The sequence below is a fragment of the Pedobacter rhizosphaerae genome, from assembly GCF_900111155.1.
GTDB classification, from domain to species: domain Bacteria; phylum Bacteroidota; class Bacteroidia; order Sphingobacteriales; family Sphingobacteriaceae; genus Pedobacter; species Pedobacter rhizosphaerae.
In genome coordinates, this window is sequence record NZ_FOGG01000004.1 from 1 (window position 1) to 57,671 (window position 57,671).

A 57,671-nucleotide genomic window follows, 5' to 3' on the forward strand; every position below is an offset into this window, starting at 1 on the left:
ATTACCAATTAAAATTAATAGTTTTTTCTAATAGCCTCGCTGCGCTCGGTCTAGAATTATACTTTTAACTGGTCTGAATTTTGGGAAGTGCACACTTGTTCTAGATACTCATTTGCTGTTATAAAAGATTTTTCAACAGGAATTCTAACATTTGTGCTAATGGGTGTGGCTGGGTAGTAATCGTTCTCTAATGCTTTTGTGAATTCATACTCCAACCTTTTTAGTAGGTTATTCCTTTCTTTTAAAGTCTGAGCTGTATTTGGCTTTAAATCGATATTTATAGAGTCTCCATTGTATTCTCTAATCCTTTTCCCTAAATAATAAAAGGTAATGTAGCTTCTCGATTTTAAGTCTTTTGTTGTTACAATTCTTGGCGATGTATTCTTCATTTTTGGCGCACTTCTGGCGCACTATACCAAATAAATAATTACTCATCACTTTCAAGTACTTCAGCATCTGCATTAATACCTCCATAAACACTTAATAATCAACCCACAAATCCTTATATTTACTTTACCCGACTCCGTAGCTCAGTTGGTAGAGCAACAGACTCTTAATCTGTGGGTCCTGAGTTCGAACCTCAGCGGGGTCACTTGTTGGTTCATTGGGCATTAGTTCATTGGGAATTAGGCAGGGGGCAGAAACCTACCCTAATTTAAACCCATCAAATTCGTATCATCTTTGCCGTAGGAACAACGATGTGACGCAAGGTAACAAATCTGCAAACCTCATACCGGAAGAAGCATTAAACAGGCTTTAATTATGGACTTAACAGGCAAGTAGCCTAAAATGAAAAGGCAAGTAAAGTTGGACTTGGGTTGGAGTTGAGTTGGACCTGAGTTAGGGCAACGGAAGCATAACAAGCCTAAATTTAGGACGGGTTATACAAATATACAAAAAATGGCATAAACAGGAGGGTATTCTATGGATGTTCATAAACCTGATAACAGCGCAAATTTTAATCCGCTGCTGTATAAATCATCTTATGAATATTAAACCGTTTACCGTTATGAACCATCTCCTTACAGCGCTCTGGTAAAAACTTAAAGCCAACTGACTCATAGCACCTTATTGCTGCGTAATTCTTTTCCCATGTAAAAAGTTCTACCCTTTTTGTACGGTAAAGCTTTATGGATTCGGTTAACAACATTTTAATAAAACTACGGCCTAAACCTTGTCCCCGCAAGGCCGAATTTCCCACCAAAATTCTGGCTAACCTTGGGCAGCCATTCTCTTGAGGGATGATTTCTCCGAAAGCAAATGGAACTCCATCAGCAGTATAACCAATGTAAAACCGACGATCAGGATGAAGCAGCTGGTAGTCTTCAATCTGTTTTTCAGTTATTGGATATGAAAAATCAGTTCCAGAAAATTGAAGCAACAGATCTGCATCGGTTACCCATGATTCGAGTATGTGGAAATAAGCACTTGTATAAGCCTGTAACATGTTGGTCTATATTTTAAGCAGTCAAGCCACTTATGTATTTACACTATTTTTCGTGAAAATACTTTAGCAGCCACATGGCAAAACCCATAATGGTAGCATTTGCAGTCCACCAGAACTTCCACCAGCTCTCTTTTTTAGCTGGAGTTTGCTGTTGCTTAAATTGTTCGAGTTCATTTTTCATCTCATCGCTATAAGCAAGTTGTTTTACGATATAGGTTTGCTTACTTTTTCCGTTTAAATCAATCCCCAGTTTATCAGCCAACAGCAAAATATCGTCAGAGAAAATATTTTCGTTAATGTTTAAGTCCTTTTCTTCTTCCAGTGGACTGTATTCATTATCTGTAACCTCCCCATCAGTAACAAAGAACTGTCTTTTTATAGTGCCGTTATAAAGGGTAAAACCAAATGAATTTGAGGTGGTCTGAATAATAAATGTGGCAATATCGGTATCCAGTATTTTTGAAATTTGAAGCAAGGCTATCTCATCCACTGTGTCAACCATTTCAGGATCATTAATTACTGTCCAGCCGTTGTTTGTCCACATTCCCTTGATGGCAATTTCCTTATTTGCAAATTCATAGTAATGATCATACAAATAATCGTTAAAGGTTTGCCAGTCGTTAAACTGGATATCTTGTCTGGTGTCTTCGTATTTAAAAACCTTGAAGATTTCGTCTGCTTTGTCTAAAAAGTTCCCCTTAATGGCTATAAAGCTATTTGTCATGTGGTAGTGATAATGAGTGTTAATTCCTAAATATAGGAAACTAATTTAAATGGTTCAGTATTAACAGCCAGGTACCGTCTGAAAATTATTTAACCCTATCAACCACATAAAAAAATAAGGCCATGGTAAAACACACGGTAAATATTGCTGATGTACCTGATATGGTTAAAAAGCAATAGCATGATTAACCAGCATTAGGTTCAATATTGAATGTATTTTACCAGTTGTTGCAATCGGTTAACCAATCATAAATCATTTTAAAAGCCGGGGTTATCTACGATGAACAGGCTATGCGTTAACGCGAGAATGCATAGTTTAAACATACCACTCCAGAACTAAAAACATGTGTATTCAGGAGCTTTAATAAATTTTTATCGCGAATATTTTTGAAAACAGGAATTCCTGCTCCCAATAAAACAGGATTTACAAAAAGCCAGCATTCATCTATTAAGTTCTCCTTTAAAAGTGAATGTGCTGCCTTTGGGCTACCGAATAAAAGAATTTCTCCTGTTGTTTCTGCTTTTAACTTATCCAGAGAATTAATATCGTCTCCAGCAACTACGGTTGTATTGCTCAGCTTGGCTTCGTCCAGCGTATTTGATAGCACTACTTTATGTGCTACTTTATACCAGGCAGCGTGCTCTTTGTCGTGCTTGCTTGCCCCAGGCTTATCTGCTGCTGTAGGCCAGTAACTTTCCATCATTTCAAAAGTTACCCGTCCGTACAAAGCAACATTGGTTTTGGCAATCCGCTCTGCACCAAAATCAAAAATTTCCTGATCTACGTGAATCCAGTCCATTTGCCCATCAATACCAGCAGCAAAACCATCTAGCGATACATGCATAAACAATACGATCTTTCCCATGTTATTTTTCTGTTTTTAGGTTCTTTAGATTAATGTAGACGTTTTTTTCTTTATCCTGCAAATATCAAAGATATAATTTTAGTGAAAGAGGGTAAAACAGACAAGATATAAGGGCAATTAAGACAAACAGTTCTTTTGCAGTTATGACCCCTAAGCCAGGTATATGCATGAGCTATTATTTGGAGAAAATTTGTTAACCCCTTCTGTACTGTTTGTTAACCCTTTGTTCGGAAAAAGGTTAGATCTTTCCAAACTCAATCCTTACCTAAACCTCCCCCAACATTGAGAATCTCTTAAATGAAGAAAAACCACCCCGCCTACGCGCAGCCTTACACACCCCCTCCTTGAAAAGTAGGGGAGCGAGATTTACGATGCCTTGATCCCCTGGTTCGTGGTGCAGGGAGCAGTTCTATAACCACCCCGCCTACGCGCAGCCTCACACACCCCCTCCTTGAAAAGTAGGGGAGCTGGATTTACGAAACCTTGCAATACTTAACTTAGCGTACTTTGCGCCTTCCCTTGGCGTACTTTGCGGTTAAATGGGTTGTGGGTTGAATCGCCTACCCTATCTTTTTCTCTGTGAAAATCTCGGTGCGCTTCGTGGTTAAATTAGCCAGTGGTTAAAAACCTGGTTACACTTTCTCCAACTCCCCATCCTGACTTCATCCTTACAAAAGCCTACTGATTTTATTTTATCTTTGTACAAAAGCATAAAGGAGGACAAAATGTCTATATCAACAGAATCAGAATTGATTGGAATGCAACAAGCCAGTGAGGCCGTTGCGCATACCTTAAAAGAAATGACTAAATATGCTAAGGTAGGCATGACAACCAAAGAACTGGATGAATATGGGGGACGTATACTGGAACAATTAGGCGCTAAATCTGCACCTTATGTAACTTATAAATTCCCCGGATACACCTGCATTAGCGTAAACAACGTTATCTGTCATGGTATTCCTAACGATCTGGTTTTAGCAGAAGGCGATTTGATTAACATTGATGTATCTGCAGAACTGAATGGATTTTTCTCTGATAATGGCAATTCCTTTGTTTTGGGGGAGGATATTCACCAGCACCAAAAACTAGTAGATGCTTCTAAAGAAATTTTACATAAGGCCATCCACAGCATTAAAGGTGGAGTAAAAATTGCCGACATTGGTCACCTGATCGAAACTGAAGCTAAAAAACGTGGTTACTCGGTTATTAAAAACCTGGGTGGGCATGGCATTGGCCGCGGATTGCATGAGGCACCAGACGAATTACTTAACTACAAAAACAGATTTGACCAACGCCGGTTTAAAAAGAACTCGGTAGTGGCTATCGAAACTTTTATTGCTACCCATTCTACTTATGCCGATACCCTTAGCGATGGCTGGACCATGGTTGGAAACAAAGGTGGTTTTATGGCGCAACACGAACATACCATTATGGTTACCGATGGCGAACCGATGATTTTAACTGCAAGCAACGAAATATTTGAATAATTTTTTGAAGTGTGAGTTTTGAATGAGTGAATGTCTAGCGATCTTTATCATTCCCTCATTCATTAATTCTATAATTCATTCCTTCATCCACTCATTCAATAATTCAATAATTCATTAATTCCCTCCCCCATGGAAAACAACATCAGCCTAAAAGATGGCGACAAATGCAAGGTCATCGGTGGAACACATACTGGAAAATCGGGAACTGTAACCGACATCAACACCAGCAAAACCGGCCACATTACCATTACTGTTGTTCAGGAAAATGGTGTTAGGTTTAAAACATTAGGGAAAAATGTAGCGGTGGTTTAAGCGTATTACTAATAAACTAAACCACCTTAGTCACCTAAGAGCAGAAGAAAACAGCTTGATTGGAATACGATTACCACAAGAAGTTGATGTGATAAATATTATTAAATCACAGACCAAACAATCCTGTCCGCCGAGTTCCGCAGGAGTTCTACGGATTTGTTTAATGGAGGAGAGTCTTGGACTCGGTTTAATTGATGTTGAGTTATGAAAACTCAACGGTATGTTGTAATCCATAGAGGCGCTGCACTTAACTCTACGGACAGGGTGGAATACGATTACGCAAGAAGTTACTGTAATAAATATTATTAAATCACAGACCAAACATGGCGATCGCAATACTCCAAACTCCCAACTTAAAACTCCAAACTAGCCTCATTTCTCCTTAATCTCCTTTCCAATCCCCTCTGTTAGCCTTTTCACCTTGTAGTAGCCGGCCAACGAACTATTTTTCTTATCGAAGGTAATGGTTAACCAGCCCTTTTTGGCCTGGAGATTAAATTTCTCTGCAGAACCAATATTTACAAATAGATCGATATTTTCATCTAAAGGCAAATCGTTATGGAGCACACTGTCTAAATATTTCTCCAGCTTAGCGGTTTTCTTTTCGGGATACATTGCTTCAAAACGAAATGTATTACGGGTATTAATGGTATTTAGCGAAATATGATCTCCGCCCCTGTGGCAACCATAACTCATTATAGTCATCAGGATTAAAATGTAAATTAAGTTTTTCATATTTTTTAATTTTAAAGTCGTTCAAGGAGCAAAGACTAATTGTTGAACTGTTTAATTGTTTAATTGTACCAAAAGAACAAAGGGCAACGATTGGATACGGGCAATACGTAGGAAGATACTAGTGTCAAGTAGCAAGATACGAGTATCAAGATACTAGTAGCTAGTAACAAGACTGGATGCTAAACCTGGCAATTTGCTTAGGCATGATGTCTAAATACTAACGACTAAATACTAACTACCAAAGACTAACGACTGAAAACTAACGACTATAAATAATTACTCAGCATACTAGGTGCCCCAAGAATTTATCTACCTGAAAAACAGACCTTTGAATCTCGACTAAAGACTACAGACTCCGCTACGACCCTGCCCTATTTTTCAAATCATCTCCTGCAGTATTTCTAGATCTGGCCGATTTTACATTTTGGTTCCCAAAGCCATAGCTAATGCTGAAATTGGCCCTTCTGCTGGTATATCGGTTAGCCACGGTCATATTCAAGTTTTGATACACCAGCTTACCTTCCCAACGGTTGGTTAAAAAGATATCGTCCATACTTAATTTGAACTTGAGTTTTTTATCCATCATCGTTTTTTGGATTCCGGTATTTACCGCACATTGGGTTATGGTAGTTTGTTCTACCCCGTTTACCCTCGGACTATTTAACCAAAAGCTAACTTCCACGCTAAAGTTTTTAGGGAGGGTAATGGAATTTGAAGTGTAAATATTAAAGGCTACCTTACTGGCCTGGTAGGCGGCTCCCTCTAAATTGCCATCTTCAAACTTGCTGTAAAACACACTTCCGTTGTTCTGGATATTCCACCATTTGGCAATTTTTACCGGGATAGCAATACCAACCCAATAATTTTGTGCGCGCCCTAAATTTTGACGGATAACACTTATAATTCTGGTTACATCATCTTGCTGACTAATTTGGGTAATCATATCACGGGTATCGGAATAGCTGATAGAGAGAGAGGCTTGTTTGTAGCTATAATTGATTTCGTAGTTATCGGTAAATTGGGGTTTTAGATAAGGATTTCCCTGATCAAGCGCCAATGGATCCATGTAAAACACAAAGGGATTGAGCTGTTGATAGTTGGGCCGATCTACCCTGCGGCTGTAGGAATAGCGAATATTATGGTCTTTGTTAATTTTCTGGTTTAAGAAAACTGTTGGAAAAAGGGAGAGATAATTACGGTCTACTTCTTTATTGTCTGTAATCGAATTGCCGTTAGAATGCGTATGTTCTGCCCTTAGCCCAACCTGAATCTGCCATTTTTCCCATTCTTTGGCCAGGTTTACGTAAGCAGCATTAATGTTTTCCTTATACACAAAGTTGTTAGATTTGCCTATATCATTTTGCCACACACCAGCTATAAACTGCTCGGAAATAAAATTGTTATGGGTAATTACGTAGCTGCTTTTTAGCCCCGTTTCAATCTTCATTTTTTTATTCAGCGGAAGCGTGAGATCTGTTTTTGCTGCATACACATCAATCTGTGCATCGGTATTATTGCGCAGGGCAGTATTATTGGTGGCAGAGCCTGAACCATTAAGATAATTGGCTAAAAAGTTTTCGTCCTTTTTGTTGCTAAAGCCCGAGTAATCGGCATCGAAGGTGATGTTTTTACCTTTTTTATCAAAATCATGTTTGATGTTGAAATTGGCTGTTAAGTTACCTACCGGAGAAGTGGATAAAGCATCTTGCAGGATGGCGCTGGAACTGGCATTACCATTACGCAGCTCATTGATATTAGTTCTACTAACATTGGTTAGCCTGGTATTTATGGTATTGGCATCCAGCATTACCCCAAATACGGTTTTCTCAGATGCATAATAGTCGGCACCCAATTTCCCTTGAAAACCATTGCCCCGGTTTAAGCGATTAAAATTTTGGTTTAAGCTACTGGCCAATCCAGAAGAAGCAGTGGTCCTGTCTACTACAATGTTGTTAAAGTTGGCTTTATTCATGAAAGCGCCATTGCCAAATATATTCCATTTTCCCTGGCGGTGATTTAAACTGATATTTACAGCCGTCCGATTGATATCTCCTGGTGTGTTGGGCATAAAGGCCTGGCCAAACTGAAAAGTAGCCACCCCATTGGTACCGAAAGCCTTATTGCGTTTCAGTTTAATGTTAATGATTCCGGCATTTCCAGCTGCATCGTACTTAGAAGAGGGGTTGGTGATGAGCTCAATCGTGGCAATCTGATCACTACTCATATTGCTTAGCAAGGTAGTTACATCCGCACCCGAAAGGAAATTGGTTTTACCATCAATCATAACTAAAACACCAGATTTGTTGTTCAGCTTAATCTGATCGCTTTGCCTGTCGATTTGCACACCCGGCGCTTTTTCTAAAACTTCTAAAGCTGTTCCGCCAGTTGCCGTGATGCTATTTTCTACGTTGAGCACCGTTTTATCAATCTGGTGCTCAATAAAAGGCTTTTTAGCCTGAACACTCACTTCATTGAGTTGCTTTACAATACTTTCAATGGCTATGTCAGCAAGTTTTTGATCTCCTGTTACCGAGAGCTTAGCTACTTGCCTGGTTTTAAATCCTACCATAGAAACCGATAAGCTGTAATCGCCCGGCTTTAGCTGATCGAGGATAAACTCACCATCGATGTTGGTTGCTGTTTTCTTTACAGTAACCGTATCCTGAATATTTCTTAAGCTCACCACAGCAAAAGCTACAGGCTGAGTTTTTTCATCTACAATTTTTCCGGATATTTTGCTCAATTTTTGGGCAAAAAGAGTCCCCCACGCCAGCAGGCATGCCATTAACACCAATAACTTTTTCATGTTTTCTTCGGTTAGCGTGCTTCGTTCTCCGAGCGGCAAAGTACGCTCAGAGGACTACAACAGCAATAGTTTTTTACTGATCTTCGTTTTTTGCTTCCGGGTGATCCAATTCATACTTACATTTTAATCCATCCTCAGTCATGATCCATATACTGTAATCATTTTTACTTCCCTCTTTATCATTACAGCTCCAGCCATAGTAATTACTGATATAGCGATAAGCCTCTTGCTTTAAAATTAACCGGGTACCTACCGGCACTTTTAAGCTTACCCATGCCTCCTGATTTCTCCAGATACTTCCTTTTCTCAATTGAAACCGCGGACTAAACAAGAGCAAAGAATCTTTCACTACATAATTGTAGCTGATATTCTGTGCATTTTGCAGGGCCAATTGGTACGTTTTACCCTGCGACTCGTAGGTTTGCTTAATACTGGTGGCATTGGTCTCGCTTTTTTCGATATTAATGCGGGCAAAATTTGGCGTACGGAAAGGATGCTCATCAAAATCATCTATTACAATCTGATTTTTGAAATCCTTATCTATATGGTACATTAAACTATCTTCACGGCTAAAAAACTTACTTTTATCTATATCGATGATATAAGTTTTAGCGAGCTTTAAGTCTGTGGTTTGCGATAGCTCTGCATGTTCTTTAAACTCCGAGCTGATTTTAGCCACCTGATATCCGGTGATGGCTACGCCAATTAGCCAGATAATTAGCAAGGCGAAAGAAAGGATTTTATTAATCGCCTGTTTGTTAAAAGCCACACGGATGGAAAAAAGCACCAGTGCGAGTACCGGAACAAACAACACAATAAAAGAACCCAGAAGTAAAATCCCCCTGTGGCTATCATCCACAATAGATAGCGGAAAGTAATCTTGGGTACTTCCATCCCAGAAGCCAAAAAATGCCGCTACAGAGATGATCAGGGTAAGCAGAAATAAAATCCCGAAGACTACGATGAAGCCTGCAATAATTTTAAAGATGACTTTCCCTGTGCCCGAGATAAACCGACCCAACCACTCGAAAAATTCGCCAATGAAAATACCGAAGCGTCCAAAAATAGTTTGTGTGTGTCTATTTACATCCGATAATCTTTCTTTAACCGCTTGCAGTTCTTCATCCAGGTTTTTCTGAAAACCTTGTAGGTTGGCAGGTTCGCCCTTCATTTCCATTTTCTCGATACGCGATTTCGCCTTTGGCATAATAATCCACAGTAAGGCATATACCAAAACTCCCGAACCGCCTAATAATACCGTAAGCAGCGCAATTAACCTGATCCACTTGGCTTCAATATTAACATAGTGTCCAATTCCGGCGCATACCCCTGCAATTACACGCTCATCCATATCGCGGTATAATTTCTTATCAGCCGATTGGAAGTGGAATGGTTGGTTAATTACCGGCTCTTCTTCGCCTTCTTCCAGGGTTTCAAAATCCTGTACCCTACCCATTTGGCTTATTACGGCATTTACATTTGCAGCGTCTACCACTTGCTTTTTCTGCTCTTCCAGTTGTTCGGTTAAAAGCTCAGCAATCCTGTTTTCAATATCTGTAACGATTTCCAGATCGTCGGCGTTGTTGGCAAAATGTTGTTTTACCTCCATAAGGTACGCCTTTAAGAGTTCGTAGGCACTTTCCTCAATGTGAATGATGGTGTTGCCTATATTTATGATGATGGTCTTTTCCATTTCTTTTCTAATAATTGTTTAGGATTCGGCTCCTTTTTGTGAAACTCCCACAGCATAAGCCAGCTCTTGCCAGGTTTGGTCTAATTGAGATAAGATGCCCTTACCATCCTCGGTTAAGGCATAATATTTACGGGGAGGGCCCGAGGTAGATTCTACCCAGTTATAGCTTAGTAAACCATTGTTTTTAAGCCGCGTTAATAATGGATATAATGTACCTTCCACCACCAATAGCTTTGCCGCCCTTAATTCGGCAATAATATCTGAGGCATATATCTCGCCCCGAGAGATGATGGATAAAACACAGTACTCCAGAATTCCCTTCCGCATTTGGGTTTGCGTATTTTCTGCTATCATAATACAAAGATATATGTTAAATAATGTACTATGCAATACATAGTACTATAATTATTTCACTTAAACACACAAACACTTGATTATCAGATTAATAATTTTACATCAAAATTTTGAATTATAAGTATTTTTTCGTTTAGCACATGTCTTTCTCAATTTTTTAGGAGTTTTAAAAATAAAAAACAGCCTAAATTGTTCGTTAAAATAACCTGTTATTGTGAAGGTGTTTCTTTAAGGTTTGAGCGAGACGCTACAACTAGCAAAAAGGAAAAAGGCTTAGTTCATTGTCCGAAGAATTGTCGAAAAAACAAATACCTAAAACCTGACAGCTATAAATCTATACAAATACTATAGAATTAATATATTTTAATACTTTTGCAGTCTACTTTATTTCCATGAAACCCTTATGTGCCTCAACAAGATCTGTTGCCACATCCGGCTGCTTTCATTTACAATAGAAACTTAATATTAATGAAAAAGACAATTGCGAGCATTGTTGCCGAAGCCAATGCAGGTGGCGAAGGTGCACTAAAAAGAACCTTAGGCCCCATAAATCTTATTTTAATTGGCGTTGGTCTTACTCTCGGTGCAGGATTATTTTCGATAACCGGTTTGGCAGCAGCCAATCATGCAGGCCCTGCGGTTACCTTGTCTTTTGTAATTGCAGCCTTGGGTTGTGGCTTTGCTGCACTTTGCTACGCCGAATTCGCCTCTATGATTCCCGTTGCAGGAAGTGCGTACACCTATTCGTATGCAACAATGGGCGAGCTATTTGCCTGGATCATTGGTTGGGATTTAGTACTCGAATACTCTGTTGGTTGCGCTACGGTAGCCATTAGCTGGTCGCAATATTTAACCAAATTTTTAAGCAGTATGAATATCTACCTTCCTGCCCAGCTTACCCTCTCCCCCTTCGAAACGGCTAAACTTGCCGATGGCAGTACGGTAAACGGGATTATGAATATTCCGGCAGCTTTGGTAGTAGTGCTCATGACCGCTATCTTAATTCGCGGCACTAAAGGTTCAGCAATTGTAAATGGCATTATTGTATTCTTAAAAGTTGGTGTAGTATTGGTTTTTATCGCCCTGGGCTGGAAATACATAGATCCAGCTAACTATCATCCCTATATCCCTGAAAATACAGGAACATTTGGTCATTTTGGCTGGAGCGGTGTTTTACGTGGAGCAGGACTGGTTTTCTTTGTATTTATCGGGTTTGATGCCGTAGCTGCCTCTGCGCAGGAAACCAAAAACCCGGCAAGAGATTTACCTATCGGAATTATCGGCTCATTATTGGTATGTACGGTGCTTTTTGGGCTCTTTGGGCACGTAATGACTGGCTTAGCCAATTATAAAGAATTTGCCAATAGCGGCGCACCAGTAGCCATTGCGATACAAAAAACGCCCTATGGCTGGATGAGCCAGGCGATTATTTTAGCCATTTTGATTGGTTATACTTCGGTAATCCTGATTGATCTGATGGCACAATCGAGAATGTTCTACTCCATCAGTAAAGACGGACTCTTGCCTAAAATCTTTTCAGAAGTGCACCCTAAATTTAAAACACCCTGGAAATCTAATGTGATGCTTTGTATTTTCATTGCACTATTTGCCGCTTTTGTTCCTATTAATGTGGTAGGCGAAATGACCAGTATTGGTACGCTCTTAGCTTTTCTAATGGTTTGCGTGGGTATATTAATTTTAAGAAAAACAAATCCAGATGCAAAGCGCCCCTTCAAGGTTCCTTTAGTTCCACTCATCCCGATTTTAGGTATTTTAACCTGCGTGGCCATGATGGTTTTTCTTCCCTGGGAAACCTGGTTAAGGTTAGCCGTATGGTTAATTATAGGCCTGGCTATTTATTATGCTTATGGGAAAAAGAACAGCAAACTGCGCAAAGAAGATCTTTAAAAACAGTACACTTAGCTTACTGATTAATAAACAGATAGCCTGTTTTCTATACACTAAACTTTTATAAAAAATTAATAAGCTGCTATTGTGTAAAGATGTATAAACGTTTTAGTTCACAAAAAAATGTAAGTTACTAACAATTAAACATTTGCTACTGTTTTTGGCGTAACATTTGTCATCTGAAAAATAACCTGTAAAACATTTTCCCATGATTATTAAACTAGACACCTCGCTATTCAGACTGTTACGAGCTAAAAATCAGAGCACTAGAAAATCAGCTACTCCATTAACCAAAAAACAATGGGTAACTGCCGATCGGATTGTAATGGCCATTATGTTTTTAGCGGCTATTGTTGGATCAATTGTCTTCTGATATTAGCCTTTTAACGCCTATTTGTGGATATGAATGTATCCTATACAGATGGAAGAGGCAAACTACGTTTAAATCTTTCTTATCATAAATACCTTGTAGCGCTTATATTTGAATATTCACCAATATTCATCAGATGTTCGATTTTAGGTTAAGGGTTTTCGATACAGTTGCCAAGCGGTTAAGCTTTACCAAAGCAGCGAACGAACTCAACATTACCCAGCCTGCGGTAACTAAACACATTCAGGAAATTGAACGGCAACTTAACACCGCTTTATTTGATCGCAACGGCACAAAGATAAAGCTTACTGTAGCCGGCGAGACTTTGCTTAAATACACCGAGCAGCTTTTTTCAATTTACCGAGAACTGGAGTTTGAAATCAATTACCTGAACCAGGAGCACAAAGGCTTGCTTCGAATTGGTGCCAGTACCACTATTGCGCAATACCTACTCTCACCTATCTTAGCCAAGTTTCACGAAAAATTTAAGGAAATAAAAATATCCCTTACTATCAATAATACAGAAGTGATAGAACAACTGCTATTAAACAAAGAAATAGATTTGGGTTTAATAGAGGGATATTCTAAAAACAGGCAGTTCCAGTATCACAAGCTAATCAAAGATGAAATTGTGCTTGTAACCAAAGCTAATCACCCCTTGAGCAAAAGAAACGCGTTGAAGATTGAAGAGCTCAAAACACTTCCGCTCATTCTTCGTGAGCCTGGCTCCGGAACACTGGAAACTATTCTCTTCGCCCTGAAAAAAGTTAATCTCAGCCTAAGTGATTTAAAGGTGGAAATGCAACTGGGCAACACAGAAAGCATCAAATCGTACCTGTTACATTCCAGTTCCTTTGCCTTTATGTCGGTTCATGCGGTGCTCCAGGAACTTCGAAATAAAAGTCTTAGTGTAATCGATGTCAAAAACCTGCAGATTGAGCGTTACTTTCAATTTATCCAATTACAGGGTTCACATGCAGCGTTAGCCAACCTATTCTTAAATTTCGCTGTCAGATATAACAAAAAGCTATAACACATTACTTTTTACCATTTAATCTGGAATGATAAAACCGGCACTTTTGGGCTATAATAATTTATTATGGCACTCATTAAAAAACAACTGGAGGTAACTTTATCTATTCCTAAAATTGCTTTTATTGCAATGGCCGTTTTATGTCTGTTTCCTTTTATATCAGCTCCAATAGCGCTTATTTTAGGCTTTTCCATTACACTGTTCTTTGGTCATCCATTTGAAAGCGAAACAACTAAACTCACACCAATTTTGCTTCAGCTTTCGGTAGTAGGTATGGGCTTTGGGATGAACCTAAACAGTGCCATTGAGGTTGGCAAAACAGGTATTTTACTGACTATATGCACCCTAACAACGGTACTTTTACTAGGCTTTGTTTTAACAAAACTTTTCAAGGTTGATCATAAAGTTGGTTTCCTGATCTCGGTAGGCACAGCCATTTGTGGTGGTAGTGCTATAGCAGCTACTTCTCCTCTGGTTAAAGCTAAAACGCAACAAATTTCGGTAAGCCTTGCAGCTGTTTTCGTATTAAATGCTATTGCGCTACTGATATTTCCAGCCATTGGAAAACTATTGCATTTAACTCAGGAGCAGTTTGGTTTGTGGTGCGCTGTGGCTATCCAAGATACCAGCTCTGTGGTAGGTGCTTCAAGCAAATATGGAACAAAAGCCTTGGAAATTGCAACCACCGTTAAGCTCGCCAGGGCATTGTGGATTATTCCGGTATCTCTCTTTTCTATCCGACGGTTTAAAACCAAAGAGACCAGACTCAAAATCCCCTATTTCATTGCTTTCTTCTTGCTGGCCATGATTTTAAACACCTATCTTCCAATTCCCCCGGTAATCAATCAGACCATCTTAACACTATCAAAATCTAGTCTGATAATCACTTTATTTTTAATCGGAGCAGGATTGTCACTTCCGGCCATCAAAAGCATTGGCTTTAAGCCTTTCATATTGGCTGTTATACTCTGGATTTTTATCTCCTGCTCCGCTTTATTATTTATTTGCTGATGAGAAATTAAAAATCTTCACTGATCATTTCTCTATTCATCATTACAGCCGCTACAGTACCTGCCGCAGTTACCGTAGATAAGCCTCTTAAAGCTGAAGCACAATCTCCTGCTGCATAAACTCCTGAAACGGTAGTTTGATATTGTTCGTTTACCTTGATGATACCCGTTTCTGTTAATTCACACCCTAAATCCTGGTAAACATTTGCATGCTGAACCAAAGTGGGCCTTGCATAAAGCGCTTTGACCGGCAATTTTGGCAAGGATTTGAAAACAATGTGGCTTAACTGTCCATCTTCCTCTTCAATTTCAACTACTTCATCTTCCAGGATGGAAATAGAATTGACCCGTAACTTTTGGGTTTGCTCTTCGGTTAAGGTAGATTTACCATTGGTAAGTAAGGTCAGGTCCTTATTCCAGTGGTGGAGCATTTTAGCCATTTCAAAGGCCATTTCACCATTCATCATCAAAGCAATACGTTCTCCCCTAACCTCATAGCCATGGCAATAAGGGCAATGAATTACTGAAATACCCCAGCATTTAGCGAAGTTTTTGATATCAGGCATCACATCTTTTAAACCTGCGGCCAATAATATTCTTCTTGCGGTAAACTCTCCACCTTCTGTAGTTTTCACTTGAAACAAGTCTCCGTTTTTTTGAGCGGCAATCACTTCCCCATCTACAAAACTAACCGTAGCATATTTCAGTACTTCCGCCTTTGCTACTTCAGCAATCTCATGCGGCTTCTTACCATCGTGTGTTAAAAAATTATGTGAATAGGGTGTTTGCGCATTGCAGGGCTTGCGATTGTCGATTATTAAAACCTTTCTTAAAGCACGCCCAAGAGCTAAGCCAGCAGACAGGCCGGCATAGCTGCCTCCTATAATGATTACTTCGAAATCCATATCTATTTATTTTAGATACAAAAATCTTAATTTTAATCACTAATGCAATATAGTTGCATTATATGAATGTCATTTTTGATAAACTACTGCTTTAATAAAACCACCGTAATAGTATTTTTCTTCCTGTATACGGTATGATTTTCGGGTAAAGAAAGGGCTCATGTCTACTAAAACCTTGGCTTCAACCATGCGAATAAGCTGAAAAAAGGCGTACATCGTTTTTAAAAGCAAATGCTTCCACCAAAGGCCACGCTTGCCAGAAACATTGAAATCGACCATAAACCATAGCCCTTTTTCAGCTAGTGAACGATCCAATTTATCAAAAACAAATGCCGCTCTTTCTTCCACAAAATTATCAAACAGGAAAGGTGTTAAGATCACATCAAAGCTTTGGTTAATTTTAAAATCCTCAATGCCTGAATGATAAAACAGCACTTCATTTCTACCCCAGTATCTGTTTTTTGCCAGATTGATCATCTTATCGGAAATTTCAACGTAAGTGATCCTGATCCCGGCAGGACATACCCTGGCAATTTCTTCCAGAATCCAGCCTGTTCCACCACCTACAATTAATAGATCTGCATGCCCAGGAAGATATTTTAATTGATCAATTTGTGCATTTACCTGCGATTTGAAAAACACCAATCTACTGAGTTTATCATAGTGAGGAGCAATTCTATCGTAGTTATTAAGCATGTAAATGAGTTTATTTTACAAATTGCATCCCGATTATACCGCAAATGGCTTTAAACAGGATCAGTCCGTCTATAACCATGAGGTAATATAGAATGTTTTTTCGTTTGTGCATAGAATAGGCCACGTAAATGGTCAGTATGAAAGGCAATACATTGCAAAATACCTGAGGGAAGCCAAAGCCCTTGAAATAGGCAAATACGCCCAGCGAAAGAAGTCCTATTACCAGTAAAGGAATCAATACATTAAAGATGGTTCTACGCAGCCCATAACGTACCACAAAGGTTCTTAAATGTCTGTTGGCATCTGATGGGTAATCTTTAATATCAAAAATAATGGCGTTTACGGTACAAAACATCCAATTCTTGATGAAAAGCCAGGTCCAGAATACGGAATCATGGTATCCCACCCCAGTTTCGATTTTAAGCATAATTAGCGGAAGCACATTCACGCAACAAGCCCATACAAAACCTATGACAAAAGCCTTCAACCAACCGGTATTTCTCAGGTTAAACCGAAGAAAGGACTTGGGAAGCAGACCGTAGTATAAGGCACCTGCAGCAACAATTACCGCAATAGCTGCCCAATAAGCCAAGGGGAGCTTTAAAAAATTAGTAAAATTATGGTACAGCAAATTAATCGCCAATACCATGCAGAGTGAAAATAGTACAATCTGGCTTACATTAATAAATTTCTTATGCTTATAATACCATTGATTTCGTGGATTGGTACTTGATGGCTTTACCGAAACCTTGTTATAAGCATAAGTATAGTATACCGTAGGTGCTAAAAATAAAAGTAGATAGTAGTTAATGGAATTATATGGCAACCTCAATTGCTGGGTAGCTTCAATGGTTAAAGCAACGGCCAAAATTCCTACAAAGTAGTTGCCGAAGAAGATAAACCGTATAATTTTGCTCCCCATTATGATTAAAATTGCTGGCACAATTTCGATATAATTTTGAATAAGTAGGGGAAAATATTGATATAATGCCCTAAATGACCACGATAAAATACTGTTGTAAATTACGCTGATTTTTTAGTTATTTCAATTCATAAAATGAAACCATTATGATACTTACTCCAAAAGCAGAAAATATTTTAAGTCAGATAAACACCAAAACTAAGCTAGGCGACTTAAGGAAGATTGCTAAGGATATTAAAAAAGATCACGATTTGGCATTAGGGCTATGGTCTGCTAAGAGCCTTTTCCCAAGGTTATTGGCCATCTTAATTATGGACAACAAACGTATTTCGCAGGAAGTTGTTAATGTGCTTGATAAAGATATGCAGACGCATCCATTTGATGAGCGAAACCAACTGATGGACTGGTTTATGGCTAATCAACTGGTTAAAGACAAGAAAACAATTGCGTTAATTGAATCATGGGAAGATAGCCTTTCTGTTCTTCAAAGACGCGTATTCTGGTATTATCAGGCACGTTTAAGGTGGACAGGACAAAAGCCCCCAGGCAATTCGCCAGAATTAATTAATAAAATTGAGGCCAGGATTGCCAAGGAAGAGCCAGAAGTTCAATGGGCAATGAATTTCACCGCAGGCTGGATTGGGGTTTATGAAAAACAATATCGAAATACATGTATCAGCATTGGAGAGCGGACCGGCCTTTACAAAGGCGAAATGGTATCAAAAGGGTGTACGCCCAATTATTTGCCCGCGTTTATTACCATTGAAAGTAACAAGCGAAATTTATAATCCAGCAATTCGATCATTTTCTTGCTTTTCCACTTTTTAATCTGTTTCTCACGGGTTGCTGCAGATTGCTTGTCTGGAAAAGTTTCTGTATACACGATTTTCCAGTCTTTAGCTTTTGCTGTAAACCCATCGTGAGCGCTAAGGTGTTTGCTAAACCTTTCGTCAAGATTGTGGGTGTAACCGATATAATATTTGTTTAGGGATGCACTGAACATAATGTAGAGGTAGTGCATTGGCTTGAAATAAAAAAAGCTAGACGATGTGTCTAGCTTTTGTGGAGGATACTGGGTTCGAACCAGTGACCCCCTGCTTGTAAGGCAGGTGCTCTGAACCAGCTGAGCTAATCCTCCGAGGGTTTTATTTGTGTTTTACTGTAAAGTAAAAATAGTGGAGGATACTGGGTTCGAACCAGTGACCCCCTGCTTGTAAGGCAGGTGCTCTGAACCAGCTGAGCTAATCCTCCAATAATTTTTTTGTCTTTCATCGCGAAAAACGCTTACCCTCCGTTTCCGTTTGGGAATGCAAATATAGCGCTATAAAATTGTTCTGCAAGATTTTTTTTATTTTTTTTAAGCTAATAATGTTTCTAAAATTTTATGCGACTGTACTTCTCCGAAAGAGGCCGTGTGTAACGCGTAGAAAACCAATATTTTATCTAGCAAGAACCTTCGCTGAGTATTACTTAATTTAATTTCAAAAATTTTTTCCAAAGGGGTATTAAAAAGAGAAATAAAGGCAATTGCATCTTCTAATTGAAGATAATGTAGGTGAATTGGCGTACGGGATGTAAACTTTCCTTCTTGTAAATCGAAGTAAATTTGGTCCGATCTTCTATTCTCATTCGGAGAAAACCCCAAAAACCTGCTTAGCTTAAGTAGAAATGAAAGATGGAAATTAGGGTCAATAACATTATTCTCGTCAAACCAGGCGATGGCATTGAAGATAAAATCAAAAAGACTATCATCGGCAGATTGCTGTCTGATGCTTTTATAAAGCACTTCATTTAAAAAAATAACGATGCTGCTTTTAATCACATCATATGGAATACTTTTAAAAACAGGAGAAGGTCGAAGTTCAGAGATGCGCTGAATGCTGGTGTTCGATTTGTGATAAACCACCATATCCAACAGATGTAGCGATTGCAACATGTTCATTTTGATTTTTGCCTTAGGCTTCTTCACCCCATTAACCAGGTAAGATTGCATGCCAAATTTATCGGTAAATACCTGAACAACTACGCTACTTTCGCTATAATTTGTAGTTTTTAAAACAATCCCTCTAACCTTATGCAGCATGAGTATCAAACAATTTTTTCAAAAGTATGTTATTTGTGCAAATTAAAATGTGCAAAAAGTAATCATCATACTCAAATTAGATTAGTTTTGCCCTCAAAATTATTATTAAAACTAAGTGGCACATGTGGGTAAAGCTATCAAGATTTATTCTTCAGAATCGAATTGCAATCATCGTATTTTTCTTATTGGGTACCGTTTTTATGGCTTATCAGGCCAAGAATGTTAAGCTCTCTTATTCAGGAAGTAAAATTTTACCCGTAACCGATAGTGCATTTATCAAGTATAATGCCTTCAAGAAACAGTTTGGAGAGGATGGGAGTATCATGGTTATTGGCATTCAATCGCCTGATATTTTTAAAAAAGAAACATATAATCAGTGGGTTCAGCTCTCTACAGAAATCCAGAAACTGAAAGGAATTAAACAAGTACTTTCTACAGGAAGGATTTTTCAGCTCAATAAAGACACCGTTAACCAGAAATTTATACTGAAGCCTATTCCAGGCGGGGCAGTTGCTTCTGATGCACAGATGGATTCTATTAGAAACACCTTATTTAACACGCCTTTTTTCGAAGGATTAGTTTTTAACAAGCAGAATGCCACATTAATGGCCATTACTTTTGATACTAAAATCCTGAATTCGGCAGCTAGAAATCCAATCTTAAAACAGATAGAAGATAAAGCCAAAGCTTTTGAAAAATCGAGCAAGATTAAAGTTCATATTTCCGGTCTGCCTTACATTCGTACGGCGGTAAGTAAATTGGTTAGTAATGAGTTTGTGCTCTTTTTAGGCTTATCTATTTTAGTTTCGGCTTTAATTTTATTGTTTTTCTTCCGGAAATTTTATGCCGTGTTTTTCCCGATTTTAGTGGTAATCATGGGCGTAATCTGGAGCATTGGCACGCTTGTATTATTCGGTTTTGAATTAACTATTTTGACGGGATTGATTCCACCGCTTATTGTAATTATTGGTATTCCAAATAGCATTCTATTACTTAACAAATATCAAAATGAATTAAGAAAAGACGGAGATAAACAACGCGCTTTGAGTGTAACTATTGAGCGCATTGCCGTTACCACATTGATTGCAAATATCACGGCTGCCATAGGCTTTGCGGTACTGTACTTTACCGGAAGTGAATTGCTAATGCAATTTGGTAGTGTGGCCTCTATCAATGTAATGATTACCTGGTTGATGTGCTTGTGCCTGGTGCCAATTATTTTTAGCTATTTACCAACGCCCAAAATAAAAGCACAAACACATGTTGAAGAAGGTTTTTTACACAAGCTTTTGGTTAAAACCGATCATTTGGTTCAACAAAAAAGTGGCTTGATTTATATTGGAACCATCGTGATTTCTATCATCGCCGTTATTGGCGTTTTAAAAATCAATGTAAATGGTTACGTAGTAGATGATTTACCCAAAAACTCTGAAATTCTTACCGATTTAAAGTTCTTCGAGAAAAACTTTGAGGGCATTCTTCCATTGGAAGTAAGCGTAGACACCAAGAAGAAAAATGGTGTTTTCAACCTAACAAACTTAAAGCGAATCGAAAAGATGGAAAAGATGATTGCGTCATATCCTGAGTTCTCGAGGCCTATCTCCGTAAATATGGGTCTAAAGTATGCAACTCAAGCCTTTTATAACAACGACACTACATTTTTCCGCTTACCGGATAACTTAGAGAAGAACTTTATCTTAGCCTATATTGCCAATGGAGGAAAAGGAAATGCGAGCTTATTAACCAATTTTATCAGCAAGGATAATCAGAGTACCCGGATTAGTTTTCAAATGGCTGATGTAGGTTCTAAGCGGTTAGATGCAATTATGGCAGAATTAAAACCCCGTATTGATAGCATTTTGCCTCCCGCTAAGTTTAATGTAGAACTTACCGGCTCTAGTATCATTTTCTCTAAGGGAACCGATTACATGTTGAAACATTTGGTTGAAAGCATTGCCTTGGCTATTGTTTTAATTTCATTATTGCGACTGGCACAGTTTAAGAGTATTGGTATTATGTTCATTTCCCTACTACCTAATATTGTTCCGCTAATTATTACGGCCGGAATTATGGGGTATTTTGGAATTTCACTCAAACCTTCCACTATTTTAATTTTTACCATTGCATTCGGTTTGGCTTCAGATCAAACAATCTACTTTTTAACCAGGTATCAGCAAGAACTTAATTTAACAAATTTTGGTATTCCTAAGGTAATTACCGATACCATCACAGAAACAGGCGTGAGTATGACCCACATTGCCTTGATTCTCTTTTTTGGTTTCGGAATCTTTACCGCTTCCACATTCGGAGGTACCGTTGTACTAGGCTTACTATTGTCTATAACGCTATTTGTGGCTTTGATATTTAATCTCACCTTATTGCCTGCACTGGTATTGTGGTTGGATAAGAAGAAGACGAGGAAACTGATTTCTGATGAAGAATCGGCAAGGAATGCCGCCGATTTTGATCATTAATCTAAAAAAAACCTTAAAAAAAGTACTGACCTAGATTCTCAAGCCAGTGCTTTTTTTATCCTATATTCTTTTTATACATTTAACTATTTTCTTGCTTACTTCACCTCACCCTTTTTCTCCTCTTCATCCACCGGCACTTCTACATTCGGATCAGTAATGATTTCTACATTACCATCATCATCCTTTTTAGCGAACAAAATAGGATACAAAAACCAGAGGGCACCAATCATCAACAATACTCCAGCCAGCATTTCCAAATAGATTCCCCATTTAATTTCGTAGGCATCTAATACACGGTAAGCAACAAAAGAAATGATGCCCAAAAGAATGACAAAAACTGCTTTCTGTAATTTTAGGAGCTTGATCATGGATTTCTTTTTTTTAAGGTTACAATATGAATCAAAACAAAAACAAGCCCAATAAGTTCTAACAAACCACACAAATAAAAGCTGTACAACACGAAATTCCGGTTTGAAGGATTGACAACAGCAACAACAGGTAACGCAATTACTGCAATTACCATTAAAAAAAGGCCTATATTAAATAATTTCACAGCAAAGTATTTACATCTAAACTACTAAAATTGGGTTAAAAACGTTAACTTTGCAACCTTAATTTTTTTGAAGGTACTTTATTGATGTATAGGGAATTTAAACAATTAGAACTTGCTAAAATAGGGCAAGAAATACTCGATTTTTGGAAAACAGAAAACATCTTTGAGAAGAGCATTTCTTCACGTCCAAAATCTAATCCGTTTACCTTCTACGAAGGTCCGCCATCGGCTAACGGTATGCCTGGTATTCACCATGTAATGGCCCGTGCTATTAAAGATATTTTCTGCCGTTACAAAACCTTAAAAGGTTACCAGGTTAAACGTAAGGGCGGATGGGATACTCATGGTCTACCTATTGAGTTGGCTGTAGAGAAAAAGTTAGGCATTACCAAAGAAGATATTGGCAAGAAAATTAGCGTTGACGATTACAATGCTGCATGCCGTACCGAAGTGATGAAATATACAGATGTTTGGAACGACCTAACAGAGAAAATGGGTTATTGGGTTGATCTTGAAAATCCATACATCACTTATGAAAACGATTATATTGAGACCCTTTGGTGGATCTTAAAACAACTTTATAATAAAGGTTTCCTTTACAAAGGCTATACCGTTCAACCTTATTCTCCGGCTGCAGGTACGGGTTTAAGCTCACACGAATTAAACCAGCCAGGAACCTATAAAGATGTAAGCGATACGACCATCGTTGCGCAGTTTAAAGCCGTTAATGACACTTTACCGGAAGCTTTAAAAGCATTTGGAACAGTTCATTTCTTAGCCTGGACAACAACTCCATGGACATTGCCAAGCAACACGGCATTAACCGTTGGACCGAAAATCGATTACGTATTGGTTAAAACTTTTAATCAATATACATTCGAGCCGATTCAGGTAGTATTGGCCAAAGCACTGGTAGGAAAACAATTTGCGGGGAAATACTTTTTATCAGAAAACGCCGAAGATTTTAGCAATTACAAGGCTGAAGATAAAAAAATCCCGTATACCATTTTAGGGGAGTTTGTTGGTGCAGATTTAGTGGGCATCAAATACGAACAGTTACTCCCTTATGCCCTTCCTTATCAAAATCCTGAAAATGCTTTTAGAGTAATTTCAGGAGACTTTGTAACTACCGAAGACGGTACTGGTATCGTTCACACCGCCCCAACCTTTGGTGCAGATGATGCGAGAGTAGCTAAATTGGCTACACCTGAAGTACCGCCAATGTTGGTTTTAGATGAGAAAAACAATCCAGTTCCATTGGTTGACCTACAGGGGAAATTTATTGCTTCTTTAGGTGGTAATTATGGCGGCAAGTACGTTAAAAACGAATACTATAAAGAGGGTGAAGCACCAGAAAAATCTGTTGATGTCGAGCTGGCTATTCAATTAAAGGAAGAGAACAAAGCCTTTAAAGTAGAGAAATACGTCCATACTTATCCGCACTGCTGGAGAACAGATAAACCTGTTTTATATTATCCTTTAGACAGTTGGTTTATCAAAACCACTGCTGTTAAGGAGAAAATGGTAGAATTAAATAAAACCATCAACTGGAAGCCTGATGCTACCGGAACCGGTCGTTTTGGAAATTGGTTAGAAAACCTGGTAGACTGGAACCTTTCACGTTCACGCTATTGGGGAACACCACTACCCATCTGGCGTACTGCAGATGGTGCCGAAGAAAAGTGTATAGGCTCAGTTGCAGAACTGAATGCTGAAATCGCCAAGTCGGTTGCTGCGGGCTTTATGCCAGAAGGATTTGAACTTAAAGACATGCACCGTCCTTATGTGGATGATGTGGTCTTAACTTCATCAAAAGGTGAAAAAATGATCCGTGAAACAGATCTGATTGATGTTTGGTTTGATAGTGGTGCTATGCCTTATGCGCAATGGCACTTCCCTTTTGAAAATCAGGAAGCTTTTGAAAATGCTTATCCGGCAGATTTTATTGCAGAGGGCGTTGACCAAACACGTGGCTGGTTCTTTACTTTACATGCAATAGCGGTAATGTTAAGCGAAGCAAGCGATGAGATCAAAGCGGTAAATGAAAAAGTTGGCAATCCTGGCGTAGCTTTTAAAAACGTAGTTTCAAACGGATTGGTTCTGGATAAAAACGGCAACAAAATGTCTAAACGCTTAGGCAATGCAGTTGACCCTTTTAGCACAATCGAAACTTATAGTGCTGATGCGACCCGCTGGTACATGATCAGCAACGCATCACCTTGGGATAACCTTAAATTCAGTATAGAAGGTTTAGATGAAGTTCGCCGTAAGTTCTTCGGAACGCTTTACAATACCTATGCTTTTTTTGCGCTTTATGCCAATATCGATAAATTCGAAATTGACAAAAATAACTTAAGCAAAGTTGCCGATAGAACAGAGCTAGACCGTTGGATTTTATCTTTATTGCAGAACTTAATTAATGAGGTAGACGAAAGCTACAATGCCTACGAGCCTACCAAAGCTGCCAGGGCAATCCAAACTTTTGTTGATGAGCATTTAAGTAACTGGTATATCCGTTTAAGTCGCCGTCGTTTCTGGAAAGGCGAAATGACAGAGGATAAACGTGCTGCGTACGAAACACTTTATACTTGTTTAGAAACGCTTGCACAATTGATGAGCCCTGTTGCGCCTTTCTTTGCCGATTGGTTGTACAAAAACTTAACGGTTACGGATAAACATGCGGAACAATCTGTTCACTTAACCTTATGGAGAGAAGCAGATGCCAGCTTGATTGACAATGCATTAAACGAAAGAATGCTTTATGCTCAGGATATCTCTTCGATGGTTTTATCATTGAGAAAAAAGTCGGGCATCAATGTTCGTCAGCCGTTAGAAAAAATCTTAATCCCTTCGTTGAATGGAGATTTCGAACAAAAAATTGCAAAGGTTGCCGACTATATCCTTTCTGAAACCAATGTGAAGCATATTGAGTTTATAACCGATACGCATGGCATTGTGAAGAAGAAATTAAAGCCTAATTTTAAATCACTTGGTAAAAAAGTAGGTAAGGATATGAGCATTGTGAAAGAAGCCTTAGAAAACGCGACACAAGACGATATTCAACGCTTAGAAGTAGATGGATACATCAATGTTTTTGGAAGTGAAGGGCAGCAACACGCCGTGGATCTAAGTGATGATGTTGAAGTTTTTGCCGAAGATATTCCGGGATGGCAGGTGACCAATTTAGGAAGCTTAACCGTTGCGTTGGATGTAACCATTACCGAAGAGCTTAAACAAGAGGGTATTTCGCGAGAATTAGTGAACAGAATTCAGAATTTACGTAAAGAATTGAATTTTGAAGTGACCGATAGGATAAAAGTTACCTTGCAAAATGATAACTTGGTGGCAGATGCAGTAGCTAAAAACAAAGCTTACATTTGCGCTGAAATATTAGCTGATGAATTTAAATTAACAGATGCTGTAAATAATGCAAACAAAATCGTGATCGATGATGTTGAGTTAAGCATTTTAGTAAATAAAATATAAATCCATAAATTAGAAAATTAGATAAGTAACATGGAAAACAGCAACAAAACACGCTACTCAGACAGTGAATTACAAGAATTTAAAGATTTAATCCTAGATAAATTACGTATGGCCAAAGAAGAGTTAAATTCTTTAACGGCTTCTTTGAGCAATCCAAATGCTAATGGTACTGAAGATACTTCTGGTGCTTATAAAACATTGGAAGATGGTTCTGCAACAATGGAAAAAGAGCAGATTAATCAATTGGCTGCACGTCAAAGAAAATTTATCGACAACTTAGAGAATGCCTTGGTTCGTATCGAAAACAAAACCTACGGTATTTGTCGCGAAACAGGTAAACTGATCCAAAAAGAGCGTTTACGCGCTGTTCCACATGCTACACTAAGTATGGAAGCTAAATTAAAGCAAGGTTAATGAAAGGCTATACGAAACCTTTAATTCTAATCTTTTTGGTTTTACTGGCCGATCAGCTGGTGAAAACCTGGGTGAAAACCCACATGTACCTGGGGCAGGAATTCAATATTCTAGGCAAGTGGGCAATTATCCACTTTACCGAAAATAATGGAATGGCTTTCGGGATGGAATTTGGCGGCGAATTTGGCAAGCTTGCGCTTTCTCTTTTCAGAATTGCTGCAGTTGCCGGTATTGGCTACGGATTACACTATTTAATTAAGCATAAATACCACAGGGGATTGATTCTTAATGTTGCATTGATTTTTTCAGGTGCTTTAGGAAACATCATTGACTCGGTATTTTACGGTAAAATATATGGCTATGAGAGTTGGTTTCACGGCAGAGTAGTAGACATGTTCTACTTCCCTATTGCCCAAGGCCATTTCCCTGCCTGGTTCCCAATTTGGGGAGGCGAAGAATTCATTTTCTTCAGACCTGTTTTTAACCTCGCAGATGCCGCCATCTCTGTCGGAGTGATACTGATATTGATTTTTCAGAAAAATTACTTTAAAGAGGACGTAAAGGATGATGTGAGCATCAACAGTGAGATTGTTGAAGATTAACTTGCTGTCCATTCTGAACTTGCTAAAGAACGACAACAAAAATATAGCTAAGCCCATTTCTTAACCGAGATGGGTTTTTGCTTTTAAGGGAATTTTAATTATCATACCAGCCGAAAACAATTTAGCCTTAACCATGATCAACTTTCTTGATATTTCTTATCTCCTTTCAGGCAATGAAAAGCAAAAAAGAGCTTATGAGATTTTGACTGAACATAAGATACTTAAAAAACTAAAAAGCTCCTGTCCTATTTTGGTTGGCACTATCCCGATTAACATCGATATTGAAAGCAGCGATCTGGATATTATTTGTCAGGTGCAAAATAAACCAGCCTTTGTTAAATTACTGACCAGCCACTTCCAAACCAAAAAGGGTTTTACCATTACAGAAAGTGCAGTCTTTCAATCTGTCAAAGCTAATTTCTTTATAGATGATTTTGAGTTCGAAATTTTCGGACAATCTACACCAACAGTACAGCAGAATGCCTACCGCCACATGCTCATCGAACACCAGATACTTTTAGAAAAAGATGAATCTTTCAGGCAGGAAATTATCAGGTTAAAACAACAAGGCATTAAAACCGAACCTGCCTTTGCACAACTGCTCCACTTAAGCGGAGATCCTTATGATGCACTTTTAAAACTCGAATAGTCGATCGTCATCCGCTCTATTGACACCGGCATCTTCCAACATTAAATTGAATGTATTCCCTCTAGAAATATTATATTTGAAATAACCAAAACCAAATATAGCCATGAGATTATCTACCATCCTGCTCCTGTTCTTTACATTTAACTTCCCGGCATTTGCCCAAAAGAGTCTTTTTAACGGCAAAGATTTAAAAGGCTGGCATATTGACGTACCCGCAATGGATAAGAAACCAGACACCATTAATCCATTTATTGTTCGAAATGGTTTGCTGGTAAGTTTAGGCACACCAGGCGGCCATTTAATAACCGATAAAATTTATAAAAACTACCAATTAACCATTCAATACCGCTTTGCCGGCAAACCAGGTAACTGCGGGGTTTTAGTACACGCATCTACGCCTAGGGCGTTGTACGGTATGTTTCCAAAATCTTTGGAGGTACAAATGCAACATAAAGATGCGGGCGACTTCTGGTGTATTGAAGAAGACATTACGGTACCCGATATGCTTACCAGACGTGGACCAAAAGAAAACTGGGGTGTAAATGGCGATAAACTACGTCGCATTAAAAACTTAACAGATGGCAGCGAGAAACCACTTGGTGCATGGAATACGATGATAATTGAGTGTTTAAACAACGATGTTAAAGTATGGGTAAATGGTACATTGGTAAACTATGGAACCAACTGTACCACAAGCAGCGGCCAGATTGCTTTGCAAGCAGAAGGCAGCGAAGTAGAATTTAAGCAACTGGATCTGAAGCCTATCAAAGAATTATCTAAATAATTTACCATAGTTTATTTTTAGCCTGGCGAGGTCTTCATTTCGAGCGTGAAAGCTCGTAACTCAATCTTTGAATAGTAAGCAGATCACGTAACCACCAAAATAAGCCAGTAAATCATAGTAACTGAACGAAGTTCCCATCATGATGCTCATCAACTTATTATTTTCGAGGCCAAACCAGCTAACATAATTTAGGGCCTGTAAAAACTCTATGATACAAGCAAAAATGAGTACGCCTAAGGCGAGTTTTTTATTATTAGTTATTAGAAAAGTACGCAGAAATGCATAAATGAGTACCACAACTAATACATCGCCTCCAAATGGACGTATAAAAGGATCGTGCAGGTATTTTCCAATGAGTATTTCAGCGAGAAGGATTACCAGAAAAAGGATTAGAAACTTGTGATTGAACGTCAACTTCATGAGGGTAAAGATAGGGCAATTTAGGGCTGAGTATAACAAAAGCCTAAAGCAATGTTTGTTCTTGCTACTAGTATCTTGCTACTAGATTCTTGATACCTGCTACATGATACCTGCTACTTGATACTAGATCCTAGGATTTTGATACTAAAAAACAAAAAGCCCCGACGCTTGGTCGAGGCTTTGATATTTTCAAAATTTGAAAGACTAAACGCCTAACAATAATCTAGCTGGATCTTCCAATAATTGTTTTACACGAACCAAGAAACCAACAGACTCGCGTCCGTCAATGATTCTGTGATCGTAAGATAAAGCAACATACATCATCGGACGGATTACCACCTCACCTTTCTCAGCGATAGGGCGTTCTACGATGTTGTGCATACCTAAAATTGCAGATTGAGGCGCATTGATGATCGGTGTAGACATCATTGAACCGAAAACACCACCATTGGTAATGGTAAAGGTTCCACCAGTCATCTCTTCAATCGTTAATTTTCCATCACGTGCTTTTAAAGCCAATGCTAAAACAGATTTTTCAATCTCTGCTAATGACATGCTTTCTGCGTTGCGGATTACCGGAACAACCAAACCTTTAGGCGCAGAAACTGCGATAGATACATCAGCAAAGTTATTATATACTAATTCTTCACCTTCAATACGTGCGTTAACAGCAGGGAAATCTTTTAAAGCTTCAGTTACAGCTTTGGTAAAGAAACTCATGAAACCTAAGCCAACACCATGTTTTTCTTTGAAAGAATCTTTGTATTTAGCTCTTAAATCCATGATTGGCTTCATGTTAACTTCGTTAAAAGTGGTTAACATAGCTGTTTCATTTTTCACGGCAACTAAACGTTTTGCTACAGTTTTGCGCAGTGGAGACATTTTCTCACGGCGCTCTGTACGGCTTCCTGCAGGAGCAGCAACAGCAGCAGGTGCAGCAGCAGCTTTAGGCGCTTCCGCTTTTTTACCAGCTTCAGCTTTTAAAGCATCTTCTTTAGTGATACGACCATCAACGCCAGTGCCCTTTACAGCACCTGCATCAACACCTTTTTCTGCCAAAATTTTACCAGCTGCAGGAGAAGGAGTTCCCGTTGCATAGCTTTCGCCTGTTCTTTCAGCAACCGGAGCAGCAGCTTTATCTTCTGCTACAACTGCTTTTTCTTCAGCTTTTGGAGCATCTGCTTTTGCAGGAGCAGCACCACCATCTTCGATTTTACAAACAACTGCACCAATAGGTAATGTATCACCTTCAGCGGCAATGGTTTTTAAAGTTCCAGCTTGCTCTGCAGTTAATTCAAATGTAGCCTTATCCGATTCTAACTCGGCAATAACTTCATCCATTTCAACAACATCGCCATCGTTTTTAATCCAACGCGATAAAACAACTTCGGTTATAGATTCTCCAACCGCAGGAACTTTTATTTCTAAACTCATATTTGTAACGTTATGTATTTTATGTTAAAGGCATACCGCAGCAAGACTTAATTCGGCCTTAACCTTTTAAATCTTACTGCTTAAACCTCGATTTAATCTATTTGAACCAATTTTTTAGTGGCTTTTTTAGCAATATCCTTCACGTCTTCTGTTACTGGAATCTCTAATGCCTTAGCTAAAATATAAGCTTGTTGGTTAGCATGTTGTTTTGCAAAACCTGTTGCTGTACTGCTGCTTTCTTTTCTAGAGATCACATCAATACCTTTTAATGCTGTTTTGTATAACTTACGGAATAAATATGGCCATGCACCCATATTTTCTGGTTCTTCCTGTACCCAGAAAATCTCTGTAGAATTTTTATATTTTTTCTGGATGGCTTCCATTTGATCAACTGGGGTTGGATACAATTGCTCTACACGAACGATTGCTACGTGTTTCAATTGATCGGCCTTTTGTTTCTCCAATAACTCGTAATAAATTTTACCTGAACAGAAAAGTACTCTGGTTACATCAGCAACTTTTACATTCACATCATCTATTACTTCTTTGAAGCCACCTTCTGTAAATTCTTCTAATTTAGAAACACATGCCGGATGACGTAATAAACTTTTTGGTGAGAATACAACCAAAGGCTTACGGAAATCACGTTTAAACTGACGACGCAATACGTGGAAGAAGTTGGCCGGAGTAGTTGCGTTTACGATCTGCATGTTATAATCAGCACAAAGCTCCATAAAACGCTCAATACGTGCCGAAGAGTGCTCAGGGCCTTGTCCTTCATAGCCATGTGGCAATAACATTACCAAACCGTTTTCACGTTGCCACTTAGTTTCTGCACTGGCAATATATTGATCCACAACAATTTGTGCTCCGTTAAAGAAATCTCCAAATTGTGCCTCCCAGATGGTTAAAGCATTCGGATTTGCCATTGCATATCCATATTCAAAGCCTAAAACACCGTACTCAGATAAGTGTGAGTTATAAATATCGAAAGGTGCCTGCTGATCAGAAATAGTTGCTAAAGGAACATACTCTTCCTCGCTATCTTCTAAAGTTAAAACGGCATGACGGTGAGAGAAGGTTCCCCGCTCTACATCCTGACCGCTTAAACGAACACGCTTTCCTTCTGATAACAAAGTACCATAAGCTAACTGCTCACCCATTGCCCAGTCGAACACTTGTGTCTCGTTAACCATTTTACGACGCTCATCAAATAGTTTTTCAATTTTTTTGAAGAACTTTTTGTTTGATGGTAAAGTGGTAATGCGTTTACCTATTTCCAGTAAAGTAGATTTTTTAACTGCAGTAACTGGCGAAGTTTCAAAATCCTTTGGAGTAGCCATACGCAAATCTGCCCATGCTCCACCAAATTTAACTTCAGCGTTGGTGGCCACAAATTCTTTAGCTTCATTTAAACGCTCCTGCAAAATACCACGGAATTCCTTTTCCATTTCTTTCGCCAGGCCAGCCTCCAATTTACCTTCTTCAGTTAATTGCTTAACATAGATTTCTCTTGGATTAGGATGCTTTTCGATGGTTTTATACAATAAAGGCTGTGTGAATTTAGGTTCATCAGACTCATTGTGCCCAAAACGACGGTAACAAAGGATGTCAATGAAAACATCGTTTTTATATTTCTGACGATATTCCATTGCTAAATTGATCGCATAAACCAATGCTTCAGGATCATCTCCGTTTACATGGAATACAGGCGATAAAGTTACTTTTGCAATATCTGTACAGTAAGTACTGGTACGGGCATCCTTATAGTTTGTAGTAAAACCTACCTGGTTATTGATCACCAAATGGATAGTACCACCAGTTTTATAACCTTCAAGCCCTGCCATCTGAATCACTTCATACACAATACCCTGACCAGCAACAGAAGCATCACCATGAATTAAGATCGGTGCTAAACGACTATTGTCGCCTGCGTATTTAAAATCGATCTTAGAACGGCTCATGCCTTCTACTACTCCATCAACAGTTTCTAAGTGCGATGGATTAGGGCATAAACTTAAGTGAACGTTTTTACCTGAGTTAGTGGTTACATCGGTAGAATAACCTAAGTGATATTTCACATCACCTCCATATGGGGTATCAGCACTGTAGCTTTTACCTTCAAATTCAGCGAAAATATCTTTATATGTTTTTTGCATGATATTGGCTAACACGTTTAATCTTCCGCGGTGAGCCATACCAATTACAAATTCCTCAATTCCTAAATCTGCTCCTTTTTCAATTACTGAATCTAAAGCAGGAATTAATGCCTCTGCTCCTTCTAAAGAGAAGCGTTTTTGTCCTAAAAACTTCGTTCCTAAGAAATTTTCAAAGCTTACAGCTTCGTTCAGCTTTTTAAGAATACGTTTCTTCTCGTCGATAGAAAAGTTAGGTGTATTGCGCGTACTCTCCATTTTCTGTTGAATCCAGTTCAACACTTCCGGTGTACGTAAAAACTTAAACTCCGCTCCTATAGAGCCTGCGTAAGTTTGTTTTAAAACGGCTAAAATATCTTTAAGCTTAGCGGCTCCGATACCCAATTCAACTCCAGAATTGAAAACAGTTTCTAAATCTGCATCAGATAAACCGAAATTAGCTAAATCTAAAGTGGGTAAATGTTTACGTCTTTCCCTTACCGGGTTGGTATGTGTAAATAAGTGACCACGGCTTCTGTAGCCATCAATCAGATTAAGTACATTAACCTCTTTTAAAAATTGTTCAGGTGTAGCCGCGCTCACTGCCGGTGCCTCTGATCCTCTTCCAAAATCAAAACCTTCAAAAAATTTCTGCCAGCCAAATTCTACTGACTCAGGATCTTGTTGATACGACTGATATAAAGACTCTATATATTCGGCGTTTGCGCCATTGAGATAAGATAATTTATCCATTATTAACTTTTTACTATAAGCATTACAAAATTAGCTTTTTACCTTGTAAAAAAAGGCAAAAATATTGATTAAAAATAGAATTTGTATTTATTCTAAATGATTAATTCATTTCGAAAAAAAATAGCGTGATAATATCATAGAATCTACAGCAGATCATTTAAAACCCACAATAACTCTAAATCGATTAAATGCTAAAATTAATATTTAAAATAAAGATAAAATCCACGAATTGTACATCACAATTATGATGCCCAAGTAATGGCATAGTTGCCTTTTGGATCAAGGTTTTTAATATTCTTATCCAGATCAAAAATGCTTTTTGATTTTTGATCGTTACCAACACCTGCAATATTAGCCCAGTTGCCCCAATTGCTTGCAGGATTATAATCAATTAAACGCTCTTCGAAATAGGCAGCACCGTAAACCCAACTTACTTCCAGATTATTAATTAAATATAAAGCCGCGGTTTGTCTGGCAATATTAGAAATGTAACCGGTTTGATTCAATTCATTCATCACCGCATCCACAACTGCAAATCCGGTTTGACCAGTTCTCCATTTGTTGAAATTCTCTTGCTGATTGTCCTGATCTACCAAACCCTGGCTTCCAAAACCGTTAGGTTTAAAGAAAACATTGCCATATTTCTTGAACATGAAACGGAAATAATCCCTCCAAAGCAATCCCAAAAGCACATGATTAAACATGGCCTTGGCATTGGGCACACTTTCCATTTTTTTAATTTCCCAATAAACTTTACGCGGAGAAAGGCAACCCATAGCCAACCAGGCAGATAGTTTAGAAGCCAAAATGAGGTTCTTTGAAGTTGCCGCCTGTTGCATGGCATTAATCACTTTGTGCAGATGCTGAATACCTTCCTGCTCACCCCCAATAAATTCAAAATCAGAACGCTGATCTTTTTCATGAGGCTCCAGATTAACATCTTCAAGAGCAAAAATATTTCCCCAATCAATCACCTCTGCCACATTGATCCGATCTGGAGCAGCAAAGCAAGGCTTGATAATAGAATCGCGTTCAATTTTTTTCTTGAACTGGTTAAAGGCATCAGGGATATCTTTTATGGGAAAAGGCAAATCTTCCTTATTGTACAAAGTGTGTCCAATAAAATGCTTCAGGTTTACCCTCAATTTCCAAAGGGCATTCTCTACCAATGAAGAAATGTGTGTTTCTTCCATAGCCACCTCACGGTGATGGTAAACTTCGGTTATTTCATACTCCTGAACCAACTGGGGAATAATTTCTTCTGGATTCCCCTTAGCGATGAGCAGATTTCCGCCTATTTGCTTTAAAGAATTACGCAGGGATTCAACACTTTCAATGATGAACTTAGCCCTGATACTGCCCGTTTTTTGTGTATCATATTTAGTCTTTTCAAAAAGGCGGGCATCTAAAATATAAACGGGTAAAACAGCATCAGATTTAGCAATAGCCTCCACCAACATTTCATTGTCGTGCAAGCGAAGATCATTTCTAAACCAGACTAGTATTTTTTTTGACATCTATCTTAAAAAGTGTTTAAGAACGGAATAACAAAAATATCTTATTTTTCCTTTGCAATCAAAAAGATACGCCTTTCTTTACAAATAGGCAACAAAAAGAATATCAAGTTTATGGAAAATGAAATATCAGGGCATCCTGCATTCAACATTGATTTCATCCTGTAAACAAATAAGAAAATGAAACGCATATTTATCTGCCTACTATTTCCATTAAGTGTATTCGGACAACAGCAAATTAAAACGAAAGCAAGTTTAGAAAGTGTTACGGTTTACAATAACGGCGCCCAGCTTACCCACAAAGGGAATATCAACCTTCCAATGGGTACATCAGAAATCGTCATCAACAATATCTCTGGCAGGGTAAATGAAAATTCAATTCAGGTGAGTGTTTCTCCTGGTGTGACCATTTTGGCTGTACAATTTAATAAAGACTTTTTAAACACATATGCCGCAAATCCGGAGGTTAAGAAATTAACGGATAGCATTAAAATCGCTACTGCCGAACTAACGAAAACCAAAAATGCCAAAGCCATTGAAGAGCAGACTTTAGTTTTGCTAGATGAAAACAGAAAATCTGGGGGGAGTAGTAACGGAACCAATGTTGCCGAGCTGATTAAACTGGCAGAATATTACCGAACCAAAAATGCAGAAGTTAGAAGCGCTATTTCTGCCCTCATGTTATTGGAAGATAAGCAAACCCAAAAACTCAATGCCCTACAACAACAGCTTACCGAATGGAGGAACAACCCCAATCAGCAACTCGGACAATTGGTATTACAGTTAATGTCTAAAGAAAATATGGATGCCAATTATCAGCTTTCTTACGTAACACCCTATGCAAACTGGCAGGCCAGCTATGATATTAAGGCCATTAGCACTTCTAATCCTCTAGGCATAGTGTACAAAGCTGCTATTACGCAAAACACGGGTTTAGACTGGAAAAAGGTTAAGCTTTCTTTATCTACAGGCAACCCCAGCTATAACATTACGGCCCCAACCTTAAATCCCTGGTTTGTATCTACCTACCAGCCTCAACAGATTAGAATTAGAGGAATGGCCTCTCCCAGTATAAATGAGGACAAAAGCCTAAACGAAGTAGCTGTTGTGGGCGAGGGCCAAACAAAACTAAAAGAGATAGTTAAGGGCGTTTCTACCATTAACAATTACACTTCTGTAAATGAATCTCAATTGGGGGTAACTTTCGATATTTCAATTCCATATGATGTAAATAGCGATAACAAGCCACATACGGTTGCCTTTAAAGAATATGAAGTGCCTGCAACTTATAAATACTATGCAGCACCTAAGCTCAGTACCGATGCCTACTTATTAGCAGAAGTTATCAATTGGGAAAAATTTAATCTTCAGCCAGGAAATGCCAATATTATTTTCGAAGGTACCTATACCGGAAAATCTTTTATCAATCCGGCCAACATTACGGATACCCTTAGCTTAAGTATGGGTAAGGATAAAAAGATCATTGTTACCAAAGAGAAACAGCTAGATTTTAGCAGCAGCAAGTTTATTGGCACCAATAAGAAACAGGTATTTTCTTACTTAATTAAAATAAGGAACACCAAAAAAGAAAATATCGACCTAACCTTGAAGGATCAATATCCTTTATCAACAGATAGTGATATAGAAGTAGAATTATTAGAAAGCAGCGCCGCTGAAGTGAATAAAGAAACCGGAATGCTGCTTTGGCAATTAAAAGTTGCTCCAAATGAAACTAAAACTATTAAATTAAGCTATTCGGTAAAGGCACCTAAAAATAAAATCATTACTGGCCTGTAATTAACGTTCGCCCTCAAACCCTTTTGTATCTTTAGTGTTTTAAAAACATGGCTAAAAAGATTCTGATTACAGGTGCAACAGGTTTAGTTGGCAAGGCGCTCCAGGAACATTTAATAAACAAAGGGTATAAAATCAATACCCTTTCCAGAAAGAAGAGTAGTAACCCCAATAGCTATGTATGGGATGTTGAAAAGCAGCAGATAGACCCTAAAGCTTTTGATGAGGTATGCGCGATCATACACCTTGCAGGGGAGGCGGTAGCGGATAAAAAATGGACACCAGAACGCAAGAAACAGATTATTGATAGTCGGGTAAAATCGACCGAATTATTATATAAAACGTTGAGTAGTATCCCGAATCATCAGGTAAAAGCGATAATTTCTTCTTCTGCCGTAGGTTATTATGGCGATTGTGGTGATGAGATATTAACTGAGGAAAGTGAAAACGGTTATGGCTTTTTAGCCGAATGCTGCAAACTTTGGGAGCAAGCAGTTGATGAAGGTAAAAAGTTGAGTTTACGGGTAGTGAAACTGCGCACCGGCATTGTGCTGAGTACCAAAGGTGGGGCGCTGCCGCAAATGGCGCTACCTGTAAAACTATTTGCAGGTTCGGCACTAGGCACGGGCAAACAATGGATTCCCTGGCTACATATTGATGATATGGCGGAAATGTACATACACGGCCTGGAAAACTTGCAAACACAAGGTGCTTATAATGCCTGCGCTCCATTTCCGGTAACCAATTCAACTTTTACCAAAGCATTGGCTAACCAATTACACCGCCCTTTTTGGCCCATCAAAACTCCTAAAAAAGCAATTGAACTTTTAATGGGGGAACGTGTGGAAGCTGTATTAATGAGCAATAATACCTCTGCGCAAAAAATACTGGATTCGGGCTTTAAATTTAAGTTTACCCATTTGGACGATGCGTTCAGGGATTTATATAAAGTTTAGTTAGGCGTTTACCAAAAGTCATTGATAATACTTAGTCCATTCCAATACCCCTATGATATAAAGTAGACTGAAGGTAGAAAAAGGTAGCTCCAAGCTACAAAAAGGTACCTCGGAGCTACTAAAATCTAGCTCGAAGGTACAAAAAGGTAGCTTCAAACTACAAAAAGGTACCTCAGAGCTACAAAAAGGCACCTTAGAGCTACTAAAATCTAGCTCATATCAGGCTGTAGGATCTCCAATGCTATTAGGTTAAGCTGAATTTTGTCAGTCTGAGCCTCCCGATGTGAAATCTGTACTAGTAGTCGAAGACCTTCTTGATAAGCCGAAAACTATCCCATCTAGCGACGAGGGTTTAGCTTGCTGCCGACCTAACCTTATCCAGCCGTTTATTTCTCCTTAATTCTTTCTTAATTAATACAACCAAGAATATGATAACCGAAACAATGCCAATTCCCCAAACCAGCCTGATTAACAAATATCTATAGTTTGAGGTATATTTCATTAATATATAAGGCGTAACAGGTCTTAACCGCTTAGCTGTATCTACAGGATGCATCCCGCTATCGGTAAAAAATTCACGATTTCCTTTGATGTTGGAATACCAGACTTTGCCCAAATCTGCCTTTGTTAATGTATCAGGCGTAGTAATCTTTTTTAGTCTGTTTAATACTTGCATATTTAAAGAAATAACCGGAATATCAGAGCGCTTTTGACAATCAATAGGCTCATAGTGATCTTCCTTCCAATACATGCATTTTCCGGTCGGAAGTAATTTATTACCAATACTCTCCGCCCGGCGCTCCCAAAAAGGGGAAATGATGAGCCCAGCAAGCAGGACTGCTATACTTGCAATAAATATTTTATTAATCGGAATGGGAAATTTTGCAAAAAAAATTTCCCATTCAAAACGCCATTTAGACTCATTTTTCTTCTTTTTTAATTCCTCATAAAAAACTTTGCTAGGCCTATGCTTAAAATCAATTAACCAAGCCAAAAGTTCAGTATTTTTTTCATCAGTACTTTCTGTCTTTTCATTAAGATGGTTAGATAAAGCTTTAAAATCATCAGGATCTGATTTATCTAAAACCTGATAAAAATCTGTTCCCAACTTATCACGATCAAAAAAACTAGAAAAGATATCCGCATCCTTATCACTACATTTTAAGTCATTGTATCTTTCCTTATAAATCTCTAAGCAAGCCTTTCTTAATCGTGTTGTAGTCGGCTTAGTCAGAATTTTAGGGAGTTCCCCGTTTTGCTCTTTCTCTGCATAGGCTAGCAATACCGCATCTTGATAATATTCAGTCATTTAAGGATCAATTTAAGCGTAAAATTAAATTTAGAATTTTTGGAATCTTTACGGTTTTCCGGAATCCAAAAGGAATTTAAAAAGTTTTTTTGGATTCCATGGAATTCTCCCCTTTTACGATTTTCCAAGCCCCCATATTTGTCCCATCAATTGGTTCAAGCGCCGCACAAAACTTAAAACGCAGCACAAACAACTAATTAAAAATAGAGTAGAAATCGCGGTAGTAAATAGCCGGTTTGGGAAGCAGTTATCTGCTCCCGCGATGGACGCTCAGACTTCCCAAAAATTTCAGAAGGCCTTCTGATTATCTGGCAAACCCTGCGAAAGGTCGCAGGGAGCCAATAGTTAATCATTTCTAAATTTTTGAATCATGTTTTTACCAATTTTTATCGCTATTCTTTTAGGCTTAGTAAGCCCTGCCAATACCAACACGAACAACTGTAATGGTAACACTACAGTATCTACTTACGACAGTGGAACCAATGGAGATGAAGATCCAGATGATGACACTCCACCATCAGATGGAACTGGTGGCGAAACAGGCCAAAATCCTCCTAGATAGGCAATATCAATTAAGGTCGGTCAGTTAAATCTGCCCGGCCTTTTATATGAATATCACTCCAATCAATCTCGTTTCACCTAATTTTCTGTAATTTTGAATTAAAATCTAAATCTCTTGAAACGTTTCTTACTGTACATCCTATTGCTGAGCCTTTTATCTTGCTCGCAAAATAAAGCGCCTAACAAATCTTTAGTAGATAATCCATTTTACAACAAAGCATTCGATTTTAAAGATCAAAACAAACCAGATAGTGCATTGGCCTACTTCAATAGAGCCAAGGAGTTTTTTAACAATCAAAATGATAGCTTAGGAATTGGAAAATGTCTAATCAACACCGCAATTATCTTAACAGAACAGGGAGATAATTTTGGAGGACAAGAAATTGCTTTGCAAGCGCTTTCCTACTTAGATGAATCTAACGAAAAGCACTGGCTTTACCTGGGCGCAAACTATAATAATTTAGGAATTGCCACATACAATCTAAAAGATAATTTACAGGCTATAAAATTTTATGATGCTGCAATTAAGTTCTCCAAAAATCCTTTAGACGACCGGATGTACTTAAACAATAAAGCCAAGTCTTTTCAGGAACTTAAAAACTACAAAGCAGCCTTAGCCATCTATAATCAGATTCTAAATGAGGAACACAAAAATCCTAAAGAATACGCAAGGGCATTATCAAATATAGCCAGAACCAAATGGCTGGAAAATCCAAATTATAATGCAGAACCCGAGTTCATCAAAGCATTAGATATTCGTAAGCAGCAACAAGACCTCTGGGGACTTAATGCAAGCTATTCACATTTAGCAGATTATTTTGCAACGAAGAACACCAGTAGCGCTTTAAAGTATGCCCATCAGATGTACGAGGTGGCTAAAAATGTTAACAGCCCCGATGACCAACTGCAGGCACTTGACAAGTTGATCAGACTTAGTCCTCCGTTAGAAACCAAAACATATTTTGAAACCTACCAAAATTTATCCGACAGCCTCCAAACCGCTCGTAGCGCCTCGGAAAATCAGTTTGCACTCATCCGGTACGAGACGGAAAAGAATAAAGCAGATAATTTATCTCTTCAAAAAGATAACGACGAAAAAAAGTACCAAATCATTCTCCTAGCCTTCGCTGCATTAGCGATATTAACCACCAGTATTATTTGGTATAGAAAAAGAAAGCAAAAATTAGAATCTGAAGCACAAAATGCGATAAAGGAAATCCAGCTCAAAACTTCCAAAAAAGTGCACGACGTTGTTGCAAATGGCCTGTACAGGGTAATGTCTGAAATTCAAAATCAAGAAGCGGTAGATAAGGACCATGTACTAGACAAAATTGAAGATCTTTATGAGAAATCCCGGGATATCTCCTATGAGGATAATAACTATAGGGGTCCGGATTTTCACCTCAAGCTGGCAGATCTTCTGAGCTCTTTCGCTACAGAAACTACCAAAATTTTGTTGGTTGGAAACAGTTCCGTTCTTTGGCAAAAGATAAACTCACAAGTTAAATATGAGTTAGCGCATATTTTGCAAGAGTTGATGGTTAATATGAAAAAACACAGTAGGGCAACAAGTGTAGCTGTAAAATTTGAGCAGACTAACCACAATATAACTATTTACTATACAGACAATGGCATAGGAATTTCAAAAGGAACTTCATTTAACAATGGCCTCACCAATACGGGAAACCGTATAAAAGCCATTAAAGGAGCGATTAACTTTGATACTCAAACGGAAAAGGGTCTTAAGATTCAAATCACTTTTCCGGTTGCTTAAATGAATAACCTATGTTTAAAAGAGTACTAATTGCCGAAGACCACGAAATCGCTAATATTTCTGTCGTAAAAACGTTAAAAGAACTTGGAATAGCAGGCACTGATTATGTATATTATTGCGATGATGCTTTGACCTGGATTCAAAAAGCGAATCAAAATGGCCAACCATACGATTTATTAATAACTGATCTTTCTTTTGAAGAAGACCATCACCAACAGAAAATACCCGATGGTTCTTCTCTCATCCAGGCCGCGAAGCTCATACAACCTTATTTAAAAGTATTGGTATTTTCAGGAGAAAATAAACCAGCCATTATTGATACCCTTTTCAAAGAATTGGATATTGATGCTTATGTGCGTAAAGCACGCCATGATGCACAGCACTTAAACCAAGCCATAAATGCAATTTATAATGGTAAAAAATTTTTGTCGCCAGACCTAAAATTATCCCTGAAAGAAAAAAATTCTCACAACTTCACCGATTTTGATATCACCGTAATCTCACTGCTGGCACAAGGCACGCTTCAAAAAGATATTCCGCTATATCTTCAGCAAAAAAATATTAAACCCTCGGGCCTAAGTAGCGTTGAAAAGCGACTTAACCTGATGAAAGAAGTGCTTGATTTTTCAAAAAATGAACAATTGGTCCTTTATTGCAAGGATATGGGGATCATTTAGATCTTTATTGAAAGAGCACTAACGGTTCTTCAAAAAATAAAGCATTCATTTACGGCTTCCCGTAAAAATTAGTTTTAAGACCAAAGTACTTTTAGATACTTAATCAAAACACATTACATGATGGGAAAATTTATCATCTCCAAAAGACAGGATAACGAATTTCAATTTAAACTGAGAGCTACCAATGGCCAGGTTATTTTATCCAGCGAGGGGTATATTACGAAAGCATCTTGCAATAAGGCCATCGAATCGGTAAAAACAAATGCTTCCTCAGATATGAGATACGAAAGGAAGATTGCCAGGAACGGGTTGTATTATTTCAATCTGAAAGCAAGCAATGGAGAAATTATAGGCACCAGCCAGATGTATACCACCTTTATTGCGAGAGACAATGGAGTTGAATCTGTAATGGTTAATGCCCCAGTAGCTACTATACAGGATGAAACGATTTAATGGCAAATCATTAACCTATTACATTAAATATAACCTCTCAATAAAATGAATGAGATTGCCTGGAATAAAACCCAGTGCAATCTCTCATTTAAACATTAGAAATGTCTTCTCTACCAGCAAAAAGATTCTTGTTTTTTTTTGCAGCTACGGTTTCCAGTAAGGAAATCATTTTTAGCCTGGATACTTTTAAGGCTAAATGATAAAACAGCTATATATCTCTCTCCTATTACTAATGATGGCCAAAAATGTGGTCGCCCAGAAACAAAAAGTTTCTACTTTTCAATTAATGGAACCCCATTTTAATTCTAAGGTAATTAGTGGAACCATTACGGAAGTTTACACTACCCAACGGTATGGCAAAACATTTTGGTGGGTAAAAATTGGAACCGATACCATTATCCATGTTTGGGGTAAGCATCTCGATACAGCTAATATGAAACCTGGCCTAACCCGTAAATTTTATTCTATTAAACGTTTGAACAACAATTGGTGGAAGAAAGAAAAATCTGAATTCCCAGTACAAAAACCAAACAGATAACTCATTCAACATAAGCCAGCTATACCAAATAGTAATCTTATTTTTTCTTTAAAATTAATTATCGTCTTTACGGTTTCCCGTAAGGGAAGCCGTACGGGGTTGGGTAGTTTTGGTTAATCAAAAATCAAACTGCTATATGGTCAAAAATTACTACCTAATATACCAGAATAATAAAAATCATGGGAATTTATAGAAGATACATTAGCTTGAAGGATCCTCAAAAAACTGAAGAGCAAATAATCAAAGTTCATGGTTCTTATGGTGCACTATTATTTGATAGAAGATGGAAAGACAAGAGGCTTTCAATTTTAGAACGCGATAATAAAAGATGTGTTATTTGTGATTTCAATGAAAACCTACAGGTACATCATAGGCAATATCATTATATAGAAATGTCAAAAAAATTTAAAGTACCATGGGATTATCCTGATAAATTACTGATTACTCTTTGCAATTCCTGCCATCAACGTGGTCATTCTCAATATAAAGTCCCTATAATTCATATATAGATATGTTTAATTTCTTCAAAAAACCTAAAACAGAAACCTTAGCTGTAAATACAACAATCCCAGAGGGAACAATGCATAAACCTCCAATTGGAATTGATATTCCTGAAAATATTTTTATTGAGAATAATAGGAATTTTCAATCTGATGAAGATATGACAGCCTTAAAAAAAACAGAAAGTAATATTGAATTATTATTCGACTTCTTAGACATGAATCATGAAAAGAAAGGCTACGATGATGCTTTGACAAATCCGGATGCTAAACATCTAGAACAAAATATTGATACTTTGAGAAATCAATTAGAAAGGAAGATCAGAAGAGTAAAAATTTTCTATGAAGATTTCATAAAAGAAATAGACTTCCATATTGATAGCCGAGCTAGGAGCGGATTTGTAGACGTGGTAGATGAGCTTAAAATGAAAAAAAGTATAGCTGAAAGCCACATTAAAAAGGTATTAGATATTGAAGAGGAAGCAAAGAAAAATATTGGCGATAGTGAGGGAATAATTATCAGCTATAAGCGAGGCTTTATGAACGGGCTTTCAGCAATATCACATCATACCATTTTAAAGCGTTTTTAGATGAAAAGATTTCAATTTTGGTGGCTTAAACTTAGTTGCTTTTTAACCGGATATAATTTTTACATCCTCAGTAATTGTAGTGAAGTCTCATCACGCAAAGTAAAAAAATATGCCGCTGCACTTTTGATTGTGGCAACAGTTTGGGCATTTGTCGGTTATTGCTTCTGTAGCAGGTACATTAAACTTGGTCCAACAGGAAGTATATCTGGGGCATTAATAGCCATAATTATTATCATCCAAATAGAAAGGCAAATATTACTTGCTGATAAAGCTAATATATTTTTGAAATGGATCCGTGTTTTACTTGCAATGTTAATGGCAGTGGTGGGTTCCTTAATTATTGATCAAATAATATTCAAAGATGACATCGATAAAAACAAAATAGCGGCAAATCAGAAACAAGTTAATTCGCTGATGCCTGATCGCTCTAAAGAAATAATTAATCAGATATCTCAAATTAATGCTTCATTACTAATTAAGGAGAATGAACGCAAAATACTACTCAATGACATCAATAAAAATCCCACTAAACAAATTATAGAGACTACATCAAATCAAGTTCCTATTACCAGCACAACGATTGATAGCTCCAAGGTTTCAACGACAAAAACAATAATGAAAAACATACTGTCAAAAACCATTAAATCTATTCAAAACCCCAAATTTGAGCAGTTGCCATTACTAGACACACAGATAGCAACGCTTAATAATCAAAAAATAAATAAGGAAAATACGCTTTTAGAGCTGAAAACAATTTTAGAAGCAGAAATAAAGGAAAAAGTCGGTTTTTTAGATGAGCTGAACGTTATGATTAATATTCTTAAACAATCTGTTGCTGCTTTAATTGTTTACATAATTTGGTTCTCATTTTTATTGATTCTGGAACTTCTAATTCTTATAGGCAAGGTTAATGATACAGACTCAGATTATGATAAAACGATTCAGAAACAAATGAGTATACATCTTAGAAAGATAGATTTACTATAGAGCTTAATAACTCTTTTTTCTACGTCCTATATATAATTGTTATAGAGATTATGTATTGATCTTCATATTGAAATCATCTCTTAAATCGATAATATAATTCCTGAAATCTCCCCATCTCATGAAACTCCTCTCCCTCATCTTCCTATTTTTAATCAACACTACTTGTACTGACGTCAAAACGGTGTACATTTGCGGCAATGGCAAAACCAACAAATACCATTTAAGCGAAAGGTGCCGTGGATTGGGTAATTGCCATTATAGAATAATAAAATCAACGATAGATAAAGCGAAAAACGAGGGCAAAACCTTATGTGGCTGGGAAGATTAATTTTAATTACATCACTTTTATATTTCAATCCTGTATTTAGTCAGTTCAAAAGTAACGAACAAGTAAAACTAAACTTAAAAAATCAAATTTTTGTAGCCAAGGTAATCGGCATTTCGGATGGCGATACGATGGAGATTTTATATCAAAACACACCTATTAAGATCCGTCTTGCACACATTGATTGTCCTGAAAAACGAGGCTCACAACCGTATGGAAATAACGCTAAAAAATCTTTATCAGATTTATGTTTCGGACAGCAGGTAAAGGTTTACGGGCAAAAATATGACCGTTACCGCCGACTAATTGCTGTTGTTAAAACGAATAGCAATCTAATTGTCAATCAGGAAATGATTAAACAGGGTATGGCCTGGCATTTTAAGAAATACTCTAAAGATGAAACCTATGCCAATCTGGAAATAGTAGCCAGAAAACACAAAATAGGACTCTGGAAGGATCCAAACCCTACTCCACCCTGGGAATGGCGCAAATCGAAACATAAAAAACCAATTTTAAAGATTCAGCAATCCAGTTAATCAAAAGCATTCCGGTGATTAAAGCTCCAGGGGGTGAAAAAATTAATGCCGTTTTTCAATTTCAGTTGTTAAGTTTGTTTACCTTAAAATACACATCCCCTGGCAAATGAAAAAAACCTGTAATATCCTTTGGTTCCGTCGCGATCTAAGATTAGAAGATAATGCTGCCCTTTACCGGGCGCTAAAGGGAGAGCATCCTGTATTACCCCTTTTTATTTTCGATCAAAATATTTTAGATCAGCTCCCTAAAGGAGATGCCAGGGTTACCTTCATTTATGAAACAATCGAAAAGCTTAAATCGGCTCTTCAAAAGCAGGGATCAGATTTATTGGTAAAATATGGCAAACCTGAAAAGATATGGTCGGAGGTTTTGGAAGAATACGAGGTAAAGGCAGTGTATACCAATCACGATTACGAGCCCTATGCGCGTGAACGCGATGATCAAATGGCTGAGTTCTTAACCAGCGAAAAAATTGCGTTCTTCACCTATAAGGACCAGGTTATCTTTGAAAAGAATGAAATATTAAAGGCCGACCGAACGCCCTACACCGTCTTTACGCCCTACTATAAACAGTGGCAAGCCAAATTGAATAGCTTTTATTTTAAGGCTTACCCTACTCAAAAATACTTTAAAAACCTGTTTCAAACCAAACACCTACCTTTGCCCGGCTTAGCAGATATGGGCTTTGAAAAGAGCACACAGCAATTTCCCAAATTAAGCTACCAATCTAAACTAGCAAACTATGCTACAGAAAGAGATTTTCCGGCATTAGACAGCACAACCCACATCGGGCTCCATTTAAGATTCGGCACCTTAAGCATCAGAAAAGCAGTAGCTGATGCGCTGGAAAATAAGTCGCACGTTTGGTTATCCGAATTGGCCTGGCGTGAGTTTTACATGATGATTTTATGGCATTTTCCTTATTCGGCCTTTGATTCCTTTAAAAAACAGTATGATCAAATCAAATGGCGAAACGATGAAACTGAATTTAAAGCCTGGTGTGAGGGGAATACAGGTTACCCCATTGTAGATGCCGGAATGCGACAGCTGAATGAAACCGGCTGGATGCATAACAGAGTGAGGATGATTGTAGCAAGTTTCTTAACTAAACACTTATTGATTGACTGGCGCTGGGGGGAGGCTTATTTTGCCGAAAAGCTGCTGGATTACGAAATGGCCAGCAACGTAGGCGGTTGGCAATGGGCAGCAAGCTCTGGCAATGATGCCGCACCATATTTTAGGGTATTTAATCCCGAATTACAGATGAAGAAATTTGATCCCAAATTCGAATACATTAAAAAGTGGATACCGGAATTTGGCACAAAAAAATATGCCCAACCAATAGTTGAGCATAAATTTGCACGAGAAAGAGTGCTTAAAGTTTATAAAGAAGCATTATCTAATTCGTAACACTTACAATTTCCAAATCAAAATCTAATACCGAATTCGGTAATATCAATATGTTTCCTGCTTGATCAGTTAAACCATTTGGCCCGTAAGCTAAATCCGATGGAACAATCATTCTAAATTTTGCACCAGCAGTATATTTAGGAACTATCTTTTTCCATCCTGCAATTAATCCAGCTAGCGTAGTTGAGTAAGTTCCATCAGTAGAGGAATCAAAAACAGTTCCATCTGTATAACGGCCAGTATATTTAAAAACTACTGTACTGTTCTCATCAATTACATCAGTTCCTGTACCTACAGTATTGGTAATATAGTATACACGCGACGCATCTTTTGTTGCGGTTAAACCTTTACTGGTCAAAAATGCCTGAATTTTTGCATCATCCCATTGCCACTGCTTATTGTAGGTAGAAAGATTAAGATAAGTGTCAATAATGGCATTAGAAGGCACATTATAGGCCGAATAACCATTTTTTCCATAAGCCAGATGTGATGGTATTAACATCCTTATCTTTGCTCCATAATAAGCACTATCTAACGCTTTAAACCAGCTCTTATTAAACTTATTTGTACGGATATACCCTAAGTATGTTCCTTCATTAGCCTTTACAGAGGTACTATAGTATATCGTTGGATCTGTAATTGATTTCTCCTGGTAAGTAAACAAGACAGAATCAGTATTCTTAATCAGTGCACCAGTTCCAGCTTCGATTATTTGGTAATAAACACCCAAATCATCGCGTTTCATGTTTAAATTATTCTTTTTGATATAAGCCTGTATAGCAGCCTCATCTACTGTTTGTATAGAATCATATTCCTTTTTACAAGAATTGAATAATAATGTAGCAGCTAAAAGCGTAACGACAGCTAGAGTATATTTTTTCATTATTTGTTATTGTACGTTATTTAAGGATATGGTAAAATCTAATACGGAGTTTGCAGGTATAGAACCCGCAGCACGGTCGCCATATCCTAAGCTTGGCGGAATAATCAACCTGATTTCGCCCCCTTTCTGGATTTTAGGAATACCAATCTTCCAGCCTTCTATCAGTTGAGAAAGATAAAAAGTTTGTTCTTTACCACCTCCATTATCGAATACATTACCATTTAACAACCGGCCTTCGTATTTAATCGTAATTTGAGTATTTGAAGGATAGGTAAATGAACCAGAACCCGGTTTGATAATTTGATAGTATAAACCGGAGCCATCTTTTACGGCATTGATGTTATTTTTCTGAATGAAATCCGTTATCTGCTTGTCTGCATTATCGCTATCCTTTTTACAAGAAGAAAGCGCAACAACGAACAAAACCAGCACTGAGAAATATTTAAACTTAACCATTATCGGCAAAAATAAGCTTTTAATACGGATGCTACAATTTTTAACCTATTTTAACATTAGTACTAAAATTAAATGCCCCTTACTTCTTATTAAATTCCAGGCCATTAAACAAAAAAGGTTTAAGATGCAGACTTAAATCCGATCTTAAACCTTTAAATAAAATTGTTCTCAAGATTAGAACGGATATTTATTTTCTTCAATTAGTTTTTGTGCCACTCGCTGACGGGCATCCTTTACGTTAAAAGGCTCCATTTTGGTAAAACGTCGCAAGCCTACTAACATCATTCTCTGCTCGTCGCCTTCCGCAAAGGCCCAAAGTGCTTCTTTTCCTGCTTTGCTTACAGCATCTACAGCTTCAACCAAATAAATACGCAATAAATCCAGTTGTGTGGCTGCTGCCTCCTCTCCTTTCAAGCTCACAATTTTTTCTGTTCTAAGCAAAGCTGATTCGGCAACGTAAACATAACCGGCCATATCTGCTATATTCATCAAAATTTCCTGTTCCTTACTTAAAGTCATCATTAGCTTTTGCACCGCAGCACCTGCTACCATTAAAGTAGCTTTCTTTAAATTTGCCAATACCTTTTTCTCTGCTGCAAAAAGTGCTGTATCCTCTTCTCCAAATTCAGGGATGCTCATCAACTCTGCGGCAACTGCTGTTGCGGGAGTCATTAGATCGAGTTCTCCCTTCATGGCACGCTTCAGCATCATGTCTACAGTTAACAAGCGGTTGATTTCGTTAGTGCCTTCAAAAATTCTGTTGATCCTGGCATCACGATACGCCCGATCCATCGGTGCATCGGCGCTAAAACCCATACCACCATAAATCTGAACACCTTCATCCACCGTATAATCCAAAGCTTCTGAGCCCCATACTTTCAATATGGCACACTCTACCGCAAATTGCTCTACGGATTTTAAACGCGCTTTCCCCGATTCCATGCCACCTGCCACCAAAGCATCGTATGTATCATCAATGTTTTGTCCGGCGCGATAGTTTGCTGCATCAACAGCATAAATTTTCGATGCTGCTTCGGCTATCTTATAACGGATAGCGCCATATTTGGAAATAGGCCTGCCAAATTGAATCCGCTCGTTTGAATAATTAATGGCCGTGTTTAAAGTAGCCTTTGAAGCCCCGATTGCGGCAGCAGATAATTTGATACGACCGATATTTAAAATATTTACAGCAATCTTAAACCCATTCTGCCTGTCGCTTAGCATATTCTCTACCGGAACAGGGCAATCGTTAAAGAAAACCTGGCGGGTTGAAGAACCTTTAATACCCATTTTATGCTCTTCAGGATTCATGGTAATTCCTACGAAGTCCTTTTCTACGATAAAAGCAGTTAGATTGGCATCATCGTCAATTTTGGCAAAAACAATAAATATGTCTGCAAACCCACCATTGGTGATCCACATTTTCTGTCCGGTAATGATGTAATGTTTACCGTCATCGCTCAGCTTAGCCTTGGTTTTACCCGAGTTCGCATCCGATCCGGAATTCGGTTCTGTTAAGCAATATGCCGCCTTCCATTCTCCCGATCCCAGTTTTGGAATATATTTTTCTTTCTGGGCATCATTACCATAGTATAATATTGGTAAAGTACCTATTCCAGTGTGTGCAGAAAGTGCAACAGCAAACGAATGCCCTGCGCCAACTACATCTGCAACCAACATAGAAGTATTGAAATTCTTACCAAAGCCACCATATTGCTCTGGCACAGAAACGCCTAAAATACCCAACTCGCCTGCCTTTGTTAATAGAGTAGGCATCAATTCTGGATCTTCCTGCTTGTCTATCTTATCTAAATTGGGATAAACTTCAGCTTCCAAAAAATCACGACAAGTTTGTGCAATCATTTGTTGCTCTTCATCAAACTCTTCCGGAATAAACACATCTTGGTAAACGGTTTCCTTAATTAAGAATTCACCGCCTTTAATTGTCTTTTTTTCAGTTGTTTCCATTTTGTTAGTATCTAGTAGCGAGTATCAAGTATCAAGACCTGGTCTCAGTACTATACAATCGCTATTGTTAGTTAAGGTAATCAGTGGCAAAGGATATGAATTAGCAGAGTCAAGTAAGATCTTTTTTTACTGCTCATCTTGATACTTGATACTCATATCTTGATACTCATATCTTGCTACTCCTATCTTGCTTCTCATATCTAAAGTAATTCAAAAATCCCTGCTGCGCCTTGACCAGTGCCGACACACATGGTTACCATGCCGTACTTTTTATTTTGTCTTTTTAATTCATTCATGATTTGAACGGTTAGCTTAGCGCCAGTGCAACCCAGTGGGTGACCGAGTGCAATTGCTCCACCATTTACATTGATCACTTCCGGATTCAGGTCTAAGGTTCTGATCACGGCTAAAGATTGTGAGGCAAAAGCTTCGTTCAACTCAATAAGATCGATATCCTCTTTTTTAAGTCCGGCTTGCTTTAATGCTTTAGGGATGGCCTCGATAGGTCCGATCCCCATAATTCTTGGTGGAACTCCTGCAATGCCATAACTTACCAATCTGGCAATAGGCTCCACATTCAATTCCTTCATTTTCTTTTCTGAAACCACCAGTACAAAGGCAGCCCCATCCGAAGTTTGGGATGAATTTCCAGCAGTAATACAGCCATTGGCATCGAAAACAGGCTTTAGTTTCGCTAACTTTTCTAAAGTGGTATCTGCTCTGGGACCTTCATCAGTATCTACCACATAAGAACGGGTTTTCTTTTTGAGATTTTCATCCAGATAATTTTCATTCACCGTAATAGGTAAAATACCATCTTTCAAATGACCATTTTTAATCGCATTTACTGCCTTTTCATGAGATTTAAGGGAGAAAGCATCCTGATCCGCTCTGCTCACATTATATTCTCTGGCTACAGCCTCAGCGGTTAGCCCCATCCCCCAATACCAATCGGGATTATTTTTAGCCACATCAGCATTAGGCACCAATTTCCATCCACCGAAAGGCATTCCACTCATAACCTCCACTCCACCGGCAATGATACAATCGGCCATACCTGCTTTAATTTTAGCTACGGCAGTTGCAATCGTATCTAAACCAGATGCACAGTATCGGTTAACGGTAACCCCAGGCACCTTATCGGTATCCAATCCCATTAAGGAGATCATACGCCCAATGTTAAGGCCTTGCTCAGCCTCAGGTGTGGCGTTCCCCACAATTACATCGTCGATCTGCTCTTTATCTAGATTTGGAACTGATGCCACTAAAGCTCTAATTACTTCAGCAGCTAAATCATCAGCCCTGGTAAAACGGAATACACCTCGAGGGGCTTTCCCCACCGCTGTACGGTATCCTCCTATAATATATGCTTCCATATTCTTTTAGTATCTAGTAGGGAGTATCAAGTATCAAGACAAGTCTCAATACTGGAATACCACCAAGTCTTTACTTATTTATTAACTTTCTTTCTAATGCGTAAACCATTTTCTGAATTTCAATTGTTCTGTCAATTAAGTCTGTAGCAAATGTATCATCAAGTAATTCAAGTCTCCTCGCAATGATAAGCTGTGTTTCCAATTCAAATGCGGAGCCTTGACTAATGGACAAAAAATACTTAAACTGAGCAGCGCTCCCTCTTCCCGATCCTTCATCGATATTAGAAGATATCGAAACCGCACATCTTTTTATCTGTGAAACTAAACCGTAATTTTCATCTGATGGCAAAAAATCTATCGCTTTATATACCGAAATAGCTAAATCTATAGACTTTTGCCAAACTTTTAACTCCTTAAAATTATGCATACCTGATTATTTTAAATTAAAAATCAAGTAGTCAATTATGATTACCTTTTAATATTCAACACCCAGCCCCTCTAGTTCTATCTTGATACTTGTACCCTGATACTTGCATCTTAATACTTGCATCTTGATACTAAGAAATTAATTTCTCAATGGTTTTCCTTTTGTAATAATACTCTGAATTCTTTCTAAACTCTTTCTTTCTCCTGCCAGTGATAAAAAGGCTTCCCTCTCTAAATCCAATAGGTATTGCTCTGTGACTTCGGTTGGGGCAGATAAATCGCCTCCGCACATGACGTAGCCCAATTTTTCAGAGATTTTTTTATCGTGTTCAGAAATATAATGACCAGAATACATGCTGTTGGCTCCGGCATAAACAATACCTAACCCTTGTTTACCCAACACTTTAATGTCATTGCGTTGAACGGGTTTAGTGTAGCCTGCATCTGCAAGTTCAATCGCTTTGGCTTTGGCATCTGCCAGTAAACGATTACGATTCATGGAGATCGAAAATTTATCCTTCTGCAGGTATCCGAGTTCATAAGCCTCATAACCAGAGGTAGAAACCTTGGCCATGCCAATGGTTAGGAAGCGATCCTTAAGGGCATTTTGTACAATCTGATCGTCACGGTATTCATCCGATGCCCGCAAAGCAAATTCCTTCGTTCCGCCACCACCTGGGATTACCCCTACGCCAAATTCTACCAAGCCCATATAAGTTTCGGCAGATAGCTGCACATGATCGGCGTGAAGACTGAACTCACAACCTCCACCCAGGGTTAAATTGTGCGGTGCCACCACTACAGGAATTGAAGAATAACGAATGCGCATGGAGGTATTCTGGAACATTCTGATTGCCATGTTCAATTCATCCCATTCCTGCTCTACCGCCATCATAAAAATCATCCCCACATTGGCTCCTGCAGAGAAATTTGCACCATCATTACCGATAACCAGTCCACGGTAATCTTTTTCAGCCATATCTATAGCCTTATTGATACCGGAAATCACATCACCTCCAATGGTATTCATTTTAGTATGGAACTCCACATTCAAAATGCCATCACCTAAATCAATGATGGATACGCCGGAATTTTTCCAGAGGGTTTTATTTTCTCTTAAATTATCCAGAATGATAAACTCATCGGTTCCTGGAACTGCTTTGTAGCTTTTTGAAGGAATATCGTAATATTTCTTGGTACCATTTTCTACTTTGTAGAAGGCAGTATTACCGGCCTCCAGCATTTCCTGAACCCAGGTAGCGGCTTTGTTCCCATATTGCTCCATGCCTTCAATGGCTTCCTTCACGCCAACGGCATCCCAAAGTTCGAACGGTCCTAATTCCCATCCAAAGCCGGCACGCATGGCATCATCAATCCGGTATAATTCATCTGAAATTTCTGGAATTCTATCCGAAACATATTCAAATAAGCCAAATGATGAGTGTCTGAATAACTCTCCGGCCTTATCTTTCCCTTTTGCAAAAATCTTCATGCGTTCCCGCAGATTTTCTACAGGTTTGGTCATTTCCAGCGTAGCTGATTTAACCTTCTGTTGCGGCTTATATTCAAGTGTTTTTAAATCCAGGGCCAGAATCTCAGTCTTACCATCTGCAGATTTTGTCTTTTTATAAAAACCTTGTTTGGTTTTATCGCCCAGCCACTTATTTTCTTCCATTTTCTGCACATATGCAGGTAATTTGAAAAGTTCGTGCGCTTTATCGTTCGGGCAGTTATCATACAAACCTTTGGCAACTTTGATCATGGTATCCAATCCCACAACATCCGAAGTACGGAAAGTAGCCGATTTGGGTCTACCCAATGCCGGACCTGTAAATTTATCTACCTCTTCTACTGTCAAATCAAGTTTTTCAACCAGATGTAAGAGTGCCATAATAGAATAAACCCCAACCCGGTTGGCAATAAATGCAGGGGTGTCTTTACATAAAACTGTCGTTTTACCTAAAAACTTATCACCATAGTGCATCAAGAAATCTACAATTTCAGGTTGGGTATATGGTGTAGGAATAATTTCTAATAGTTTTAAATACCGTGGCGGATTAAAAAAGTGGGTTCCACAGAAATGCGCTTTAAAATCATCGCTTCTACCTTCAGCCATTAAATGAATTGGGATACCAGAAGTATTTGAAGTAATCAGTGTTCCTGCCTTACGGTATTGCTCTACCTGCTCAAAAACTTTCTTCTTGATATCCAGGTTCTCAACCACCACCTCTATCACCCAATCGTAGCCAGCAATCTTCGACATATCGTCGTCGAAATTTCCGGTTTTGATTTTGTTTACCACCTTTTTACTGTAAACGGGAGATGGGTTACTTTTGATAGCCGTTTGCAGTGCAGTATTCACAATCCTGTTTTTTACGGCAGGCTTTTCAAGCGTTAGTCCTTTTGCCTGTTCTTCAGGGCTCAGTTCTTTAGGGGCAATATCTAACAGCAAAACCTCTACACCAATGTTGGCGAAATGGCATGCAATACGTGAGCCCATAATTCCTGAACCTAAAACAGCAACTTTGTTTATGCTTCGTTTCATAGTATTAATCAACAGTATATGCTACAGTTATATCATTTAGTTTTATCAGCAGATTGATGAATATTTCCTTTTCTTTTTTAGAAAAGTGCTCATCCAGATATTCGTTAAATTTGCGAACAACCCCTTTGGCCAATTGTCTTTTCTCTATACCAAAATCAGTTAAAAAAACTTTAACCGAACGCTTATCGCCAGCAGCAGTTTCTCTATAAATTAACTCCATTTCCTCCATATTGTTTAACATTCTTGATAAACTGGTTGCCTTAACGCCCAGCAATCCTGCCAGGTTAGAAACAGCTGTCCCATCCTCTTCATCAATATTAATCAGCATATAACCGATGGCCTGAGTAATCCCAAAACTCGCGGCCATTTGGTTATACTTGTTAAACATATTTTGCCAAGCGAACTTAACGTGGTAGTCTATGGTTTGTTGTTGTTTCATTAACGAATTTATTATGCTTGCATAACAAAGCTAATGAATGTATTTTGTTAATGCAAGTACAATCTGAAGATTTTTTGTCATAAAAAAAGCGCCCTTGAACTTAATCAAGGACGCTTCTTATGATTTAAAAAACTGACTAGTAAAGCGTAAACTCTACACGACGGTTTTGTTGACGACCAGCTGCTGTTTTATTGGTAGCAATTGGCTGACCCATACCGTAACCTGTAGCTTCGATACGAGATGCATTAGCACCCTGAGAAACCAAGTAAGCTTTTACTGATTCAGCTCTATCTTTAGATAAACGTAAGTTTAATGCTTTAGAACCTGTATTATCAGTGTGTCCTGCTAATTTCAAGCTAAAGTTTTTCTCGATTAATAAAGCCGCAACACGGTTTAAAGTAGCATAAGATTTTTGACGGATAGTTGCTTTACCCAAATCAAATTCTAAGTTTTTAATGGCATCTGCAACAACTTTACGATCTGCTTCAGTTACCACTACTTTTTCAACAACTTTTTCAGGTGTTTTTAGAGGACAACCAGCACCATCTACAACTGTTCCAGCTGGAGTTCCAGGGCATTTATCTAATTTATCTGCAACACCATCGCCATCAGTATCTTTCAATAGATCAGCCATTTCTGTACGCAATTTAGCGTTCTCAGATTTTTGCGCATCTAAATCAGATTTTAAGGCATCAGCAGTTTGTTTAGCTTTTACAGCCTCATCGTAAGTTACTGCTACCGGATTGTGGAAAGCCAATTGTTTTCCTGTTCCTAATGCAAATTCTAAACCAGCGTATGCATAGTTATATTTATCATTAGATCCTCTGTAGTAACCATCTAAGTTATCGCCATCCACAAAGTTAATGGTCCAACCTAAATCAAAGTTAATACCATCAGAGATTTTGAATTTTGCGCCAACACCAACCGGGATAATTAATTCGCTGATTGTTTTATCACCAGCGTAATCAAATGTACCTGCGGCTGTAGTAATGGTTGGTTTGTAACCTGCTAAACCAGCACCCACAGATGTATATAATTGTAAAGCATTTTCTTTCTTGAATAAATCAATATTGAACATGTTTACAACAGCACTTAAGCTAGCAGAATAAGATAAATCTGTATCAAAAGCTCTAACAGGTGAGCTGTTTACTAAACCGCTTTCATAAGGCTCTGTATTATCTCCCTTTAATTTACCTCTAACTCCATCTAAACGTAATGAGAAATAATTGGTGAATTGTTTTTTAACGTACAAGCCATAACCTAATGACGACTTGTTGTTACTGAAATCATTTTTACCACCTAAGGGAGAAAGCGGAGTTAAAACACCTGCGTTTACTCCGATAGACCAAGTTCTGAATTTGGCAGTGTTAGTTGGAGTTTCCTGAGCATTTGCAGTTGATCCGATGAATAATCCGGCTACCGCAACCGGCAATACTTTGAATAATGTTAATTTCATAATGTCTTTTTTTTAAAGCGTTTGTTGCATTATCTTCAAGAGCCGTACCAAAGAGCACAACTAATTGAAGAAACTTATCAACTTACTAACAAACAACAGCTTAGTTATCTAAAAAAGCACTATTCTAAGTACTAAAAACAAGACATGCACCAATTTTCAGCTTAACACCGAACTCTTAAGTAGAAATCTTTCCCCAGGGTATCCTAAAAATTGATCATCAACCTCAGCATACCTGACACTATTAATATCCTATGGCTTTATCATCACCCCTAGGATCAGCGCCCCCCTGATAGTAACCCCATTTAGTTTTAAGAATGGCATCTACTCTTCCTATTGCCCCCCTTGGTGCAATTTGATAGCCTTTAGCCTTCAATTTTTCTGTAGTTAAACTATCTAATGCATCCTTCTCCACATAAACTTCATCTGGTAGCCATTGGTGATGAAATTTCTTTGCTGCGACCGCCTGTTGCATGGTCATATCAAAATCGATTACATTAATAATGGTTTGAAAAACTGAAGTGATGATAGTAGATCCTCCGGGTGTACCTACAACCATAAAGAGCTTTCCATCCTTTTCTACAATGGTAGGTGTCATGGAGCTTAACATTCTTTTGTTTGGGGCAATTGCATTGGCTTCCCCGCCAACCAAACCATACATATTCGGTGCTCCTGGTTTCACCGAGAAATCGTCCATTTCATTATTCAATAAAAAGCCGGCTCCTTTTACAGCCACTAAAGAACCGTACGATCCATTTAGCGTGGTGGTGATAGAAACTGCATTCCCTTCCCTGTCGACAATAGAAAAATGAGTCGTTTCTTCGTGTTCAGATCCATTTACACTTCCGGCAAGCACCTCACTACTAGGTGTAGCTGCCGCCCAGCTAAAGTTTTGCATTCTTTTCTTATTGTATGCAGGATCGATTAATGTGGCTTGAGGAACAGTATAAAAATCGGGATCGCCCAGATGCGTTGCCCGATCTGCATAAACCCTTCTCTCGGCCTCTACGATTACCTGGACAGTGGAATCGGCATTATGCCCCAATTTCTTCAACGAATAGGGCTCTACAGATTGTAACAATTGCATAAGTGCAATACCACCACTAGATGTAGGCGGCATGGTAATAATCTTGTACCCCCTATAAG

General features: G+C 38.3%; 53 protein-coding genes and 3 tRNA genes (1 of these 56 running past the window's edge). 26 read left to right on the top strand and 30 right to left on the bottom strand.

Translation table 11 applies throughout. The annotated features are described in order from the left end of the window. Positions 1 to 56 precede the first annotated feature (56 nt). Positions 57 to 389, bottom strand: a complete 333-nt coding sequence (locus BMX11_RS03960) for a hypothetical protein (protein WP_090881686.1) — start codon at positions 387 to 389, stop codon at positions 57 to 59. A 130-nt stretch (positions 390 to 519) separates the two neighbouring features. On the opposite strand from BMX11_RS03960, the gene BMX11_RS03965 reads away from it, so the two are divergent. After that, positions 520 to 592, top strand: a tRNA-Lys gene (locus tag BMX11_RS03965). A gap of 366 nt (positions 593 to 958) precedes the next feature. On the opposite strand, the gene BMX11_RS03970 is transcribed toward BMX11_RS03965, so the two are convergent. The 3 genes from BMX11_RS03970 to BMX11_RS03980 form a co-directional block, all read right to left on the bottom strand. Further along, entirely contained in the window at positions 959 to 1,447 is a 489-nt protein-coding gene (locus BMX11_RS03970) for a GNAT family N-acetyltransferase (RefSeq protein ID WP_090881688.1), read from the bottom strand. A 43-nt stretch (positions 1,448 to 1,490) separates the two neighbouring features. Next, entirely contained in the window at positions 1,491 to 2,171 is a 681-nt protein-coding gene (locus tag BMX11_RS03975) for a hypothetical protein (protein ID WP_090881690.1), read from the bottom strand. Positions 2,172 to 2,466: 295 nt separating this feature from the next. Then, positions 2,467 to 3,036: a dihydrofolate reductase family protein gene (locus tag BMX11_RS03980; protein ID WP_090881692.1), complete on the bottom strand. Its 570-nt coding sequence runs from the start codon at positions 3,034 to 3,036 to the stop codon at positions 2,467 to 2,469. A gap of 725 nt (positions 3,037 to 3,761) precedes the next feature. Here BMX11_RS03980 and map point away from each other — a divergent pair. Both map and BMX11_RS03990 read left to right on the top strand, forming a co-directional pair. Continuing rightward, complete coding sequence (gene map, locus BMX11_RS03985) at positions 3,762 to 4,523, top strand: type I methionyl aminopeptidase (protein WP_090881694.1); 762 nt, start codon at positions 3,762 to 3,764, stop codon at positions 4,521 to 4,523. Between the two features lie 129 nt (positions 4,524 to 4,652). Further along, complete coding sequence (locus BMX11_RS03990; protein WP_090881696.1) at positions 4,653 to 4,835, top strand: KOW motif-containing protein; 183 nt, start codon at positions 4,653 to 4,655, stop codon at positions 4,833 to 4,835. Between the two features lie 372 nt (positions 4,836 to 5,207). Here BMX11_RS03990 and BMX11_RS03995 read toward each other — a convergent pair whose 3' ends face one another. From BMX11_RS03995 to BMX11_RS04010, 4 genes are all read right to left on the bottom strand, one after another. Continuing rightward, complete coding sequence (locus BMX11_RS03995; RefSeq protein ID WP_090881698.1) at positions 5,208 to 5,570, bottom strand: hypothetical protein; 363 nt, start codon at positions 5,568 to 5,570, stop codon at positions 5,208 to 5,210. Between the two features lie 358 nt (positions 5,571 to 5,928). Continuing rightward, entirely contained in the window at positions 5,929 to 8,376 is a 2,448-nt protein-coding gene (locus BMX11_RS04000; RefSeq protein ID WP_139180124.1) for an outer membrane beta-barrel family protein, read from the bottom strand. 73 nt (positions 8,377 to 8,449) lie between these two features. Then, positions 8,450 to 10,069 carry a PspC domain-containing protein gene (locus tag BMX11_RS04005; RefSeq protein WP_090881702.1) on the bottom strand — a complete coding sequence of 540 codons (1,620 nt, stop codon included), beginning with the start codon at positions 10,067 to 10,069 and terminating at the stop codon, positions 8,450 to 8,452. A gap of 18 nt (positions 10,070 to 10,087) precedes the next feature. Beyond that, positions 10,088 to 10,423: a PadR family transcriptional regulator gene (locus tag BMX11_RS04010; RefSeq protein ID WP_090881704.1), complete on the bottom strand. Its 336-nt coding sequence runs from the start codon at positions 10,421 to 10,423 to the stop codon at positions 10,088 to 10,090. Positions 10,424 to 10,891: 468 nt separating this feature from the next. Here BMX11_RS04010 and BMX11_RS04015 point away from each other — a divergent pair, with 468 nt between their 5' ends. The 4 genes from BMX11_RS04015 to BMX11_RS04025 all read left to right on the top strand — a co-directional run bounded on the left by BMX11_RS04015 (position 10,892) and on the right by BMX11_RS04025 (position 14,745). Next, positions 10,892 to 12,331 (top strand): amino acid permease, encoded by a 1,440-nt coding sequence (locus tag BMX11_RS04015; RefSeq protein ID WP_090881706.1) that lies wholly within the window; start codon positions 10,892 to 10,894, stop codon positions 12,329 to 12,331. A 208-nt stretch (positions 12,332 to 12,539) separates the two neighbouring features. Continuing rightward, entirely contained in the window at positions 12,540 to 12,704 is a 165-nt protein-coding gene (locus BMX11_RS24215) for a hypothetical protein (RefSeq protein ID WP_175474461.1), read from the top strand. Between the two features lie 133 nt (positions 12,705 to 12,837). After that, positions 12,838 to 13,734, top strand: coding sequence for a LysR family transcriptional regulator (locus BMX11_RS04020; protein WP_090881708.1), 897 nt, complete (start codon positions 12,838 to 12,840; stop codon positions 13,732 to 13,734). 66 nt (positions 13,735 to 13,800) lie between these two features. Next, a complete protein-coding gene (locus tag BMX11_RS04025; protein WP_090881710.1) occupies positions 13,801 to 14,745 on the top strand; it encodes a YeiH family protein in 945 nt (314 codons plus the stop codon). A gap of 7 nt (positions 14,746 to 14,752) precedes the next feature. Here the strand turns inward: BMX11_RS04025 and BMX11_RS04030 are convergent, their stop codons facing one another. From BMX11_RS04030 to BMX11_RS04040, 3 genes are all read right to left on the bottom strand, one after another. Further along, positions 14,753 to 15,649 carry an NAD(P)/FAD-dependent oxidoreductase gene (locus BMX11_RS04030; RefSeq protein WP_090881712.1) on the bottom strand — a complete coding sequence of 299 codons (897 nt, stop codon included), beginning with the start codon at positions 15,647 to 15,649 and terminating at the stop codon, positions 14,753 to 14,755. Positions 15,650 to 15,718: 69 nt separating this feature from the next. Then, on the bottom strand, positions 15,719 to 16,345 hold the full coding sequence (locus tag BMX11_RS04035; protein WP_090881714.1) for a class I SAM-dependent methyltransferase: 627 nt from the start codon (positions 16,343 to 16,345) through the stop codon (positions 15,719 to 15,721). Positions 16,346 to 16,355: 10 nt separating this feature from the next. Further along, the gene (locus BMX11_RS04040) at positions 16,356 to 17,267 is read right to left on the bottom strand and encodes a UbiA prenyltransferase family protein (RefSeq protein WP_090881716.1); all 912 of its coding nucleotides are present in this window, start codon (positions 17,265 to 17,267) and stop codon (positions 16,356 to 16,358) included. 146 nt (positions 17,268 to 17,413) lie between these two features. Between BMX11_RS04040 and BMX11_RS04045 the strand changes: the two genes are divergently transcribed. Then, positions 17,414 to 18,055 carry a DNA alkylation repair protein gene (locus BMX11_RS04045; protein ID WP_090881717.1) on the top strand — a complete coding sequence of 214 codons (642 nt, stop codon included), beginning with the start codon at positions 17,414 to 17,416 and terminating at the stop codon, positions 18,053 to 18,055. Here BMX11_RS04045 and BMX11_RS24790 read toward each other — a convergent pair. From BMX11_RS24790 to recO, 4 genes are all read right to left on the bottom strand, one after another. Then, positions 18,007 to 18,288 carry a GIY-YIG nuclease family protein gene (locus BMX11_RS24790; RefSeq protein ID WP_090881719.1) on the bottom strand — a complete coding sequence of 94 codons (282 nt, stop codon included), beginning with the start codon at positions 18,286 to 18,288 and terminating at the stop codon, positions 18,007 to 18,009. The genes BMX11_RS04045 and BMX11_RS24790 overlap by 49 nt on opposite strands. Before the next feature lie 42 nt (positions 18,289 to 18,330). Beyond that, positions 18,331 to 18,405, bottom strand: a tRNA-Val gene (locus BMX11_RS04055). A 38-nt stretch (positions 18,406 to 18,443) separates the two neighbouring features. Further along, a tRNA-Val gene (locus tag BMX11_RS04060) sits at positions 18,444 to 18,518 on the bottom strand. A gap of 106 nt (positions 18,519 to 18,624) precedes the next feature. Then, the gene (gene recO / locus BMX11_RS04065; protein ID WP_090881721.1) at positions 18,625 to 19,350 is read right to left on the bottom strand and encodes a DNA repair protein RecO; all 726 of its coding nucleotides are present in this window, start codon (positions 19,348 to 19,350) and stop codon (positions 18,625 to 18,627) included. Between the two features lie 122 nt (positions 19,351 to 19,472). Between recO and BMX11_RS04070 the strand changes: the two genes are divergently transcribed. Next, positions 19,473 to 21,824, top strand: a complete 2,352-nt coding sequence (locus BMX11_RS04070; protein WP_245738572.1) for an efflux RND transporter permease subunit — start codon at positions 19,473 to 19,475, stop codon at positions 21,822 to 21,824. Positions 21,825 to 21,919: 95 nt separating this feature from the next. Here the strand turns inward: BMX11_RS04070 and BMX11_RS04075 are convergent, their stop codons facing one another. Then, positions 21,920 to 22,192 carry an isoleucyl-tRNA synthetase gene (locus BMX11_RS04075; RefSeq protein WP_175474462.1) on the bottom strand — a complete coding sequence of 91 codons (273 nt, stop codon included), beginning with the start codon at positions 22,190 to 22,192 and terminating at the stop codon, positions 21,920 to 21,922. Positions 22,193 to 22,461: 269 nt separating this feature from the next. On the opposite strand from BMX11_RS04075, the gene ileS reads away from it, so the two are divergent. The 5 genes from ileS to BMX11_RS04100 all read left to right on the top strand — a co-directional run bounded on the left by ileS (position 22,462) and on the right by BMX11_RS04100 (position 28,312). Then, positions 22,462 to 25,863, top strand: a complete 3,402-nt coding sequence (gene ileS, locus BMX11_RS04080) for an isoleucine--tRNA ligase (RefSeq protein ID WP_090881723.1) — start codon at positions 22,462 to 22,464, stop codon at positions 25,861 to 25,863. Positions 25,864 to 25,893: 30 nt separating this feature from the next. Continuing rightward, complete coding sequence (locus BMX11_RS04085) at positions 25,894 to 26,277, top strand: TraR/DksA family transcriptional regulator (protein WP_090881725.1); 384 nt, start codon at positions 25,894 to 25,896, stop codon at positions 26,275 to 26,277. After that, positions 26,277 to 26,879 carry a lipoprotein signal peptidase gene (locus tag BMX11_RS04090; RefSeq protein ID WP_090881727.1) on the top strand — a complete coding sequence of 201 codons (603 nt, stop codon included), beginning with the start codon at positions 26,277 to 26,279 and terminating at the stop codon, positions 26,877 to 26,879. The genes BMX11_RS04085 and BMX11_RS04090 overlap by 1 nt, the downstream gene beginning before the upstream one ends. A 133-nt stretch (positions 26,880 to 27,012) precedes the next feature. Further along, positions 27,013 to 27,528, top strand: coding sequence for a DUF4269 domain-containing protein (locus BMX11_RS04095; RefSeq protein ID WP_090881729.1), 516 nt, complete (start codon positions 27,013 to 27,015; stop codon positions 27,526 to 27,528). A gap of 103 nt (positions 27,529 to 27,631) precedes the next feature. Next, positions 27,632 to 28,312 carry a 3-keto-disaccharide hydrolase gene (locus BMX11_RS04100; protein WP_090881731.1) on the top strand — a complete coding sequence of 227 codons (681 nt, stop codon included), beginning with the start codon at positions 27,632 to 27,634 and terminating at the stop codon, positions 28,310 to 28,312. 60 nt (positions 28,313 to 28,372) lie between these two features. Here the strand turns inward: BMX11_RS04100 and BMX11_RS04105 are convergent, their stop codons facing one another. The 4 genes from BMX11_RS04105 to BMX11_RS04120 all read right to left on the bottom strand — a co-directional run bounded on the left by BMX11_RS04105 (position 28,373) and on the right by BMX11_RS04120 (position 34,571). Next, complete coding sequence (locus BMX11_RS04105; protein ID WP_090881733.1) at positions 28,373 to 28,732, bottom strand: ribosomal maturation YjgA family protein; 360 nt, start codon at positions 28,730 to 28,732, stop codon at positions 28,373 to 28,375. A 204-nt stretch (positions 28,733 to 28,936) separates the two neighbouring features. Next, entirely contained in the window at positions 28,937 to 30,166 is a 1,230-nt protein-coding gene (odhB, locus tag BMX11_RS04110; RefSeq protein WP_090881739.1) for a 2-oxoglutarate dehydrogenase complex dihydrolipoyllysine-residue succinyltransferase, read from the bottom strand. A gap of 92 nt (positions 30,167 to 30,258) precedes the next feature. Next, on the bottom strand, positions 30,259 to 33,054 hold the full coding sequence (locus BMX11_RS04115; protein ID WP_090881740.1) for a 2-oxoglutarate dehydrogenase E1 component: 2,796 nt from the start codon (positions 33,052 to 33,054) through the stop codon (positions 30,259 to 30,261). A 242-nt stretch (positions 33,055 to 33,296) separates the two neighbouring features. Then, positions 33,297 to 34,571: a DASH family cryptochrome gene (locus tag BMX11_RS04120; protein WP_090881742.1), complete on the bottom strand. Its 1,275-nt coding sequence runs from the start codon at positions 34,569 to 34,571 to the stop codon at positions 33,297 to 33,299. 177 nt (positions 34,572 to 34,748) lie between these two features. Between BMX11_RS04120 and BMX11_RS04125 the strand changes: the two genes are divergently transcribed. Continuing rightward, positions 34,749 to 36,365 carry a DUF4139 domain-containing protein gene (locus BMX11_RS04125; protein WP_090881744.1) on the top strand — a complete coding sequence of 539 codons (1,617 nt, stop codon included), beginning with the start codon at positions 34,749 to 34,751 and terminating at the stop codon, positions 36,363 to 36,365. Between the two features lie 47 nt (positions 36,366 to 36,412). Further along, entirely contained in the window at positions 36,413 to 37,318 is a 906-nt protein-coding gene (locus tag BMX11_RS04130) for a TIGR01777 family oxidoreductase (RefSeq protein WP_090881746.1), read from the top strand. 352 nt (positions 37,319 to 37,670) lie between these two features. Here the strand turns inward: BMX11_RS04130 and BMX11_RS04135 are convergent, their stop codons facing one another. After that, a complete protein-coding gene (locus BMX11_RS04135) occupies positions 37,671 to 38,627 on the bottom strand; it encodes a hypothetical protein (RefSeq protein ID WP_090881748.1) in 957 nt (318 codons plus the stop codon). A 370-nt stretch (positions 38,628 to 38,997) separates the two neighbouring features. Between BMX11_RS04135 and BMX11_RS04140 the strand changes: the two genes are divergently transcribed. The 10 genes from BMX11_RS04140 to BMX11_RS04190 all read left to right on the top strand — a co-directional run bounded on the left by BMX11_RS04140 (position 38,998) and on the right by BMX11_RS04190 (position 46,979). After that, a complete protein-coding gene (locus tag BMX11_RS04140) occupies positions 38,998 to 39,189 on the top strand; it encodes a hypothetical protein (protein ID WP_090881751.1) in 192 nt (63 codons plus the stop codon). Between the two features lie 114 nt (positions 39,190 to 39,303). Then, positions 39,304 to 40,962: a tetratricopeptide repeat-containing sensor histidine kinase gene (locus tag BMX11_RS04145; RefSeq protein ID WP_245738573.1), complete on the top strand. Its 1,659-nt coding sequence runs from the start codon at positions 39,304 to 39,306 to the stop codon at positions 40,960 to 40,962. Between the two features lie 11 nt (positions 40,963 to 40,973). Beyond that, complete coding sequence (locus BMX11_RS04150; protein WP_090881752.1) at positions 40,974 to 41,639, top strand: response regulator transcription factor; 666 nt, start codon at positions 40,974 to 40,976, stop codon at positions 41,637 to 41,639. Positions 41,640 to 41,756: 117 nt separating this feature from the next. After that, positions 41,757 to 42,092, top strand: a complete 336-nt coding sequence (locus tag BMX11_RS04155; RefSeq protein ID WP_245738574.1) for a YegP family protein — start codon at positions 41,757 to 41,759, stop codon at positions 42,090 to 42,092. Positions 42,093 to 42,288: 196 nt separating this feature from the next. Continuing rightward, positions 42,289 to 42,630, top strand: coding sequence for a hypothetical protein (locus BMX11_RS04160; RefSeq protein WP_139180125.1), 342 nt, complete (start codon positions 42,289 to 42,291; stop codon positions 42,628 to 42,630). Positions 42,631 to 42,809: 179 nt separating this feature from the next. Continuing rightward, the gene (locus tag BMX11_RS04165; RefSeq protein ID WP_217643802.1) at positions 42,810 to 43,139 is read left to right on the top strand and encodes an HNH endonuclease; all 330 of its coding nucleotides are present in this window, start codon (positions 42,810 to 42,812) and stop codon (positions 43,137 to 43,139) included. A gap of 2 nt (positions 43,140 to 43,141) precedes the next feature. After that, positions 43,142 to 43,720, top strand: a complete 579-nt coding sequence (locus tag BMX11_RS04170) for a hypothetical protein (RefSeq protein ID WP_090881755.1) — start codon at positions 43,142 to 43,144, stop codon at positions 43,718 to 43,720. Next, positions 43,721 to 44,707: a DUF4407 domain-containing protein gene (locus tag BMX11_RS04175; RefSeq protein ID WP_090881757.1), complete on the top strand. Its 987-nt coding sequence runs from the start codon at positions 43,721 to 43,723 to the stop codon at positions 44,705 to 44,707. Positions 44,708 to 45,016: 309 nt separating this feature from the next. After that, entirely contained in the window at positions 45,017 to 45,568 is a 552-nt protein-coding gene (locus BMX11_RS04185; protein ID WP_090881761.1) for a thermonuclease family protein, read from the top strand. Positions 45,569 to 45,674: 106 nt separating this feature from the next. Continuing rightward, positions 45,675 to 46,979 carry a cryptochrome/photolyase family protein gene (locus tag BMX11_RS04190; protein WP_090881763.1) on the top strand — a complete coding sequence of 435 codons (1,305 nt, stop codon included), beginning with the start codon at positions 45,675 to 45,677 and terminating at the stop codon, positions 46,977 to 46,979. Here BMX11_RS04190 and BMX11_RS04195 read toward each other — a convergent pair. The 9 genes from BMX11_RS04195 to ggt form a co-directional block, all read right to left on the bottom strand. Further along, positions 46,969 to 47,862 carry an FKBP-type peptidyl-prolyl cis-trans isomerase gene (locus BMX11_RS04195; protein ID WP_090881765.1) on the bottom strand — a complete coding sequence of 298 codons (894 nt, stop codon included), beginning with the start codon at positions 47,860 to 47,862 and terminating at the stop codon, positions 46,969 to 46,971. The genes BMX11_RS04190 and BMX11_RS04195 overlap by 11 nt on opposite strands. Positions 47,863 to 47,868: 6 nt before the next feature. Then, on the bottom strand, positions 47,869 to 48,318 hold the full coding sequence (locus BMX11_RS04200) for an FKBP-type peptidyl-prolyl cis-trans isomerase (RefSeq protein WP_090881767.1): 450 nt from the start codon (positions 48,316 to 48,318) through the stop codon (positions 47,869 to 47,871). A gap of 174 nt (positions 48,319 to 48,492) precedes the next feature. Beyond that, positions 48,493 to 50,286 carry an acyl-CoA dehydrogenase family protein gene (locus BMX11_RS04205; protein WP_090881769.1) on the bottom strand — a complete coding sequence of 598 codons (1,794 nt, stop codon included), beginning with the start codon at positions 50,284 to 50,286 and terminating at the stop codon, positions 48,493 to 48,495. 200 nt (positions 50,287 to 50,486) lie between these two features. Next, the gene (locus BMX11_RS04210; RefSeq protein WP_090881772.1) at positions 50,487 to 51,662 is read right to left on the bottom strand and encodes an acetyl-CoA C-acyltransferase; all 1,176 of its coding nucleotides are present in this window, start codon (positions 51,660 to 51,662) and stop codon (positions 50,487 to 50,489) included. Between the two features lie 70 nt (positions 51,663 to 51,732). After that, complete coding sequence (locus BMX11_RS04215; RefSeq protein ID WP_090881774.1) at positions 51,733 to 52,089, bottom strand: four helix bundle protein; 357 nt, start codon at positions 52,087 to 52,089, stop codon at positions 51,733 to 51,735. Positions 52,090 to 52,227: 138 nt separating this feature from the next. Further along, the gene (locus BMX11_RS04220; protein ID WP_090881776.1) at positions 52,228 to 54,633 is read right to left on the bottom strand and encodes a 3-hydroxyacyl-CoA dehydrogenase/enoyl-CoA hydratase family protein; all 2,406 of its coding nucleotides are present in this window, start codon (positions 54,631 to 54,633) and stop codon (positions 52,228 to 52,230) included. Between the two features lie 4 nt (positions 54,634 to 54,637). Next, on the bottom strand, positions 54,638 to 55,072 hold the full coding sequence (locus tag BMX11_RS04225; RefSeq protein ID WP_090881778.1) for a MarR family winged helix-turn-helix transcriptional regulator: 435 nt from the start codon (positions 55,070 to 55,072) through the stop codon (positions 54,638 to 54,640). Between the two features lie 136 nt (positions 55,073 to 55,208). Then, entirely contained in the window at positions 55,209 to 56,528 is a 1,320-nt protein-coding gene (locus BMX11_RS04230; RefSeq protein ID WP_090881780.1) for an OmpA family protein, read from the bottom strand. Between the two features lie 241 nt (positions 56,529 to 56,769). Further along, positions 56,770 to 57,671 carry the 3' portion of a gamma-glutamyltransferase gene (gene ggt, locus BMX11_RS04235; protein WP_090881782.1) on the bottom strand. 820 nt of this gene lie beyond the right edge of the window, so only the last 902 of its 1,722 coding nucleotides appear in the window; its start codon lies off the right edge, out of view; it ends in the stop codon at positions 56,770 to 56,772.

Bases quoted from the DNA above. Each gene is read 5' to 3' on its own strand.
- BMX11_RS04215 (WP_090881774.1), bottom strand. From the start codon at position 52,089: ATGCATAATTTTAAGGAGTTAAAAGTTTGGCAAAAGTCTATAGATTTA.
- BMX11_RS03990 (WP_090881696.1), top strand. From the start codon at position 4,653: ATGGAAAACAACATCAGCCTAAAAGATGGCGACAAATGCAAGGTCATC.
- ileS (WP_090881723.1), top strand. From the start codon at position 22,462: ATGTATAGGGAATTTAAACAATTAGAACTTGCTAAAATAGGGCAAGAA.
- BMX11_RS03970 (WP_090881688.1), bottom strand. From the start codon at position 1,447: ATGTTACAGGCTTATACAAGTGCTTATTTCCACATACTCGAATCATGG.
- BMX11_RS04005 (WP_090881702.1), bottom strand. From the start codon at position 10,069: ATGGAAAAGACCATCATCATAAATATAGGCAACACCATCATTCACATT.
- BMX11_RS04040 (WP_090881716.1), bottom strand. From the start codon at position 17,267: ATGGGGAGCAAAATTATACGGTTTATCTTCTTCGGCAACTACTTTGTA.
- BMX11_RS04190 (WP_090881763.1), top strand. From the start codon at position 45,675: ATGAAAAAAACCTGTAATATCCTTTGGTTCCGTCGCGATCTAAGATTA.
- BMX11_RS24215 (WP_175474461.1), top strand. From the start codon at position 12,540: ATGATTATTAAACTAGACACCTCGCTATTCAGACTGTTACGAGCTAAA.
- BMX11_RS04205 (WP_090881769.1), bottom strand. From the start codon at position 50,286: ATGGAAACAACTGAAAAAAAGACAATTAAAGGCGGTGAATTCTTAATT.
- BMX11_RS04035 (WP_090881714.1), bottom strand. From the start codon at position 16,345: ATGCTTAATAACTACGATAGAATTGCTCCTCACTATGATAAACTCAGT.
- BMX11_RS04185 (WP_090881761.1), top strand. From the start codon at position 45,017: ATGTGGCTGGGAAGATTAATTTTAATTACATCACTTTTATATTTCAAT.
- BMX11_RS04125 (WP_090881744.1), top strand. From the start codon at position 34,749: ATGAAACGCATATTTATCTGCCTACTATTTCCATTAAGTGTATTCGGA.
- BMX11_RS04225 (WP_090881778.1), bottom strand. From the start codon at position 55,072: ATGAAACAACAACAAACCATAGACTACCACGTTAAGTTCGCTTGGCAA.
- BMX11_RS04045 (WP_090881717.1), top strand. From the start codon at position 17,414: ATGATACTTACTCCAAAAGCAGAAAATATTTTAAGTCAGATAAACACC.
- BMX11_RS04015 (WP_090881706.1), top strand. From the start codon at position 10,892: ATGAAAAAGACAATTGCGAGCATTGTTGCCGAAGCCAATGCAGGTGGC.
- BMX11_RS03975 (WP_090881690.1), bottom strand. From the start codon at position 2,171: ATGACAAATAGCTTTATAGCCATTAAGGGGAACTTTTTAGACAAAGCA.
- BMX11_RS04000 (WP_139180124.1), bottom strand. From the start codon at position 8,376: ATGAAAAAGTTATTGGTGTTAATGGCATGCCTGCTGGCGTGGGGGACT.
- odhB (WP_090881739.1), bottom strand. From the start codon at position 30,166: ATGAGTTTAGAAATAAAAGTTCCTGCGGTTGGAGAATCTATAACCGAA.
- BMX11_RS04010 (WP_090881704.1), bottom strand. From the start codon at position 10,423: ATGATAGCAGAAAATACGCAAACCCAAATGCGGAAGGGAATTCTGGAG.
- BMX11_RS04210 (WP_090881772.1), bottom strand. From the start codon at position 51,662: ATGGAAGCATATATTATAGGAGGATACCGTACAGCGGTGGGGAAAGCC.
- BMX11_RS03960 (WP_090881686.1), bottom strand. From the start codon at position 389: ATGAAGAATACATCGCCAAGAATTGTAACAACAAAAGACTTAAAATCG.
- BMX11_RS24790 (WP_090881719.1), bottom strand. From the start codon at position 18,288: ATGCACTACCTCTACATTATGTTCAGTGCATCCCTAAACAAATATTAT.
- BMX11_RS04120 (WP_090881742.1), bottom strand. From the start codon at position 34,571: ATGTCAAAAAAAATACTAGTCTGGTTTAGAAATGATCTTCGCTTGCAC.
- BMX11_RS04090 (WP_090881727.1), top strand. From the start codon at position 26,277: ATGAAAGGCTATACGAAACCTTTAATTCTAATCTTTTTGGTTTTACTG.
- BMX11_RS04170 (WP_090881755.1), top strand. From the start codon at position 43,142: ATGTTTAATTTCTTCAAAAAACCTAAAACAGAAACCTTAGCTGTAAAT.
- BMX11_RS04165 (WP_217643802.1), top strand. From the start codon at position 42,810: ATGGGAATTTATAGAAGATACATTAGCTTGAAGGATCCTCAAAAAACT.
- BMX11_RS04140 (WP_090881751.1), top strand. From the start codon at position 38,998: ATGTTTTTACCAATTTTTATCGCTATTCTTTTAGGCTTAGTAAGCCCT.
- BMX11_RS04030 (WP_090881712.1), bottom strand. From the start codon at position 15,649: ATGGATTTCGAAGTAATCATTATAGGAGGCAGCTATGCCGGCCTGTCT.
- recO (WP_090881721.1), bottom strand. From the start codon at position 19,350: ATGCTGCATAAGGTTAGAGGGATTGTTTTAAAAACTACAAATTATAGC.
- BMX11_RS04150 (WP_090881752.1), top strand. From the start codon at position 40,974: ATGTTTAAAAGAGTACTAATTGCCGAAGACCACGAAATCGCTAATATT.
- BMX11_RS04175 (WP_090881757.1), top strand. From the start codon at position 43,721: ATGAAAAGATTTCAATTTTGGTGGCTTAAACTTAGTTGCTTTTTAACC.
- BMX11_RS04230 (WP_090881780.1), bottom strand. From the start codon at position 56,528: ATGAAATTAACATTATTCAAAGTATTGCCGGTTGCGGTAGCCGGATTA.
- BMX11_RS04155 (WP_245738574.1), top strand. From the start codon at position 41,757: ATGATGGGAAAATTTATCATCTCCAAAAGACAGGATAACGAATTTCAA.
- BMX11_RS04075 (WP_175474462.1), bottom strand. From the start codon at position 22,192: ATGATCAAGCTCCTAAAATTACAGAAAGCAGTTTTTGTCATTCTTTTG.
- BMX11_RS04105 (WP_090881733.1), bottom strand. From the start codon at position 28,732: ATGAAGTTGACGTTCAATCACAAGTTTCTAATCCTTTTTCTGGTAATC.
- BMX11_RS04195 (WP_090881765.1), bottom strand. From the start codon at position 47,862: ATGAAAAAATATACTCTAGCTGTCGTTACGCTTTTAGCTGCTACATTA.
- BMX11_RS04070 (WP_245738572.1), top strand. From the start codon at position 19,473: ATGTGGGTAAAGCTATCAAGATTTATTCTTCAGAATCGAATTGCAATC.
- BMX11_RS04100 (WP_090881731.1), top strand. From the start codon at position 27,632: ATGAGATTATCTACCATCCTGCTCCTGTTCTTTACATTTAACTTCCCG.
- BMX11_RS03995 (WP_090881698.1), bottom strand. From the start codon at position 5,570: ATGAAAAACTTAATTTACATTTTAATCCTGATGACTATAATGAGTTAT.
- map (WP_090881694.1), top strand. From the start codon at position 3,762: ATGTCTATATCAACAGAATCAGAATTGATTGGAATGCAACAAGCCAGT.
- BMX11_RS04135 (WP_090881748.1), bottom strand. From the start codon at position 38,627: ATGACTGAATATTATCAAGATGCGGTATTGCTAGCCTATGCAGAGAAA.
- BMX11_RS03980 (WP_090881692.1), bottom strand. From the start codon at position 3,036: ATGGGAAAGATCGTATTGTTTATGCATGTATCGCTAGATGGTTTTGCT.
- BMX11_RS04115 (WP_090881740.1), bottom strand. From the start codon at position 33,054: ATGGATAAATTATCTTATCTCAATGGCGCAAACGCCGAATATATAGAG.
- BMX11_RS04020 (WP_090881708.1), top strand. From the start codon at position 12,838: ATGTTCGATTTTAGGTTAAGGGTTTTCGATACAGTTGCCAAGCGGTTA.
- BMX11_RS04095 (WP_090881729.1), top strand. From the start codon at position 27,013: ATGATCAACTTTCTTGATATTTCTTATCTCCTTTCAGGCAATGAAAAG.
- BMX11_RS04160 (WP_139180125.1), top strand. From the start codon at position 42,289: ATGATAAAACAGCTATATATCTCTCTCCTATTACTAATGATGGCCAAA.
- BMX11_RS04025 (WP_090881710.1), top strand. From the start codon at position 13,801: ATGGCACTCATTAAAAAACAACTGGAGGTAACTTTATCTATTCCTAAA.
- BMX11_RS04130 (WP_090881746.1), top strand. From the start codon at position 36,413: ATGGCTAAAAAGATTCTGATTACAGGTGCAACAGGTTTAGTTGGCAAG.
- BMX11_RS04085 (WP_090881725.1), top strand. From the start codon at position 25,894: ATGGAAAACAGCAACAAAACACGCTACTCAGACAGTGAATTACAAGAA.
- BMX11_RS04220 (WP_090881776.1), bottom strand. From the start codon at position 54,633: ATGAAACGAAGCATAAACAAAGTTGCTGTTTTAGGTTCAGGAATTATG.
- BMX11_RS04200 (WP_090881767.1), bottom strand. From the start codon at position 48,318: ATGGTTAAGTTTAAATATTTCTCAGTGCTGGTTTTGTTCGTTGTTGCG.